The organism is Microbacterium sp. 4-7, assembly GCF_014332665.1.
Classification (GTDB): Bacteria; Actinomycetota; Actinomycetes; order Actinomycetales; family Microbacteriaceae; genus Microbacterium.
Map to the genome: position 1 here is coordinate 1 of NZ_MCRH01000008.1, position 56,486 is coordinate 56,486.

55 protein-coding genes (1 of these 55 running past the window's edge) are annotated in these 56,486 nt (G+C 69.1%); 26 read left to right on the forward strand and 29 right to left on the reverse strand.

Annotated features, from left to right (window positions below; genetic code table 11):
* Positions 1–103 precede the first annotated feature (103 nt).
* Positions 104–1,603 carry an HNH endonuclease signature motif containing protein gene (locus tag BEP68_RS16455; protein WP_187250605.1) on the forward strand — a complete coding sequence of 500 codons (1,500 nt, stop codon included), beginning with the start codon at positions 104–106 and terminating at the stop codon, positions 1,601–1,603.
* 117 nt (positions 1,604–1,720) lie between these two features.
* Here the strand turns inward: BEP68_RS16455 and BEP68_RS16460 are convergent, their stop codons facing one another.
* Positions 1,721–2,311, reverse strand: coding sequence for a hypothetical protein (locus BEP68_RS16460; RefSeq protein ID WP_053098040.1), 591 nt, complete (start codon positions 2,309–2,311; stop codon positions 1,721–1,723).
* Between the two features lie 121 nt (positions 2,312–2,432).
* Here BEP68_RS16460 and BEP68_RS16465 point away from each other — a divergent pair, with 121 nt between their 5' ends.
* Together BEP68_RS16465 and BEP68_RS16470 are read left to right on the forward strand one after the other, a co-directional pair.
* Complete coding sequence (locus tag BEP68_RS16465) at positions 2,433–3,659, forward strand: glycosyltransferase (protein ID WP_187250606.1); 1,227 nt, start codon at positions 2,433–2,435, stop codon at positions 3,657–3,659.
* Entirely contained in the window at positions 3,656–4,900 is a 1,245-nt protein-coding gene (locus BEP68_RS16470) for a glycosyltransferase family 4 protein (RefSeq protein ID WP_315985323.1), read from the forward strand. The genes BEP68_RS16465 and BEP68_RS16470 overlap by 4 nt, the downstream gene beginning before the upstream one ends.
* Here the strand turns inward: BEP68_RS16470 and BEP68_RS16475 are convergent.
* Genes BEP68_RS16475 through BEP68_RS16485 form a run of 3 tightly spaced genes read right to left on the reverse strand, consistent with a single transcriptional unit; the run spans position 4,885 to position 6,177 of the window.
* Positions 4,885–5,394, reverse strand: a complete 510-nt coding sequence (locus tag BEP68_RS16475) for a hypothetical protein (protein ID WP_187250713.1) — start codon at positions 5,392–5,394, stop codon at positions 4,885–4,887. The genes BEP68_RS16470 and BEP68_RS16475 overlap by 16 nt on opposite strands.
* A 15-nt stretch (positions 5,395–5,409) precedes the next feature.
* Positions 5,410–5,964, reverse strand: coding sequence for a hypothetical protein (locus tag BEP68_RS16480; protein ID WP_187250607.1), 555 nt, complete (start codon positions 5,962–5,964; stop codon positions 5,410–5,412).
* Between the two features lie 51 nt (positions 5,965–6,015).
* Positions 6,016–6,177, reverse strand: coding sequence for a hypothetical protein (locus tag BEP68_RS16485; RefSeq protein ID WP_171821952.1), 162 nt, complete (start codon positions 6,175–6,177; stop codon positions 6,016–6,018).
* A gap of 90 nt (positions 6,178–6,267) precedes the next feature.
* On the opposite strand from BEP68_RS16485, the gene BEP68_RS16490 reads away from it, so the two are divergent.
* Complete coding sequence (locus BEP68_RS16490; RefSeq protein ID WP_171822003.1) at positions 6,268–7,242, forward strand: GlxA family transcriptional regulator; 975 nt, start codon at positions 6,268–6,270, stop codon at positions 7,240–7,242.
* Between the two features lie 64 nt (positions 7,243–7,306).
* Here BEP68_RS16490 and BEP68_RS16495 read toward each other — a convergent pair whose 3' ends face one another.
* Positions 7,307–8,008, reverse strand: a complete 702-nt coding sequence (locus BEP68_RS16495) for an NRDE family protein (protein ID WP_072592033.1) — start codon at positions 8,006–8,008, stop codon at positions 7,307–7,309.
* Positions 8,009–8,076: 68 nt separating this feature from the next.
* Here BEP68_RS16495 and coaBC point away from each other — a divergent pair, with 68 nt between their 5' ends.
* Complete coding sequence (coaBC, locus tag BEP68_RS16500) at positions 8,077–9,291, forward strand: bifunctional phosphopantothenoylcysteine decarboxylase/phosphopantothenate--cysteine ligase CoaBC (RefSeq protein WP_187250608.1); 1,215 nt, start codon at positions 8,077–8,079, stop codon at positions 9,289–9,291.
* Between the two features lie 64 nt (positions 9,292–9,355).
* The gene (locus BEP68_RS16505; protein ID WP_187250609.1) at positions 9,356–11,578 is read left to right on the forward strand and encodes an ATP-dependent Clp protease ATP-binding subunit; all 2,223 of its coding nucleotides are present in this window, start codon (positions 9,356–9,358) and stop codon (positions 11,576–11,578) included.
* A gap of 94 nt (positions 11,579–11,672) precedes the next feature.
* Here the strand turns inward: BEP68_RS16505 and BEP68_RS16510 are convergent, their stop codons facing one another.
* Both BEP68_RS16510 and BEP68_RS16515 read right to left on the reverse strand, forming a co-directional pair.
* Complete coding sequence (locus tag BEP68_RS16510; protein ID WP_053098035.1) at positions 11,673–12,260, reverse strand: nitroreductase family protein; 588 nt, start codon at positions 12,258–12,260, stop codon at positions 11,673–11,675.
* Positions 12,261–12,379: 119 nt separating this feature from the next.
* A complete protein-coding gene (locus BEP68_RS16515; RefSeq protein WP_053098034.1) occupies positions 12,380–13,288 on the reverse strand; it encodes a LysR substrate-binding domain-containing protein in 909 nt (302 codons plus the stop codon).
* A gap of 149 nt (positions 13,289–13,437) precedes the next feature.
* Here BEP68_RS16515 and BEP68_RS16520 point away from each other — a divergent pair, with 149 nt between their 5' ends.
* A complete protein-coding gene (locus BEP68_RS16520; protein WP_187250610.1) occupies positions 13,438–16,920 on the forward strand; it encodes a bifunctional proline dehydrogenase/L-glutamate gamma-semialdehyde dehydrogenase in 3,483 nt (1,160 codons plus the stop codon).
* A 90-nt stretch (positions 16,921–17,010) separates the two neighbouring features.
* Here the strand turns inward: BEP68_RS16520 and BEP68_RS16525 are convergent, their stop codons facing one another.
* The 6 genes from BEP68_RS16525 to BEP68_RS16550 form a co-directional block, all read right to left on the reverse strand.
* On the reverse strand, positions 17,011–18,066 hold the full coding sequence (locus tag BEP68_RS16525) for an ABC transporter permease (protein ID WP_053099273.1): 1,056 nt from the start codon (positions 18,064–18,066) through the stop codon (positions 17,011–17,013).
* A 47-nt stretch (positions 18,067–18,113) separates the two neighbouring features.
* Positions 18,114–19,010, reverse strand: a complete 897-nt coding sequence (locus BEP68_RS16530; RefSeq protein WP_187250611.1) for an ABC transporter ATP-binding protein — start codon at positions 19,008–19,010, stop codon at positions 18,114–18,116.
* A gap of 115 nt (positions 19,011–19,125) precedes the next feature.
* Complete coding sequence (locus BEP68_RS16535; protein WP_315985324.1) at positions 19,126–20,343, reverse strand: hypothetical protein; 1,218 nt, start codon at positions 20,341–20,343, stop codon at positions 19,126–19,128.
* A 34-nt stretch (positions 20,344–20,377) separates the two neighbouring features.
* On the reverse strand, positions 20,378–21,550 hold the full coding sequence (locus BEP68_RS16540) for a benzoate/H(+) symporter BenE family transporter (protein ID WP_187250612.1): 1,173 nt from the start codon (positions 21,548–21,550) through the stop codon (positions 20,378–20,380).
* 26 nt (positions 21,551–21,576) lie between these two features.
* Positions 21,577–22,275, reverse strand: a complete 699-nt coding sequence (locus BEP68_RS16545; protein WP_187250613.1) for a response regulator — start codon at positions 22,273–22,275, stop codon at positions 21,577–21,579.
* Positions 22,272–23,561, reverse strand: coding sequence for a sensor histidine kinase (locus tag BEP68_RS16550; protein WP_187250614.1), 1,290 nt, complete (start codon positions 23,559–23,561; stop codon positions 22,272–22,274). Before BEP68_RS16550 ends, BEP68_RS16545 begins: the two co-directional genes overlap by 4 nt.
* A gap of 103 nt (positions 23,562–23,664) precedes the next feature.
* On the opposite strand from BEP68_RS16550, the gene BEP68_RS16555 reads away from it, so the two are divergent.
* The 5 genes from BEP68_RS16555 to BEP68_RS16575 all read left to right on the forward strand — a co-directional run bounded on the left by BEP68_RS16555 (position 23,665) and on the right by BEP68_RS16575 (position 28,438).
* A complete protein-coding gene (locus tag BEP68_RS16555; protein WP_187250615.1) occupies positions 23,665–24,843 on the forward strand; it encodes an MFS transporter in 1,179 nt (392 codons plus the stop codon).
* Positions 24,844–24,874: 31 nt separating this feature from the next.
* Positions 24,875–25,279: a VOC family protein gene (locus BEP68_RS16560; protein WP_053098028.1), complete on the forward strand. Its 405-nt coding sequence runs from the start codon at positions 24,875–24,877 to the stop codon at positions 25,277–25,279.
* A complete protein-coding gene (locus BEP68_RS16565) occupies positions 25,276–25,587 on the forward strand; it encodes a winged helix-turn-helix transcriptional regulator (RefSeq protein WP_056280383.1) in 312 nt (103 codons plus the stop codon). The genes BEP68_RS16560 and BEP68_RS16565 overlap by 4 nt, the downstream gene beginning before the upstream one ends.
* Before the next feature lie 34 nt (positions 25,588–25,621).
* Entirely contained in the window at positions 25,622–26,248 is a 627-nt protein-coding gene (locus BEP68_RS16570; RefSeq protein ID WP_187250616.1) for a dihydrofolate reductase family protein, read from the forward strand.
* A gap of 138 nt (positions 26,249–26,386) precedes the next feature.
* On the forward strand, positions 26,387–28,438 hold the full coding sequence (locus BEP68_RS16575; RefSeq protein ID WP_187250617.1) for a carboxypeptidase-like regulatory domain-containing protein: 2,052 nt from the start codon (positions 26,387–26,389) through the stop codon (positions 28,436–28,438).
* A 61-nt stretch (positions 28,439–28,499) separates the two neighbouring features.
* On the opposite strand, the gene BEP68_RS16580 is transcribed toward BEP68_RS16575, so the two are convergent.
* Positions 28,500–29,315 (reverse strand): Cof-type HAD-IIB family hydrolase, encoded by an 816-nt coding sequence (locus BEP68_RS16580; protein ID WP_187250618.1) that lies wholly within the window; start codon positions 29,313–29,315, stop codon positions 28,500–28,502.
* A 4-nt stretch (positions 29,316–29,319) separates the two neighbouring features.
* Positions 29,320–30,165, reverse strand: a complete 846-nt coding sequence (locus BEP68_RS16585; RefSeq protein WP_187250619.1) for an exodeoxyribonuclease III — start codon at positions 30,163–30,165, stop codon at positions 29,320–29,322.
* A gap of 37 nt (positions 30,166–30,202) precedes the next feature.
* Between BEP68_RS16585 and pyrE the strand changes: the two genes are divergently transcribed.
* Positions 30,203–30,763 (forward strand): orotate phosphoribosyltransferase, encoded by a 561-nt coding sequence (gene pyrE, locus BEP68_RS16590; protein WP_072592022.1) that lies wholly within the window; start codon positions 30,203–30,205, stop codon positions 30,761–30,763.
* The gene (locus BEP68_RS16595) at positions 30,760–31,662 is read left to right on the forward strand and encodes an ROK family protein (protein WP_187250620.1); all 903 of its coding nucleotides are present in this window, start codon (positions 30,760–30,762) and stop codon (positions 31,660–31,662) included. The genes pyrE and BEP68_RS16595 overlap by 4 nt, the downstream gene beginning before the upstream one ends.
* 19 nt (positions 31,663–31,681) lie before the next feature.
* Here BEP68_RS16595 and BEP68_RS16600 read toward each other — a convergent pair whose 3' ends face one another.
* Positions 31,682–32,065, reverse strand: coding sequence for an apolipoprotein A1/A4/E family protein (locus tag BEP68_RS16600; protein ID WP_222839497.1), 384 nt, complete (start codon positions 32,063–32,065; stop codon positions 31,682–31,684).
* 201 nt (positions 32,066–32,266) lie between these two features.
* Between BEP68_RS16600 and BEP68_RS16605 the strand changes: the two genes are divergently transcribed.
* Positions 32,267–33,424: an anhydro-N-acetylmuramic acid kinase gene (locus BEP68_RS16605; RefSeq protein ID WP_187250621.1), complete on the forward strand. Its 1,158-nt coding sequence runs from the start codon at positions 32,267–32,269 to the stop codon at positions 33,422–33,424.
* 17 nt (positions 33,425–33,441) lie between these two features.
* On the opposite strand, the gene BEP68_RS16610 is transcribed toward BEP68_RS16605, so the two are convergent.
* From BEP68_RS16610 to BEP68_RS16630, 5 genes are read right to left on the reverse strand one after another with little or no spacing between them, the layout of a single operon-like run.
* Positions 33,442–33,609: a hypothetical protein gene (locus tag BEP68_RS16610; protein ID WP_171821950.1), complete on the reverse strand. Its 168-nt coding sequence runs from the start codon at positions 33,607–33,609 to the stop codon at positions 33,442–33,444.
* Complete coding sequence (locus BEP68_RS18415) at positions 33,606–34,175, reverse strand: YdeI/OmpD-associated family protein (RefSeq protein WP_187250622.1); 570 nt, start codon at positions 34,173–34,175, stop codon at positions 33,606–33,608. The genes BEP68_RS16610 and BEP68_RS18415 overlap by 4 nt, the downstream gene beginning before the upstream one ends.
* 1 nt (position 34,176) lies before the next feature.
* Positions 34,177–34,986, reverse strand: coding sequence for an HAD-IIA family hydrolase (locus tag BEP68_RS16620; RefSeq protein ID WP_053098019.1), 810 nt, complete (start codon positions 34,984–34,986; stop codon positions 34,177–34,179).
* Between the two features lie 55 nt (positions 34,987–35,041).
* Positions 35,042–35,674: a metal-dependent transcriptional regulator gene (locus BEP68_RS16625; protein WP_056280404.1), complete on the reverse strand. Its 633-nt coding sequence runs from the start codon at positions 35,672–35,674 to the stop codon at positions 35,042–35,044.
* A 14-nt stretch (positions 35,675–35,688) separates the two neighbouring features.
* Entirely contained in the window at positions 35,689–35,991 is a 303-nt protein-coding gene (locus BEP68_RS16630; protein ID WP_187250623.1) for a hypothetical protein, read from the reverse strand.
* A gap of 158 nt (positions 35,992–36,149) precedes the next feature.
* Here BEP68_RS16630 and BEP68_RS16635 point away from each other — a divergent pair, with 158 nt between their 5' ends.
* A complete protein-coding gene (locus tag BEP68_RS16635) occupies positions 36,150–38,711 on the forward strand; it encodes a rhamnogalacturonan lyase (protein WP_187250624.1) in 2,562 nt (853 codons plus the stop codon).
* A gap of 99 nt (positions 38,712–38,810) precedes the next feature.
* Here the strand turns inward: BEP68_RS16635 and BEP68_RS16640 are convergent, their stop codons facing one another.
* Complete coding sequence (locus tag BEP68_RS16640) at positions 38,811–40,100, reverse strand: Nramp family divalent metal transporter (protein WP_187250625.1); 1,290 nt, start codon at positions 40,098–40,100, stop codon at positions 38,811–38,813.
* 69 nt (positions 40,101–40,169) lie between these two features.
* Here BEP68_RS16640 and BEP68_RS16645 point away from each other — a divergent pair, with 69 nt between their 5' ends.
* Together BEP68_RS16645 and BEP68_RS16650 are read left to right on the forward strand one after the other, a co-directional pair.
* Entirely contained in the window at positions 40,170–40,829 is a 660-nt protein-coding gene (locus tag BEP68_RS16645) for a TrmH family RNA methyltransferase (protein WP_187250626.1), read from the forward strand.
* A 71-nt stretch (positions 40,830–40,900) separates the two neighbouring features.
* Positions 40,901–41,368, forward strand: coding sequence for a VOC family protein (locus BEP68_RS16650; protein ID WP_053098014.1), 468 nt, complete (start codon positions 40,901–40,903; stop codon positions 41,366–41,368).
* Between the two features lie 74 nt (positions 41,369–41,442).
* Here the strand turns inward: BEP68_RS16650 and BEP68_RS16655 are convergent, their stop codons facing one another.
* Complete coding sequence (locus BEP68_RS16655; RefSeq protein ID WP_053098013.1) at positions 41,443–42,762, reverse strand: MATE family efflux transporter; 1,320 nt, start codon at positions 42,760–42,762, stop codon at positions 41,443–41,445.
* 112 nt (positions 42,763–42,874) lie between these two features.
* On the opposite strand from BEP68_RS16655, the gene BEP68_RS16660 reads away from it, so the two are divergent.
* The 4 genes from BEP68_RS16660 (at position 42,875) to BEP68_RS16675 (ending at position 46,989) form a co-directional block, all read left to right on the forward strand.
* On the forward strand, positions 42,875–43,435 hold the full coding sequence (locus BEP68_RS16660) for a DUF1992 domain-containing protein (RefSeq protein ID WP_072592016.1): 561 nt from the start codon (positions 42,875–42,877) through the stop codon (positions 43,433–43,435).
* A 42-nt stretch (positions 43,436–43,477) separates the two neighbouring features.
* Positions 43,478–45,442, forward strand: a complete 1,965-nt coding sequence (locus BEP68_RS16665) for a M13 family metallopeptidase (RefSeq protein WP_187250627.1) — start codon at positions 43,478–43,480, stop codon at positions 45,440–45,442.
* 180 nt (positions 45,443–45,622) lie between these two features.
* On the forward strand, positions 45,623–46,546 hold the full coding sequence (locus tag BEP68_RS16670) for a serine hydrolase (protein WP_072592014.1): 924 nt from the start codon (positions 45,623–45,625) through the stop codon (positions 46,544–46,546).
* A gap of 47 nt (positions 46,547–46,593) precedes the next feature.
* A complete protein-coding gene (locus BEP68_RS16675; protein ID WP_187250628.1) occupies positions 46,594–46,989 on the forward strand; it encodes a hypothetical protein in 396 nt (131 codons plus the stop codon).
* Between the two features lie 38 nt (positions 46,990–47,027).
* Here BEP68_RS16675 and BEP68_RS16680 read toward each other — a convergent pair whose 3' ends face one another.
* Positions 47,028–48,470 (reverse strand): MFS transporter, encoded by a 1,443-nt coding sequence (locus tag BEP68_RS16680; protein WP_187250629.1) that lies wholly within the window; start codon positions 48,468–48,470, stop codon positions 47,028–47,030.
* A 53-nt stretch (positions 48,471–48,523) separates the two neighbouring features.
* The gene (locus tag BEP68_RS16685; RefSeq protein WP_187250630.1) at positions 48,524–49,987 is read right to left on the reverse strand and encodes a peptide MFS transporter; all 1,464 of its coding nucleotides are present in this window, start codon (positions 49,985–49,987) and stop codon (positions 48,524–48,526) included.
* Positions 49,988–50,078: 91 nt separating this feature from the next.
* Between BEP68_RS16685 and BEP68_RS16690 the strand changes: the two genes are divergently transcribed.
* Positions 50,079–50,768, forward strand: coding sequence for a GNAT family N-acetyltransferase (locus BEP68_RS16690; RefSeq protein ID WP_053098006.1), 690 nt, complete (start codon positions 50,079–50,081; stop codon positions 50,766–50,768).
* 105 nt (positions 50,769–50,873) lie between these two features.
* Entirely contained in the window at positions 50,874–52,259 is a 1,386-nt protein-coding gene (locus tag BEP68_RS16695) for a glycine--tRNA ligase (protein WP_053098005.1), read from the forward strand.
* A gap of 57 nt (positions 52,260–52,316) precedes the next feature.
* Here BEP68_RS16695 and BEP68_RS16700 read toward each other — a convergent pair whose 3' ends face one another.
* The 4 genes from BEP68_RS16700 to BEP68_RS16715 form a co-directional block, all read right to left on the reverse strand.
* A complete protein-coding gene (locus tag BEP68_RS16700; protein WP_187250631.1) occupies positions 52,317–52,742 on the reverse strand; it encodes a DUF1801 domain-containing protein in 426 nt (141 codons plus the stop codon).
* Complete coding sequence (locus BEP68_RS16705) at positions 52,739–53,311, reverse strand: HhH-GPD-type base excision DNA repair protein (RefSeq protein WP_056280445.1); 573 nt, start codon at positions 53,309–53,311, stop codon at positions 52,739–52,741. The genes BEP68_RS16700 and BEP68_RS16705 overlap by 4 nt, the downstream gene beginning before the upstream one ends.
* Positions 53,312–53,348: 37 nt before the next feature.
* Positions 53,349–53,726 (reverse strand): hypothetical protein, encoded by a 378-nt coding sequence (locus BEP68_RS16710; protein WP_187250632.1) that lies wholly within the window; start codon positions 53,724–53,726, stop codon positions 53,349–53,351.
* 144 nt (positions 53,727–53,870) lie between these two features.
* Positions 53,871–55,178 carry a glutamyl-tRNA reductase gene (locus tag BEP68_RS16715; protein WP_187250633.1) on the reverse strand — a complete coding sequence of 436 codons (1,308 nt, stop codon included), beginning with the start codon at positions 55,176–55,178 and terminating at the stop codon, positions 53,871–53,873.
* 61 nt (positions 55,179–55,239) lie between these two features.
* On the opposite strand from BEP68_RS16715, the gene hemE reads away from it, so the two are divergent.
* Both hemE and BEP68_RS16725 read left to right on the forward strand, forming a co-directional pair.
* Complete coding sequence (gene hemE, locus BEP68_RS16720; protein WP_053098000.1) at positions 55,240–56,262, forward strand: uroporphyrinogen decarboxylase; 1,023 nt, start codon at positions 55,240–55,242, stop codon at positions 56,260–56,262.
* A 66-nt stretch (positions 56,263–56,328) separates the two neighbouring features.
* Positions 56,329–56,486: the 5' end (the start) of a metalloregulator ArsR/SmtB family transcription factor gene (locus tag BEP68_RS16725; RefSeq protein WP_053097999.1), read on the forward strand. Its footprint extends 181 nt past the window's final position; 158 of the gene's 339 nt are visible here — the first part of the coding sequence; its start codon is at positions 56,329–56,331; its stop codon lies off the right edge, out of view.

Below are 56,486 nucleotides of genomic sequence, written 5' to 3' on the forward strand. Positions count from 1 at the left end.
CCTGCGCTGTGCCATTCTGGGAGATTGGAATACGGATCTGATCTGGGGTAATTCTTGGTGGTTTCGGGTCTCGAGTGTCGGTGGCCCCGGGTTGACTGGGGGTATGAACAGCACTGCGGAGCTTCTGGATCGGGTCATCGCCGACCTCGACACGGTGCTGTCCGATGACGCGCTCGCGGGGTTGTCGGATGCGGATCGGGTGACTGTTCTGCAGGGTGCGGGTGCTGTCTTCCGCCGCGCGGAGGCCGTGATCGTCGAGACGATCGCGACGGGCGACGCGGCGGACTTTCCGCATTCGGCGGGGTGTCGGGGGCTGAATGAGTTGTTGCAGCGGGCGGTGTCGGTGGATGTGCGGGGCGCGTCCCGGGTCGACAGGGTCGTCGATCTGGTGCGGCGTCCGGTGAGTCTGGCGGGGGAGAGGATGCCGGCCCGGTGGTCGGAGATGCGTCTCGCGTTGCTGGATGGGGTGGTCGGGGTGGCCGGGTTTCTCGCGGCGACGGGGCCGATCGAGAAGGTGTGGGATCGGCTGACGGTGGATCAGCGGTTGGCGGCGGATGTCGCGTTGGCGGGGTGTGCTCGCGGCCACGGCGTCGTGGTCGACGCTGATGATGAGGGCCTGGAGGCTGATGAGCCGGGTCCGGCGCCGACCCCGCAGGACTTGAAGGCCCTTGCCGAGGATCTCGCGTCGATGTTCGACCCCGATGGGGAAGAACCCAAGGATGAGGACTCCCGGCGCCGGCGGGGCATCACGATCGGTCGTCTCACGGACGGCGTGCACGCGATCCGCGGGTATCTGACCCCAGAGGTCGCGGCGCAGTTGCAGCTGATCCTGGACGCGATCCTCAACCCCAAAGGTGATGGCCCGCCCATGCCCGGAGTGCACTTCGCCCCGAGCGAGGGCGCCGACGCTGGTGCGGATGCGGACGGGGACGATGCGGATCCGTTCAACTCGGATCCGCGGTGTGTGCTCGATGACCGCTCCGCGGCGCAGAAGCGTCACGACGCTCTCGCGATGGTGTTCGGGATCGCCGCGCGACACCAGGACATGCCCACCCTCGGCGGTTCCGCGCCGGTCCTCGTCGTGAACGTCGACGCGAAGGATCTCGTGGGCGGAATGGGCGGAATGGGCGGAAAGGGCGGAAACGGTGGGTGGGCGACGATCCCCGGATCCGGTGCCCACGTCCCGGTCTCCGTCGCCGCGCACGTCGGATGCGCGGGGACGATTCAACGGGTGCTGGTGGATGAGGGCAGGATCATCGGGATCACGACCACAGACCGGGTGTTCACGGTGCATCAGCGGCGGGCGATCATCGCCCGAGACAAAGAATGCCTCATCCCCGGGTGCCACGTTCCCGCGTCGTGGTGCGAGATCCACCATGTCGTCGAGCATGCCAGGGGTGGTCCGACTCATACCGATAACGGTGTGCCGATGTGCTGGTGGCACCACCGATCCCTCGGCACGTCCGGGTGGGAGATCCGCATGGACGACGGGGTCCCGCAGGTGCGGGGACCGAGATGGTGGGATCCCGACGAACGATGGCGCACACCGAGGCTCAGCCTCCTGCGGAACGTGCACGTTCGAGCTGCCCCTATGCGGGTCTGACCTGACGGCGTTGACCGGAGAAGAACAGCCGAATGCGGCACCTTCGCCCACATCCACGACCGGGGAAGGTCCCGCGATCGAACTCTGGCAACCGCCGCTCGGGCGGGAGAATCGAGCTCAGGCGGGTCCGAGGCGGAGCACCTCGGGAGATTCGCCGCCCGTGACCTCATCGGCGACCCGGATGCTGCGCGCGAGGTCATCGAGCGCACCGTCGAGCGTGCCGAAGCGTTCGCGGTCGCTGCACATCGCGGTCAACGTCACCAGGTGCGTGCCGGTGTCCCAGGTGTAGGTGACGAACGGCGGAGATGCAGGGGACGGCGGCATCGCCACGACGAGCTTCTCTCCCGTGCCCAGCCAGCGGCTCGAGAAGGACTGGGTGTCGTCGTAGTCCATCGGCATCGAGGCGCGGGCGATCCGGACTTCGGGAGTCAGCGCCTGCGCGGTCGCCATCGCCACGACCAGCTCAGGGTCCGCCTTCCAGGTCCAGACGAGCACGCGCCCGTCCGCCCGGCGCATCAGCATCGGCGCCGCCTGGCTCATCGCCCAGGCGCCGAGCCGCGAACCCGGACGCTGCGTGGCGCCGATCGCCGAGTTCACCTGCCCCAACAGCATCCGGATCGCCGCCTTGCGGTGCCGGCGACCCCTCCATCCGAGCGAATCCGTCACGGGGATCCACAGTTGCGGGTCGGCGTCGGCAGTCAGTCGCATGCCTCCACGGTAGGGGGTGAGGCTGAGGGATGCCGGTATGCCTCAGCAGCTCGAACAAGCCCCTCGGGTAGAGTGGCGAGCGCCCGATCGGGCTCCCCTGGCCGCCGTACCGTAAGGCAGAATGTCCTCCTCTACCTCCGATCCGACGAGTGCTTCCGACGTCGCTCCCCACACGGGACCCCGTCCGCTGCGCATCCTGATCGGATGCGACACCTTCGCGCCCGACATCAACGGCGCCGCGCGCTTCGCCGAGCGCCTCGCCGCCGGTCTCGTGCAGCGCGGCCACGACGTGCATGTCGTCGCCCCGAACCTGGTCTACCGCCGCACGCCCGCGCGGACGGAGGTCATCGAGGGCGAGCCGATGACTCTTCACCGACTGCCCTCGGTGCGCTGGGCTCCGCACGACTGGCTGCGCTTCGTCTGGCCGTGGCGCGTGAAGCACTACGCCCGCAAGATCATCGACGACGTGCAGCCCGACGTCGTGCACATCCAGTCGCACATCGTGATCGGTCGCGGCCTCTCGCGCATCGCCCACGAGCGGGGCATCCCGGTGATCGCGACGAACCATGTGATGGCAGAGAACATCCTCGACCACACCACGATGCCGAAGTTCATCGACGATCTCGTGCTGCGGTGGGCGTGGGGAGACGCGAAGCGCACCTTCGCACTGACCCGCGCGATCACGACGCCGACGCGTCGAGCAGCCGACTTCCTCGAGCGCACCGTCGCCGTCGAGAACGTCATTCCCGTCAGCTGCGGCATCGACCGCACCCAGTACACGCCGGTCGTCGCACCCCGTGACGCGAATCGCATCATCTTCGTCGGCCGGCTGACCGCCGAGAAGCAGGTCGAGGTCATCCTGCAGGCGATGACGAAGCTCGACCCCGCACTGCACGCCACGTTCGACATCGTCGGCGGCGGGGACCAGCGCAAGCAGCTCGAGAATCTCTCGCACCAGCTCGGCCTCGCCGACCGCGTGACGTTCCACGGACGCACCAGCGATGAGGAACTGCGGGCGCTGCTCTCGCGTGCCTCCGTCTTCACGATCGCCTCGATCGCCGAGCTGCAGTCGATCGCGACGATGGAAGCCATGGCCTCCGCGCTCCCGGTCGTCGCAGCGGATGCCGTCGCACTGCCGCACCTCGTGCACGACGGCGAGAACGGCTACCTGTTCGAACCGGGCAATGCCGATGCCCTGGCGGCGCGGCTCGCCGATGTGCTGACCGCGTCACCCGGGGAGTACGCCCGCATGCAGCAGGCATCTCTCGACGGCGTCGCGATCCACGACATCAACCGCACGCTCGACACCTTCGAGGCGCTGTACCGCGACGAGCCCCTGCCCGAGTGACGGCACCCGCCATGCACATCGTCTTCTTCGGCGATCAGCACCTCGACTCGCTCGGCGGGGCGCAGGTGTCGATGCGGCTGCAGCGCGAGTTCCTCGAGCGCGCGGGCCACACCGTGACCGTCGTGGCACCGAAGATGCACGGATCGCGGGCTGCACGCGGCACCGATCCCTCGAACCTCGACCTGCCGTCGGTGCCGATCACCGTCGACCGTGAGTATTCGATGAGCTGGCCCGGACGCCGCACGGATCGCTTCCTCGATCGGGCGCTGACGCATCGACCGCCCGTGGATCTCGTGCATGTCCAGGCGGACTTCTGGGGTGCGTTCATCGGGCACCGATATGCGGCTCGACACGGCATTCCCGTCGTGCACACCATGCACAACCGCGTGGACGTGGGGATCGCCGCGGTCACCCCGCTGCATGGACCGGTGCTCTCTGCGTTGAACATCTGGCGGCGCCGGGCGCTCGCGGGGGTGGTGCCGACGATCGGCGGCAGTGACGGCTGGGCGTTCCTGCGTGGAATCGCCGGCGGCGCGTCAGCGGTGACAGCACCGTCGACCCACTTCGCCCGACGCCTCGAAGAGCATGGGGTATTCAGTCCGGTCGATGTGGTGTGGAACGGCATCGACGACGACATCCGCGACGCGACCCTCGCCGCCGCGCCCGGCGAGCGCGAACCGGGGCGCCCCCGTTTCGTCTGGCTCGGGCGCATGAGCCCCGAGAAGCGACTGCTCCCCTTCCTCGAGGCCTTCGTCGAATCGGGGGTCGATGCCGATCTCGAGATCATCGGCGGAGGCGCCCAGCGAGCCGCGGCCGAGAAGATCGTCGAGGACCTGCCGACGGTCCGATTCGCCGGCAAGCTCAGCTATCCCGACACGCTGGCGCGAATCGCCGCCGCTGACGCGCTCGTGCAGACCTCGATCGGCTTCGAGACGCAGGGGATGACGCCGTTCGAGGCGGCGACGCTCGGCACGCCGTCTGTGATCAGCGACCCCGACATCGCCGCAGAACTGGGTGGCGGTCTCTGGGCTGTCCCGGGTGCGTCAGGCACCGAGGACCAGCGACGGGCGGGTCTCGTCGAGACGCTGCGACGCGCGGCATCCGACATCGCTGCCGGCACCGCACCTCTGCCCATGCGCGAAGTCTCGGAGTCGTTCCGTCAGTCGTCGCGCACCGCCGCGATGATCGAGGTCTACGACCGCGTGCTCGCGGCCGAGTCTCGCACTCAGAACCCGAAGTAGTAGAACAGGTTCGACACCCACGAGACGAGGGTGCCGACGACGGCGCTGCCGCCCACGCCGATCGCGATCGCCGCGAGCAGGTGAGGTGCCGGGCGCCGAAGCGCGATGAGTCCCAGCACCAGACCGGCACCCGCGCCGGCCAGCACGATGAGATTCACGAGGTTCGACAGCAGATCGACGAACTGGTAGCCGACGCTCATGTACATGAACGGGGTGACGATCTGGAAGAAGAGCCCCACGGCCGCGGCACTCACCGCCACGATCAACGCGGTGCGACCGAGGCTCCCGGGCCGCGGTGCTGTCTGCCCTGATGCGTACGGCGGCGTCGCGACTCCGTAGGGCTGGGCGGGCTGTCCGGAGGGCTGGCCGGGTTGCGCGTACGGCTGGCCGGGTTGCGCGTACGGCTGGCCGGGTTGCGCGTGCGGCTGGCCTGGCTGCGTGTACGGCCTGCCCGAATCCTGGGGGGCGTCTGGGTTCTGCTGCTGGTCGCTCATCGATTCTCCGGACGGTCAGAAGGGAAGTGCGTAGAAGAGATTCGACACCCACGAGATGACGATTCCGACGAGCTGCGATGCGGTGACGCCGATCGCGATGCCGGCGAGGATCTTCGGCCCCGGTCGTCGCACCGACATCAGGCCGAGGATGAGTCCGACGACGGCGACGACCAGCACGAGTCCGTTGCCGATCGCCGAGAACGCGCCGATCGCGAAGGGGTCGCCCGTCATCCGGAACATCAGAGGGTACGACAGCGTGACGACAAGCCCGATCGCGAGCGAGACCAGAGCGAGGAGGAAGGCGGTGCGCCCGAGGCCGGCTCCGGGCTGGGCCGGACGCTGCTCGCCCGGGTACGGCTGTCCGGCATATGTTTGTCCGGCATAGGGCTGTCCGGCATGCTGCTGTCCGGGGTAGGGCTGTCCGGCGTGCGGCTGTCCGGCGTGCGGCGCGTGCTGCGGTTGCGTCGGCTGCGGTGCCGGCTGCGGTACCGGCTGCGCCGGATAGTGCGAGCCCGCGTAGTCCGGGGGAGTTCCGTGTGGCTGCGCGGGAGGCTGCTGGGGCTCGCTCATGCACACGAGCGTAGCCGCGCATGCCGGCGCGCAGGGAGATTCCGCTCCGGTTCAGCGATAGACGCGCCCGGTCTCCGCTCGGTCGAGCGCGTCTCGATCGGCGACACGCGACCAGTCAGTGGGAACGCGTCGGTATCCGTCGCGGCGGAGTTCGATGACCGTGGACACGAGAGCCCACACGGCGAGGGCTATGAGTGCGATGATGAGGAACATGGCAGAAACGCTACGATCACTGTTGATCTGCCACGAGTGGCAGAATAGACTCTGCACGTAGGAAAACTGCCAAACCGGGAGAGCGCCATGATGAAGACCGTCGCCTGCGTCGTCCAAGACGGATTCGCGCCGTTCGAGTTCGGCCTCGCCTGCGAGGCGTTCGGACTGGACCGGTCGAACGACGGGGTCCCGAACTTCGACTTCCGGGTCGTCGCTCCGCACCCCGGTGTCGTGCAGTCGAAGCTCGGCTTCTCGATCAACGTCGAGCACGACCTGTCGTTCGCCTACGAAGCGGACCTCGTCATCCTGTGTCCGGTTCCCCGGGAGTACTGGACGCAGATCGACCCGCTGCTCCTCGAGGTCGCCCGCGACGCGGTCGCGCGCGGCGCCTGGGTACTGACGATCTGCAGCGGATCCTTCATCCTCGGCGCCGCCGGAGTGCTCGACGGGCGTCGGGCGACCACGCACTGGATGTACTCCGACGTGATGGCCGAGATGTATCCCGAGATCGACATCGACCCCGACGTGCTCTTCGTGCAGGACGACCGCATCATCACGAGCGCAGGCACAGCGGCGGGCATCGACGCCTGCCTGCACCTGCTGCGGATCGAGCTCGGGGCCGAGCTCACCAACCGCATCGCCCGTCGCATGGTCGTGCCGCCGCAGCGCGACGGAGGCCAGGCGCAGTTCATCGACCGTCCGATCCCCGTCGCGCAGAACGATTCGCTCGCCGCCGTCGCGGACTGGGCCGTCGCGCACCTCCGCGACGATCTCGGCGTCGACCAGCTCGCGGCCCGCGCGCTCATGTCTCCCCGCACGTTCGCCCGACGGTTCAAGGCGGAGTACGGCGCGACTCCGGCGGCCTGGCTGGCGCGGCAGCGTGTGCTGCACGCCCAGCGGATGCTCGAGCGCAGCGATCTGTCGCTCGAGCAGATCGCCGACGAGTGCGGCTTCGGGTCGGCGGCCGTGCTTCGGCAGAACTTCTCGCGGGTGCTCGGCACCACCCCGACGGCCTACCGTGCGCGCTTCTCGTGCGCCGACGACGGCGAGTCGTCTGCGGCCTGAGCGCGGCAGCGCGCGGCGCACGCTGCGCTCAGCGGCGCACGCTGCGCTCAGCGGCGCACGCTGCTCAGTGGTCCCAGTGGCCGGGGCTGGGAAGCGCGCGATAGTCGACGTCGACGCTGTCGGGGGTGACCGCGGCGGTGCAGTACAGCAGCGACTGCGTCGGGTAGCCGTGCGGACGGTTGTCGCGGATGATCGCCCGATCGTCCTCCGGGTCCAACCGCGCTGACGAGGCGAGCAGCGTCGTCCACTCGCCGGTCCAGTCGCCGCTGTCGGCCGCGGGCCCGAGCGCCCGGAACTCAGGCAGCCACGCCGCGATCCGGGGAGTGCCGAGGTCGTCGAGGTCGTCGTGCGCGATCATGTGGATGCCGTCGCCGAGCGGTGTCTCGCGCAGCTCGGCGCCGTCCCAGCTCAGCACGCGCGCTCCCTCCGGCCGAACCTCGAGCAGGTTGAAGCCGTGCATGGGAAGCGGAGCCACCGGGGACCGCCCCATGACCGATTCGAGGGCGAGCGAACCGCGAGAGACGGCGACGTCTGCCGCGAGATCCACGACGTCGGCGCGGTTCAGCAGCACCGCGAGTCGTCTCTCCGCCGCATTCACCGCGAGCCACGCGCCACCGGCACGCCGGTCGCGGATGCCCGAGACCCCGGGGTAGGCGTCCGGCCACCATTCGCCGAGGGCATCCCACTCCCGTTGCGGGTCTTCATCGCGCACCGCGAGCAGTCGCGCGGTCTCGGATCCGGCCACATCGATCACCACGGTGCACACGGGATCCAGTCTAGAAGCGCGTCGCAGTCCCGGGCCCGCGACGTCGGATGCTGGGGCAGAATCGAACCGTGAACATCGTCGTCGGGGTTACGGGTGGCATCGCCGCATACAAGACAGTGCACCTGGTGCGTCTGCTGACGAAGGCCGGACACGAGGTGACCGTCGTTCCCACCGAGGACGCCCTGCGATTCGTCGGCACCCCGACGTGGGAGGCTCTGAGCCGGCATCCGGTCACGACGAGCGTGCATGACGACGTCGCGCGGGTGCGTCATGTCGCACTGGGCCAGAACGCCGACCTGGTGATCGTCGCCCCCGCGACGGCGAACTCGATCGCGAAGATCACCGCGGGCATCGCGGATGATCTGCTCGGCACCACGCTGCTCGCGACCGAGGCTCCGGTGCTCATCGCGCCGGCCATGCACGCCGAGATGTGGCGCAACGCCGCCACGCAGGCGAACATCGCGACCCTGAGGTCGCGCGGAGTGCATCTGGTCGGCCCGTCCGACGGCGAGCTCGCCGGGGGCGACAGCGGGCCCGGCCGCATGTCGGAGCCGGAGCAGATCTTCGAGGCGGCCGTCGCGCTCCTCGCGCCGCGTGACCTCGACGGGCTGGCGGTGGTCGTGTCCGCGGGCGGCACCAGGGAGCCGATCGATCCCGTGCGCTTCCTCGGCAACCGGTCGAGCGGCCGACAGGGCATCGCGCTCGCGGCGGACGCCGCAGCCCGCGGCGCGAACGTCACGCTGGTCGCCGCCAACATCTCAGCCGATGTGCTGGCCGATGCCCGGCATCCGTCCGTCAGGGTCGTCCCGGTCGGGACCGCGGCCGAGCTCGCCGACGCGATGAAGGATGCCGCCGGGGCTGCCGACATCGTCATCATGGCCGCCGCCGTCGCCGACTACCGCCCAGCGACGGTGTCGGAGCACAAGCTCACGAAGGAGCAGGGCGTGCTCACGCACCTCGACCTGGTCGAGAACGAGGACGTGGTCGCCGCGCTCGCGGCATCCCGCGCCGACGGCCGTGCGCCGCAGGGGCAGACCATCGTCGCCTTCGCGGCCGAGACCTCGGAGGACGCAGACGAACGTCGCGAGCGCGCTCGCCGCAAGCGTGAGCGCAAGGGCGTCGACCTGCTCGCGGTGAACCTCGCGAACGCCGATCACGGCTTCGAGAAGCGCGACAACGCGGTCGAGATCGTCGGGGCGGGAGGTGAGGTCGTGGCATCCGCCGCGGGATCGAAGCGCGAGGTCGCCCGCGTGATCCTGGATGCCGCGCGCAGAATGCGCTAAACTTGAGTCACATCCACTCAACTTTGTGGATGCCGACCCGAAGGAGTCTCCCCAGGAGGAACACATGCCAAGCCCGCAGAGCAGTCCCCAGAACGATGACCAGCAGTCCGCCCTCCAGCAGTTCGGTATCAATCTGACCGACCGTGCCCGACAGGGCAAGCTCGACCCCGTGATCGGGCGAGACAGCGAGATCCGTCGAGTCAGCCAGGTGCTCACCCGTCGCACGAAGAACAACCCCGTGCTGATCGGCGAGCCCGGCGTCGGCAAGACGGCCGTCGTCGAGGGGCTCGCCCAGCGCATCGTGGCGGGTGACGTCGCCGAGTCGCTCAAGGACAAGGAGCTCGTGTCGCTCGACATCTCGGCCCTCGTCGCCGGGGCGATGTACCGCGGCCAGTTCGAGGAGCGGCTGAAGAGCGTCCTCAAGGAGATCACCGAATCCGACGGGCAGATCATCACCTTCATCGACGAGCTGCACGTGCTCATGGGCGCGGGCGGCGGCGAAGGCTCGGTCGCGGCGTCGAACATGCTCAAGCCGATGCTGGCCAGGGGCGAGCTGCGGCTGATCGGCGCGACGACTCTCAACGAGTACCGCGAGTTCATCGAGAAGGACGCCGCTCTCGAGCGTCGCTTCCAGCAGGTCTACGTCGGCGAGCCCACGGTCGAGGACACCATCGCGATCCTCCGGGGGCTCAAGGGCCGCTACGAAGCGCATCACGGGGTGACGATCGCCGACAGCGCGCTCGTCGCCGCCGCGGCACTGTCGAACCGGTACCTGCCGGCCAGGCAGCTTCCCGACAAGGCGATCGACCTGATCGACGAGTCGATGTCGCGGCTCAAGATGGAGATCGATTCGTCTCCGGTCGAGATCGACCAGCTGAAGCGTCAGGTCGACCGCATGAAGCTCGAAGAGCTGGCGCTCAAGCGCGAGAAGGACGCCGCGTCGAAAGAGCGGCTCGCGACCCTCCGCGAGCAGCTCGTGGGCATGGAGGCGCAGCTCGCCGAGCTCGAAGCCCGCTGGGCGCGCGAGCGCCAGGGCCTCAACCGTGTCGGCGACCTGAAGAAGCAGCTCGACGATGCGATCACCCAGCGCGACCTCGCGATGCGGGAGGCCGACTACACGCGCGCCTCGAAGCTCGAGTACGAGACGATCAAGCGCCTCGAACGCGACATCGCCGAGGCCGAGCAGGCCGAGGCGACGGTGTCGACCGAGGGTCGCATGGTCAACGAGCAGGTCACCGACGAGGACATCGCCGCCGTGATCGCCGCATGGACCGGCATCCCCGTCGGGCGACTGCTGCAGGGTGAGAGCGAGCGACTGCTGCACCTCGAATCCGAGCTCGGCAAGCGCCTGATCGGACAGAAGGATGCCGTGAAGGCCGTCTCCGATGCCGTGCGGCGCTCGCGTGCGGGCATCAGCGACCCCGGTCGCCCGACCGGATCGTTCCTGTTCCTCGGCCCGACCGGTGTCGGAAAGACCGAGCTGGCGAAGGCCCTGGCCGACTTCCTGTTCGACGACGAGCGCGCCATGGTGCGCATCGACATGTCGGAGTACGGCGAGAAGCACTCCGTCTCCCGGCTCGTCGGAGCCCCTCCCGGGTACGTGGGCTATGAGCAGGGCGGTCAGCTGACCGAGGCCGTGCGACGGCGTCCCTACAGCGTCGTACTGCTCGACGAGGTCGAGAAGGCGCACCCCGAGGTCTTCGACGTGCTGCTGCAGGTTCTCGACGACGGCCGACTGACCGACGGACAGGGCCGCACGGTCGACTTCTCGAACGTCATCCTGATCCTCACCTCGAACCTCGGTTCGCCGATCCTCATCGATCCGACGCTGTCGCCCGATGAGAAGCGCGAGCAGGTGATGGCGCTCGTGCACCAGGCGTTCCGGCCCGAGTTCCTCAACCGTCTCGACGACATCGTGATGTTCTCCGCGCTCAGTCAGGACGACCTGGCGCAGATCGTCGAGCTGTCGATCGACCAGCTGCACGACCGCCTGCGCGATCGGCGACTCACTCTGGCGGTCACCCCCGACGCACGGTCGTGGCTCGCCGAGCGCGGCTACGACCCGATGTTCGGCGCCCGGCCGCTGCGGCGTCTCATCCAGACCGAGGTGCAGAACAAGCTGGCCACGGCGCTGCTCTCGGGCGGAGTGCACGACGGCGACCTGGTCAGGGTCGACGTCGCGGTCGACGGCAGCGGGCTCATGCTCACGTCGACGTCACCCGAACCCGAGCCCGATCTCGGATCCGACGACGACGATGTGATCGACGCCGAGCTGCTCGACGAGTAGGACCCGGCCATGTGGCTCGGTCACGCCCGGGCATGACAAGAGGGGCGGATGCCATGGCATCCGCCCCTCTTGTGTGTCGCCCGTGGGCGATGCGTCAGGCGCTGAGGATGACGGTCTCGTCGATCGGGCGACGCACGCGCGGGGCGACCTCGCCCTGCTGGAGTCCTTCAGGAAGACCGGCGGCGTCACCGAGCTCACCGACAGCGATGACGGTGAGGGCGGAGAATCGCGGCGACAGGTCGGCGAACTCGCGGATGACCTCGGGGTCGAAGCCGCTCATCTGGTGCACGAGAAGACCCTCGTGGTGGGCCTGCACCGAGAAGTGCGCGACGGCCTGGCCGAGGTCGTAGACCGCGTGGCTGATCGCCTTGCCCTCTTCGGACTCGGTCTCGGCGATCGCGACGACGAGCGCCGAGGCCTTCGAGGCCCAGAGCTGGTTGAACTCGACCAGCGAGTCGACGACCTGGTCGAACAGTGCGGTGCCGCGGCGAGCGACGATGAACCGCCACGGCTGCAGGTTGTAGGCCGACGGCGACCAGCGTGCGGCCTCGAGGGCGGCGTTCAGCTTGGCGTCGTCGATCGTGGTCTCGGCGTCGTAGGCGCGGGGGCTCCAGCGGCCGGCGAGGACGTCGAGGACGGGGTGCTCGGTGGGGGCGGTGCGGTCGATCACGGGAGTGCTCACGGAAGTGCCTTTCGAAAAGGAGTCGATCGGACTCCTTCGTCCGGGTACGAGGGTCTCAACAGATGTATGTGAACGCATATTCCCGATGACGCGAGATGACGTCGCGGGACGATCGGCGCTCAGTCCAGCAGGTTGCGGGATGCGGCGGAGGCGAGAGCTCGCCGCACCGCACGGATCGACGGCGCTGCGGCCGATACCCGACGAGCGGAGGAGAAGATCTCCCGACGTGGCTCATCGGGCAGCGGCGTGAGCGCGACGGTCGGCGCCTCGCCGGCCCACACGAGCTCGGGAAGGAGTCCGACGGCGAGACCGGCGCGGATCAGACGCACGTGCGCCGTGAGATCGGCGACCTCGAAGCGCACGTCGGGCTCGAAGCCGGCGGTGCGGCACAGCTGCTCGGCCCAGGCTCGCGACGCCGTGCCCGCGGGTTCGAGCACCCACGGCGCATCCCTGGTCGACCAGAGCGCGGCGACGGCGTCCTCGGCATCCCGGGTCCCCGGCTTCCTGGCCAGCGTGATGGAGTCGTGCACGAGCACCACGCGATCGAGATCGGCGTGGATCGGGCGGGTGCGACCGGGGTACTGCTCGGCGAGGATCAGGTCGAAGTCGCGGCTCGAGACGCCGACGAGCCCGGTCTCGGGATCGCTCTCGGTGACCTCCACGCGCAGGGCCGGATGCTGCTCGCGCAGCGCGTTGAGCGCCCCGGGGAGCAGGGAGTGCGCCGTCGATTGGAAGACCGCGATGTGCACGGTGCCGGTCACCTCCGTGAGCGACTCGGCGACCGCCACTTCGGCGTGTTCGAGCTGATCGAGGATGCCGATCGCCTCGGCCACGAGCACGGTGCCCTGCGGGGTGAACTGCACGCCGCGCCCCACCCGGCGGAGCAGCGGGACGCCGACGTCTCGTTCGAGGGCGCTGAGCTGCTGCGACACCGAAGCCTTGCTGTACGAGAGCGCATCGGCGACGGCCGAGAGCGTGCCGCGACGAGACAGTTCGACCAGCATCCGCAGTCGGTTGACGTCGAGCATCCTGAGCCTTTCGGAGTCGGCTCCATCGTTCACTCCGGCTGAACAGAATGGTCCCGAATCGGTTGATAGACGTAGCCTACCGGCGAGGCTGACAATGATCGAGCCGCACACGTTCCCGGGTGTGCGATCCCCCTGGAAGGCTCACCCCGATGACTGTCGTCGCCGACACCACCACCCCCGACACCACGCCGAGCACCGACGAGGTCGCCGCCCTCGTGCAGCGTTGGCTCACCGAGAGCGAGACGCACCCCGTCGAGCCCGCAGCGCAGCGTCTCTCCGAGGTTCTCAAGGACCCGAACGGACTCGCCTTCACGGTCGGCTTCGTCGACGGCGTGATGCGCCCGGAAGACCTCAGTGTCGCCGGCCGCGCTCTCGCCGACCTCTCGGACATCACGCCCTCGCTGCTGCCCGGCTACCTCCGCGCCGCGATCAAGACCGGCGGCTTCTGGGCGCCCAAGCTGCCCGGCGTCGTCGTGCCGATCTCGCGCCGCGTGCTGCGCGCGATGGTCGGGCACCTCGTGCTCGACGCGACGCCGTCGAAGCTCGGCCCGGCGATCGCGAAGCTGCGCAAGAGCGGCAACCGCCTGAACCTCAACCTCCTCGGCGAGGCGGTGCTCGGCGAGCGTGAGGCCGGCCGCCGCCTGCAGGGCACCTACGACTTCCTCGCCCGCAAGGACGTGGACTACGTGTCGATCAAGGTGTCGAGCGTCGTCAGCCAGCTGTCGATGTGGTCGTTCGACGAGGCTGTGGCCGACGTCGTCGAGAAGCTCACCCCGCTGTACGAGCTCGCCGCGACCTCGGAGGCCGCCGGCAAGACCAAGTTCATCAACCTCGACATGGAGGAGTTCCGCGACCTCGACCTGACGATCGCGGCGTTCACCAGCATCCTCGACCAGCCCGGGCTCGAGAAGCTCGAGGCCGGGATCGTGCTGCAGGCCTACCTGCCCGATGCGCTCGGCGCGATGCAGCATCTCCAGGAGTGGGCCTCGGCTCGCCGCGCGAAGGGCGGTGCGCCGATCAAGGTGCGCGTCGTCAAGGGCGCGAACCTCGCCATGGAGCACGTCGACTCGGCGGTGCACGGCTGGCCGCTCGCCACCTACGGCACCAAGCAGGATTCCGACACGAACTACAAGCGGGTGCTCGACTGGTCGATGACGCCCGATCGACTGGATGCCGTGCGCATCGGTGTCGCGGGACACAACCTCTTCGACATCGCCTACACCTGGCTGCTGGCGCAGGCCCGCGGAGTGACGGATGCCGTCGAGTACGAGATGCTCCTCGGCATGGCGACGGGTCAGGCCGAGGCCGTCCGCAAGGACGTCGGTCAGCTGCTGCTCTACACGCCCGTGGTGAACCCGGCCGAGTTCGACGTGGCCATCGCGTACCTCGTGCGCCGCCTCGAGGAGAACGCGAGCCCGGAGAACTTCATGTCGGCCGTGTTCGAGCTCGCATCGGACCCCGCACTGCTCACTCGTGAGCGTGAGCGCTTCGAGCGCTCCCTGGCCGGTCTCGAGGCCGACCGCTCCGTGCCCTCGTCGAACCGCGTGCAGGACCGTGCGGCCGAGGCCGCCGCGGGTGCCGGCGGTGAGGTGACCACCGGTTTCGAGAACCAGCCCGACAGCGACCCGGCGATCGCCGCGAACCGCACCTGGGGTCGCGAGATCCTGGCGCGGTCGCTGGAGTCGACACTGGGTCTCGACTCGATCGCTCTCGCCAAGGTCGAGACGACCGACGAGCTCGACGGCATCTTCGCCGCCGCATCCGCCGCCGCCGTGCGGTGGGCCGCCCTGCCGGCCGCCGAGCGGGCGGCCGTGCTGCACCGCGCGGGCGACGAGCTCGCAGCCCGTCGCGGCCAGCTGATCGAGATCATGGCCCACGAGGCGGGCAAGACCATCGCCGAGGCCGACCCGGAGGTCTCGGAGGCGATCGACTTCGCGCACTACTACGCCGAGCGTGCCCTCGACCTCGAGAACGTCTCGGGTGCGGAGTTCGTCCCGTCGAAGGTCACCGTGGTGACGCCGCCGTGGAACTTCCCGGTCGCGATCCCCGCCGGTGGAGTGCTCGCCGGCCTCGCCTCGGGCTCCGGTGTGATCATCAAGCCCGCCAAGCTCACGCAGCGCTGCGGCGCGGTCATGGTCGAGGCGCTGTGGGCGGCCGGTGTGCCGCGTGACCTGCTCGCCCTCGTCGATCTCGCGAACCGCGATCTCGGCACGCGCCTCGTCGCCAGCCCCGAGGTCGACCGGGTCATCCTCACCGGTGCCTACGAGACGGCGCAGCTGTTCCGCTCGTTCCGCTCCGACCTGCCGCTGCTCGCCGAGACCAGCGGCAAGAACGCGATCATCGTGACGCCGTCGGCCGACCTCGACCTCGCGGCCGCCGACGTCGCCCGCAGCGCGTTCGGCCACGCGGGGCAGAAGTGCTCGGCGGCATCGCTCGCGATCCTCGTGGGCTCGGTCGCCGACTCGCAGCGCTTCGAGCGTCAGCTGGTCGACGCCGTCACCTCGATGCGCGTCGGCCTGCCCGACGACCCGGCGACCCAGATGGGACCGATCATCGAGCCGGCGAACGGCAAGCTGCTCACGGCGCTGACGACTCTCGAAAAGGGCGAGCGCTGGCTCGTCGAGCCGAAGAAGCTCGACGACGAGGGGCGTCAGTGGACTCCCGGCGTCAAGATCGGCGTCGCTCCGGGCTCGACCACACACCTGACGGAGTTCTTCGGACCCGTGCTCGGCATCATGCGCGCGAAGGACCTCGACGAGGCGATCCGTCTGCAGAATGCCGTCGACTACGGCCTCACCGCCGGCATCCACTCGCTCGACTCCGATGAGGTCGCCACCTGGCTCGACCAGGTCGAGGCCGGCAACCTCTACGTCAACCGCGGCATCACCGGCGCGATCGTGCAGCGTCAGCCGTTCGGCGGCTGGAAGCGCTCCGCGGTCGGTGCCGGCGCGAAGGCCGGTGGCCCGAACTACCTGTTCGGCCTCGGAGAGTGGGCCCCGGCCGAACTTCCCGCCGCAGCGCCCGGCGCCGCCGTGAACTCGGCCGTCGAGGCCGTGCTCGCCGCTGCGGGTGCAGACCTCGGCGCCGTCGAGATCGAGTGGCTGCATCGCGCCGCCGCGTCCGACGAGCGTGCCTGGGTCGACGAGTTCGGCGCCGTGAGCGACAAGTCCGGTCTCGGTGTCGAGCGCAACGTGTTCCGGTACCGCCCGGTCGCCGTCGACGTGCGCATCGCCGAGGCGGCGTCGCTCGCCGACGGCATCCGCGTGATCGCCTCTGCGCTGCGCAGCGGCAGCCCGTTCACGGTGTCGGCATCCGCTCTGCCGTCTCGCGTCGAGAAGGCGCTGCGCGCGCAGGGCGTGACTCCGAAGATCGAGAACGACGCCGCCTGGGTCAAGCGCTACGCGAAGGCCGCGGCGAAGGCCGAGCACACCTGGCAGCGCGTGCGCCTGGTGGGCGGCGATGCGTCGGCCCTGTTCGAGGCCCTCGTCGGCACGCCTGATGTCGCCGTCTGGTCGCACGCCGTGACAGGTGCGGGTCGCGTCGAGATGCTGCCGTTCCTGCACGAGCAGGCCGTCTCGATCACGAACCACCGGTTCGGCAACCCCACGACCCTGTCGGAGGGCCTGATCTGATCCCGGACTGTGACCGTCTGAACGACGAGGCCCCACCCTGCAGACGTCTGCGGGGTGGGGCCTCGTCGATGGAGGGGCGTCCGAGCGACCTCAGCCGCGCAGCGCCTCGCCGAGCTTGACCCGCGACCCCATGCGCAGCAGCGAGTTCTCGTAGATCTTCGCGCCGATCATGATCGCCGCGACGCAGCTGGCGAGCAGGATCACGAGGCTGAGCAGCGGCTCCCACCACTGCGCCTCGCCGACGAACAGCCGCATCGGCATGCCGACCGGAGCCGAGAACGGCACGTACGACATGATCGTCAGCACCAGCGGGTTGTCGTTGAAGAAGATGACCAGGATGTACGGCGCCATGATCAGCATCGTGATCGGGGTGGTGGTCGAGCCGATGTCCTCCTGACGCGAGACCATCGATGCGGCAGCGGCGAACAGGGCCGCCAGCAGGATGAAGCCGAAGAGGAAGAACACGGCGAACCAGATGATCGGGGCGCCGAGGGTCGACAGCACCTCGCGTTGACCCGTCGCTATGAGCCCGATGGTGGCGACCGCGGCGAGGGCGAGGATCTGACCCATCGCGAGGATCGTGTTGCCGATCACCTTGCCCGCCAGCAGCGTGCGGGCCGAGATGGTCGACAGCAGGATCTCGACCACGCGGGTCTGCTTCTCCTCCACGACGCTCTGCGCGATGGTGCCGCCGAAGGTCGCCGCCGCACCCATGAAGACGACTCCGAACGCGATCGCGATGAAGTACCGCAGCAGCGGGTTCGTCGTCGCCGGTTCGAGGATCTCGATGTCGGGTGCCTGCGACAGCGCCGACACGAGGCTGGTCGGTGCGTCCTTGAGAGCGATGATCGTCACCCCGGTCGGTCCGTCGCCGGGGAGCACCGCGGCGTCGACCTTCTCCGATCGCACGAGCTCTTCGGCCGCGGCCTGGTCGGCGACCTCGGTGATCTCGACTGAGGGGAGAGCCGACACCTCGGATGCCGTCTCGGAGGTCACTGCGACGGGCATCGCATCGGTGTTCTTGCTCGCGAAGCCCCCGATCACGATGCCGGCGAGGGCGAGCAGCAGCAGGATTCCGGTGGAGATCAGGAACGCCTTGCTGCGCAGCTTCGACCCGATCTCCCGCTCGGCGACGAGCCAGATCATCGATGCCTGCGAGGGCGAGCCTGCAGACCCGGTGGTGTTCGAGGTGCTCACTGGATGACCTCCTTGAAGATCTGGGCGAGGGACGGATGCTTGGGGGCGAAGCTCGCGACGTCTCCGCGTTCGACGGCGGTGCGCAGCACGCGCTGCGCGGTGTCGGCGTCCTCGGCGTCGAACAGGGCGTAGCCGCCCTCGAAATCGATCACGGTCACGCCGGGCTCGGCGCGCAGCCAGCCGGCATCCCCGGCGGAGACCAGCTCGTAGCGGTCGCCGGCGTGCTGAGCGCGCAGTCCGTCGCGCGAGCCGGCCGCGCGGATCGTGCCGCCGGCGAGGATCACCAGATCGTCGCAGAGCCGCTCGACCACATCGAGCTGGTGCGAGGAGAACAGGATCGACGCTCCCTTGGCGGCGCTCGCCTGGAGCACCGATGCGACGACGTCGACCGCGAGCGGGTCGAGGCCCGAGAACGGCTCGTCGAGGATGAGCACCTCGGGGTCGTGCACGAGGGCGGCGGCGATCTGCGCGCGCTGCTGGTTGCCGAGCGACAGCGACTCGATCGTGTCTCCCAGGCGCTCGCCGAGTCCCAGCTCGGTGAGCAGCGCGGTCGCGCGCGACTCGGCATCCGCCTTGCTGAAGCCGTGCAGACGGGCGAGGTAGACGATCTGCTCGCGCACCTTCATCTTCGGGTAGAGGCCGCGCTCTTCGGGCATGTAGCCGAAGTGGCGCCGGTCGGTGCTCGACAGCGGCCGACCGTCGAGTGCGACGGTGCCCCCGTCGGAGCCGAGCAGCCCGAGGACGATGCGCATGGTCGTGGTCTTGCCGGCGCCGTTGCCGCCGACGAACCCGGTGAGGCGCCCCGGCGCCACCTCGAATGAGACGTCGTCGAGCACGCGCCGAGAGCCGTAGCTCTTGGTGATGCCGGTGAGTACGAGCTTTCCTGTGGTCATGCCCTCACGCTATGGCGCGGTGCGGGACCGCGGCATCCCCCGCGTGACGGATCTGCGAGTGGAGTTGCGCAGCGCGGGAGGCGACGGCGGTCCGCCGTGCGGGGGAGAGCCCGCGTCAACGCAGGAAGAGCACCGAGAGGATACCGAGGGCGAACGGGGCCATGGTCACGACGAACATGACGCCGACGATGATCCCGACGATCAGCCAGGGGCTGCGTCGCCGGAGGCGCTGACCGGGCAGGGCGACGCCCGGCGGCGGGGGAGTGAGCAGCCCCGCGGGCGCAGCGAACGGCAGGGCGGGAGCTCCCGGATAGGGGCCCGGATGCTGCCCTGGAATCTGCCCTGGACTCTGCAGTGCTGCCGGGGATCCCGGATGCTGCGTGAGCCGCAGCCGGTCATCGCGCCATCGCGCCCACTGGTCGAGCTTCGTGAGAAGCGCCCCGACGGCTCCGAACAGCCATGCCCAGGTGGCCGGGTCGAGGGTCGAGACATCGCGTCGTGCATAGAGGAACAGCCAGTCGTCGACGATCTCGACGTCGAGCTGCGCGGCGTGGTCGATGAAGCGCGCCATCACATCGGGGGTGAACAGGTACAGCGCATCGACCTCATAGCCCGTCGGGCAGTAGAGCGAGAAGTAGCGGTCGAAGTCGCCCTCGAGCGAGAGGCGCTGGTCGCTTCTGAAGGCGCCAGCGAGCGTGCTGCCGAGCGTGTTGTTGCCGAGCGCGTCGAGCACGATGTTCGGCAGGGGCACGTCGAGTTTGACCGCGACGTATCCCCAGCGATGCGTCGTCGACTGCTTGCCGTTGCTGGTCGTGTACTGGTAGTTGCCGAACTCGACGAAACGCGGCTCCACGCCGCGCAGCACGTCTGTCGACATCCGACTCGAGCCCGACGAGAAGATCATGCCGGGCAGGGGCGGCTCGTCGATGCGGTCGAGATAGCTCATGGCGTTGGCCCGGGCGAATCGCGCGAGGCGGAAGCGAGTGATGTTGCGCAGGCGGATGCTGCGGCGCACGAGCATCACGACGCCGACGACGATGCCGGCGAGAAGCACGAGCCCGATGAGCGCGGCGACGGCGACCCCCGCCTCCTGACCGACCGCATAGCCGAGGCCGAGGATCATGATCCCGAAGATGGGGACGACGCAGAGCAGCGCGAATCCGACGCCGACCCAGGCGATGATCCGTGCGGCCGACGTGGGATGAGCGGTGCGCTGGGCGCGTGCGAACGCGTCGACCTCGGCGGGATTCACCGGATCGAGCAGGGCGCGGGCGTCGAAGGACCCGGCGGGAGCACCGGCCGACGGCACAGGAGCAGGCGTGGGAACTGTCACGCGTCCACGGTAGCCGAGCGCCTTCTCCGCAGCGTCAGCGACGGCCGGCGTGCAGAGCGGCGCGCACGAGGAGTCCGGCCACGAGAGCCCAGAATGCGGCGCTGACGCCCAGCACCGCGATGCCGGATGCCGCCACCAGGAAGGTCACCACGGCGGGGATGCGCTCGCCGGGGTCGTCGATCGCCTGCTGCACCGACGACCCGAAGGCGGCGAACAGCGCGAGCCCCGCGACAGCCGGGATGACTGCGTCGGGAGCGAGCAGCACCAGCGCGGCGAACGCTGCAGAGAAGCCGCCGAGCACGAGGTAGGAGAAGCCGGTCGAGACACCGGCGACCCACCGGCGCCGTGGGTCGGGATCGGCGTCGGGTGAAGCGGCGAGGGCCGCGCTGATCGCCGCGAGGTTGATCGCATGGCCGCCTGCCGTCGCGCCGATCGCGGTGCCGACACCCGTGACGAGCATCGCCGGACGCCAGGGGACCTCGTAGCCGAAGCTGCGCATGATGGCGATGCCCGGCACGTTCTGCGAGGCCATCGTCACGATGAACAGCGGCAGCGCCACCCCGACCAGAGCGCCGACCGTGAACGTGGGGGCGGTCAGCTCGATCCGGGGGACGAGGAGTCCGGCATCCACTGCCGTGCTCTCCTGCACCAACGAGACGGCCACCACGACTGCTGCCGCGACGAAGGCGAGCGGCACGGCCCACCGCGGCGCGAGACGCGCGAAGACCAACCACGTGATCACCACGGGAACCACGCCCCACGGATTCGCGATGAGTCCGGTGATCGGTGCGAGACAGAGGGGCAGGAGCACCCCGGCGAGCATGGCCTGCGCGATGGACGGAGGGATGCGGGCGATCAGGGTGCCGAGAGCGGGCCACAGCGCCGTGAGCAGGATGAGCGCGGCCGTGACGAGGAACGCGCCGACGGCTGCCGACCATCCGCCGTCGACTGCTCCGGTGGCGGCGAGGAGGGCGGCGCCGGGAGTCGACCAGGCGACGGTGATCGGCATCCGATATCGCCGGGCGAGGACGACGCAGGCGAGCCCCATCGTGAGGCTGACCGCGAGCAGCCCGCTGGCGGCCTGCTCGGGGGTCGCTCCGACGGCGCTGAGGCCCGTGAGCACCACGGCGAACGAGCTCGTGAACCCGACCAGCGCGGTGACCACCCCGGCCAGGATCGGTCGGGAGAGAGTCGCGGCGGTCGGCATGCGTCAGAGGCTATCGCGTATCGAGGTCACGCCAATCCCATCCGGTGCGCGAGGACGACGGCCTGCACGCGGTCGCGCGCGCCGAGCTTCTGCAGGATGCGCGACACGTGCGTCTTCACCGTCGCCTCTCCGATGAACAGGGCACTCGCGATCTCGGCGTTGCTGCGCGCATCGGCCAGCAGCACGAGCACCTCCGCCTCGCGGTCGGTGAGCGGGTCGGCGAGCACGGTCGCGGCGATCTGCGACGGCACGGAGGGGGATGCCGAGGCGGATGCCGGTCCGGGGGCCGTCGTGAACCGAGCCAGTACGCGTCGTGTGACCTCGGGTGCCAGCATCCCGTCGCCCGCGGCGAGGGCCCGCACCGCGGCGATGAGATCCTCGGCGCCGGCGTTCTTGAGCAGGAAGCCACTCGCACCGGCGTCCAGCGCCTGATAGAGGTAGTCGTCGCGATCGAAAGTCGTGACGATCGCGATGGCCGCTCCGACCGCCGGGTCGGCGACGATCCGCCGAGTGGCCTCGATGCCGTCCATGTCGGGCATCTGCACGTCCATCGTGATGACGTCGGGGCGCAGAGCGGATGCCTGCGCCACGGCGTCGGCGCCGGTCGCCGCCTCGCCGACCACCGTGATGTCGGGTTGCGTGTCGAGGATCGTCCGGAATCCGGCTCGCAGCATCGCGTGATCGTCGACGAGCAGAACGCGGATGGGTGCGTCGGACCCGCTCATGAGGAGACACCCGTCTCGATCGGCGACGCGGCCTGCGCGCCGCCGGCGCCGGTCAGCGGAACTCGAGCCCGCACCCGCAGACCTCCCGCCGCGCGAGGAGCGACGTCGAGCGTGCCACCGGATGCCGCGGCGCGCTCGCGCATGCCCAGCTGACCGAGTCCGGGGCGAAGCACCGCCACGGCGCGACCGGTGTTGACGATCTCGACCTCGACCCCGTCATCGTCGTAGCGCACGCGCACATCGGCGGTCGCGCCGACGCCGGCATGACGCCGGGCATTCGTGAGCGACTCCTGGGTGATGCGATACAGGTTCACGGACACGACCGAGGGCACGGGCCTCGGGGTGCCGATCACCGCATAGTCGGTGGGCAGTCCCGCCTCCGACGACGCGTCGACCAACGAGCGGATGTCGTCGAGCGTCACGGTCGACGCGGCATCCGCCGTCTCGCCGCCGGGTGTGCGAAGCGTCTCGAGCAACTGCCGCAGCTCGTGGATCGCATCGCGCGCGGAGTCCTCGATGCCGCTGAGGATGCTCGTGGTCTTCGCAGGGTCCTGATCGATCACGAGACGAGCGGCGCCCGCCTGCACGCCCATGACCGACACGTGATGGGCGACCACGTCATGCAGCTCTCGGGCGATGCGCACGCGGTCGAGGGCGACGGCCTGCGCCGCGGTCACCTCGCGCTCCTGCTCGAGTTCGGCCGTGCGCTGCTCGAGCACCGCGCGTTCGCGTGCGGCGTGCCAGGAGCGCTCGCCGAAGTAGTAGGCGCCGCCGAAGTACAGCACGTTCAGCAGCAGCTGGATGAGCATGAACGCGAGGTACGGAGACAGGAGTCCCGCCGCGACCTCGGCCTTCGCCGCCTCTTCGATGGCTTCGCGGTACATCGTGATGATCAGCCAGACGAACATGCCGAGGATGATGCCGACGCGCACGATCATCGCGGCCCGGCGGTTGTTCATCCAGGCGCCGACCGTATAGAGCGACACGAACATGGCGATGTTGCCGACATAGATCTCGGGCACCTGGAACGAGATGGCGAGGAAGTATGCCAGCGACACGGCGATCGCGACCGGGGCCGGCCAGCGCCGACGCACCGCCAGCGGTGCGGTGACCGCGACCGCGTAGACGAGAGCCGTCCACGGTTCGGCCCGGGTGTCGCCGTAGATGTCGGCCACGGTCGAGAGAGCGGCGCTGAGGACGGCGCCCACGAACATGACCGCCGCGAGCACGAGGTCGCTGCGCTGCTCGCGGACGCTGGGGATGCGGGTGAACGGCGCTGCGGACATCCTCTTACCGTAGAGCCGGGGCGGATGCGGCGGCATCCCCCGCACGGGGGATCGTGGCGGGGCCGTGGTGACGTGCAGACACGCGATCCTGCGAGAATCGAGCGTGACCTCGACTCCGCGCACCGCGAAGCCCCGCCTCGCCCCGCTGTACCTCGCCGGATTCACCACCGCTTTCGGGGCCCACGGCATCGCGGCGGCACTGGGCGCGGAGACCGAGGACATCGGGTGGACGCTGCTCGCGTTCGGGCTCACCCTCGCGCTCTACGACCTCGCCGAGGTGCTGCTCAAGCCGCTGTTCGGCGCGCTGAGCGACCGGGTGGGCGTGCGCCCTGTCATCATCGGCGGCCTCCTCGCGTTCTCGGCGTTCTCGGTCGTCGGCGCCGTGGTTCCCGGCATGCTCGGACTCGTCATCGGTCGATTCGGGCAGGGTGCGGCGGCATCAGCCTTCTCGCCGTCGTCGTCGGCTGCCGTCGCCCGGCTCACCGACGATGCCACCCGCGGGAAGTACTTCGGTCGCTACGGCTCGTGGAAGAGTCTCGGCTACGCGCTCGGTCCGCTGATCGGCGCCGTGCTCGTGGTCTGGGGCGGCCTGCCCGCGCTGTTCTGGGCGCTCGCCGTGCTCGGTCTCGGCGCTGCACTGTGGGTCGCTGCAGCGGTGCCACGGGTCGCCGTGCTGCCCCGCAAGCGAGTCACGCTCGTCGATCTCGGTCGAGAGCTGATCGCGCCCGGATTCCTCGTCCCGACCCTGGTGCTGGCGGCGACGACCGGCGCCCTGGCGGTCGCCGTCGGATTCCTCCCGCTGCTCGGGCGGCAGGCCGGGCTCGACATCGTCTGGAGCATGGCCATCGTGACCGCGCTCGCGATCGCGTCGAGCGTGGCTCAGCCGTTCGTGGGCGCCGCGCATGACCGCGGGCGCATCTCGGTGCGCACAGGCGCCGTCGGCGGCCTGGCGCTGATCGCGGCCGGCATCGCGCTCGCCGCGGTCACGCAGACTCCGGCCGCGCTCGTCGTCACCGCGCTGCTGGTCGGCATCGGCGTCGGGGTCGCGACGCCGATCGCGTTCTCGCACCTGGCCGCATCGACACCGCCGGAGCGGATGGGCCGCACGATGGGCAGCGCCGAACTCGGGCGCGAGCTGGGAGATGCGGGTGGCCCTCTCGTGGCGGGCGCCGTGGCGACGGCATCCGTCCCCGGCGTCGGTCTCGCGGCGGTGGCCGCGCTCACGGCCGGAGCCGGAGTGCTCGCGCTGGTGGGATTGCGGCGGGACCGCAGAAGCTCTTGACGCGTCACTTGTATTTTGCAAGTGTTGGCGCATGAGCCTCTTCATCACCTGCCCCGTCGAGAGCGTCGACCGGGCCACCGCGTTCTACACCGCTCTCGGCTGGACCCTCAACGCCGAGATGTCCGATCACAATGTGTCGTGCTTCATGATCGCGCCCGAGCAGTACGTGATGCTCGGCAGCCGCGAGATGTATGCGAGCGTCGGCGGCACGGAAGACGTGATCGGCGGCCCTGACACCCCCTCGAAGGTCACTGTCTCGTTCGACCTCGACAGTCGTGAGGCGGTCGACGAGCTGGTCGACCGCGCGGCTGCCGCCGGCGGTCGGATCGGCGACACCGACGACTACCCCTTCATGTATCAGCGCCAGTTCGACGATCCGGACGGCTATCACTACTCGCCGTTCTGGATGAAGCCGGACGCCGATCCGGGCGCGTGAGCGACCTCGCCGCAGCCCTCGACGTCGTCGGTGCCCGCTGGGCCCTGCTCATCGTCGAGAAGCTGCTCGACGGGCCGCAGAGATACGGCGATCTGCAGCGTGAGCTCGGAGCTCCGACGAACATCCTCGCGACACGTCTGCGCGAGCTCGAAGCGGCCGGAGTGCTGCGGCGACTGCCCCTGCGGCACAACACGCGCGCCTATGCCCTCACCGAGCGAGGCGTCGCATTGCGGGAGGCGATCGAGGCTCTCGGCCGCTGGGGCGCGGAGGTGCCGGCACCCGCCGAGCAGAACGAGCGCATACTGTGAACATCGCCGCCCTCTCGTGCGAAGGAGCACTCTGATGACCGGACGCATTCTGATCGACCTCTTCATGACCCTCGACGGCGTCGCACAGGGGCCGGGCGGTATCGACGAGGATCCGTCCGGAGGCTTCGAGTTCAGCGGTTGGCAGGCGGGGTATCCGTCGTCCGGGATGGGGCCCCAGGTGCAGCGGGGGATGCAGGGACTCGATGCGCTGCTGCTCGGGCGCCGCACGTACGACATCTTCGCCGCGTATTGGCCGCATCACACCGACGGTCCGTCGGGGGAGATCGGCAGGCTCTTCGATCGGGTCCCGAAGTATGTGGCGACACGGGATGCCGACCTCGATCTGTCATGGAAGGGCAGCGAGCGCGTCGGTGACGATCTCGCCGCGGAGATCGCCGCGATGCGCGAGCGGCACGACGAGGTGCACGTGATCGGCAGCATCGACCTCGCGCACTCGCTGCTGGCCGAGGGTCTGTTCGACGAGCTCAACCTATGGGTGTATCCGATCCTCCTCGGCACGGGCAAGAAGGTCTTCGACGACGGCGCCGAGCCGGCGGTGCTGCGGCTGCTCGAGGCGCCGGTCGCCGACGACAGCGGAGTGCTGCTGCTGCGCTACGGGCGGACGGATCGGGTGCCCGAGGTAGGCACCTTCGAGGACTGAAACGGTATATCGCCCGCTTCTTCCCTCCTGCGTGGCGATCCGATAGCTTCAACTCAACGCGGCCGGAACGGCCGCGGTTCCGAGGTCCGGCGCAGGGTCCGTTCACGGCGTGCTCGACTTCCGTCGGAGGGTGGAGCTATGGCGCAACGACGCGCTCTGATTCATGCAGTTCTGGGTGGGGTGGCGGCGATCGCACTCGCACTCGGGGGAGCGACCGCAGCGGGAGCTGTGGAGGACGATCCGACGATCGATCCCGGGGCGACCACAGGCGAGGTGATCGCGACGACCGACGACATCGCAGCCGACCCGCTCGAGGTCGTCGCCGACCCGCTCGAGGTCGTCGCCGACCCGCTCGAGGGCGACGCCGCCTCGCTCGAGGGTGCCGCCGCCTATGCAACACTCAGTGACGCCGCACCCGCGCCGGCGGTCGTCGAGGACGCGCCTGCACTCGCACCTGCGCCAGCACTCGCCCCCGCACTGATCCCGCCTCCGGCACTGATCCCGCCACCGCCACCGGCGCCTCAGGGCACCGGAACGATCAGCGGCACCGTGACACGCGAAGACAACGGGGCTCCGATCTCCGGCGTGAGCGTGTCGGTGAGCGGGCGCGCGTGGGTGACACCGACGGCCCTCACGGACGAGAACGGCGACTACACCCTTCGTGGACTCGCGGACGACTCCTACGTCGTGTCGTTCTGGGCCGGAGGCGGGACGGACCTCATGCGCGAGCACTGGGATGGAGTCACAGATTCCTCGGCCGCCACTCCTGTCGTCATTGCCGGCGGTGCGTCGGTCGCCGACATCGACGCGTCGCTGAGCACCGGCGGAGCCATCGAGGGCATCGTCACCCGGGCGCAGGACGGCTCAGCGGTCGCGGGCGCCACTGTCTCGGCACTCTCGGACAACAACGAGATCGTCGCATCGACCCAGGCCGACGCGTCCGGCGAGTACCACCTCGGCGGTCTTCCTGGCGGCTCCTACCGCCTGTATTTCGGGTCGCCTGACCCCGACCTGGCGTGGGAGTTCTGGGACGACGCATACGGCTGGGACGCCGCGACGCTCATCACGATCGTCGAGAAGCAGACGGTGACGAATGTGGATGCCGCACTCGAACGCGTCGGTTACATCAGCGGCACCGTGACGAAGACCGCCGACGGTTCTCCCGTCAACGCTTCTGTCACGGTCAGCGGCATCGACCGAGACATGCGGTTCGCATTCGTCGGCAGTGACGGCAGTTTTCGCGTCGCCGTCGCGCCGGGGACCTACCTGGTGAGTTTCGACGCCTTCGATTCCGGCCTGCTCGACGAGTATTGGGACGACGCCGCCGTCCCCGAGGACGCCACCTCTGTGGTGGTCGCGGCCGGCGACGACGTCACGGGTGTCGACGCACAGCTCGATGCAGCGGCGACCATCGCCGGCACGGTCACGATGGCGAGCTCGGAAGACCGGGAGATGCTCGTCGAAGCGTGGGACGGCAGCGAACGTGTCGGGTATGTGATCGCCGATCGGCAGACCGGGGCGTACACCCTCAACATCCCTGCCGGGACGTACATCCTCAAGGCATCTGCGATCTTCTACAACGACAGCCCGACGAGGGCGAAGCCGCAGTTCTACGACGGCGTCGAGACGGCGGATCTCGCGACCCCCGTCACGGCGATCGCCTCCACGACAGTGGGCGGCATCGACTTCACTCTCGTGCCGATCACTGAACCGGAACCCGAACCCGAGCCCGAACCGGAGCCCGAGCTGACGGTCTCGATCGCGTCCACCCGCGCCGGCGGTGACATCGACGTCTCGGGTACCGGGTTCACCCCTGGCGCGACGATCGCGTTCGAGTTGCGCTCGACTCCGGTGGCTCTGGGAACACTGACCGCCGACGCGAACGGCGCGCTCACCGGTACTTTCCGAATTCCCGCGAGCACGCCTCCGGGAGCGCACACGCTCGTGGCGCTGAACGCGCAGTCGGAGGTGGTGGCGAGCGTCGCTCTGCAGGTGACCCAGGCACCGGCCCCCGCAGCACCGATCGCGGCGGTTCCGACCACGACGGCAGCGGGTGCGGGCGCGGTCGCGGCTCGTGGCGACACGCTGGCGAACACCGGTGCCGATGTGCCCGCGTTCGCGTCGATGATGGCGGCCGGCCTGCTGTTCGCCGGCCTGTTGCTCGTGCGTCGTCGGCGCGTGCGCAGCTGACGGCGTTGGCGACGAGGACCCGGTGACTTCTGCGGAAGGGGCCGGGTTCTCACCGTCCGGCTCAGCGGGCGCCGAGCACTCGCTCGATCACCCGTGCCACCCCGTCGTCGTCGTTCGAGGTGGTCGTCTCATCCGCGGCATCCTGCACGACGTCCGCCGCGCCGGCCATCGCCGCACCGTGGCCGGCCCAGCGCAGCATCTCGACATCGTTGAGGGCGTCGCCGAAAGCGATCACATCGCGGCGGTCGATCTCGAGGTGCTCGCAGAGGCGGGCGAGCCCGGTGGCTTTGGTCACGCCCTCGGCCATGACCTCGACGAACGGGGCGCCTGAGAGCGTCGCCTCGAAACCGGTCAGCCCGAGGTCGCGCAGCGCGTCGAACAACGCCGTCGGGGCGAGTTCTGGGTGCCGGATCACGAGCTTGAGGCTGGGTGCGGCCAGCACATGATCGAGTTCGACGCCGCCCATCGTGCGTGGATCGCGTTTGTGGTCGGCGAGATCGGCGATCTCGGCATAGCCGTGCTGCGCGACGAACGTCTCGCCGCCCTCACGCACGCTCGCGAACAGCAGTCCGGGGATGCTGGCGCGCAGCGCCTCGGCCAGCGTGCGGATCGTCTCTGCCGGAAGCTCTTCCGCGAACAGCATCCGTCCATCGACGAGATGTGTCGCGTAGGCGCCGTTGCTGCACAGCGCCCAGCCGTCGAAGCCCGCGCCGTCCGCGAGCGCGCGTAGACCGATCGGCTGACGAGCGGTCACCGGGACGACGTGGATGCCACGGGCGCGCGCCGCGTCGAGGGCCGCGCGGGTGCGCCGCGTGACCGATGACGAGGAGTCGAGCAGTGTCCCGTCGAGATCGGTCGCGATCAGGCGGACGGTCACAGTCTCAGGAGAAGATCATCGGCAGGTCGTCGTCTTCCTCGGCCCCGCCGAGGTCGAACTCGACGACCACGGGGACGTGGTCACTGGGCTGCTCGCCCTTGCGCTCTTCGCGGTGGATCGACGCTCCGGTGACCGCCTCGGCGAGTGTCTTCGAGCCGAGGATGAAGTCGATGCGGATGCCTTCGTTGCGAGGGAACTTCAGACGCTGGTAGTCCCAGTAGGTGTAGCCCTCGGGAAGCAGTGGGCGGACGACGTCGGTCAGACCCGCGTCGGCGAGCGCGAAGAAGGCCTGACGCTCCTGCGGCGAGACGTGCGTCGAGACGCCCTCGACGATGTCGGGGTCGCCGTTGTCGGCGTCGAACGGGATGATGTTGAAGTCGCCGACCAGAGCGAGCGGCAGTTCGGGGTTCGCCGAGAGCTCTGCCGCCGTGGACTTCTTCAACTCCTCGAGCCAGTGCAGCTTGTAGGCGTAGTGCGGGTCGTAGAGCGAGCGGCCGTTCGGCACGTACAGGCTCCACACGCGCACACCGTCGACGAGCACGCCGAGCGCACGTGCTTCGAGCGGTGCATCCGGTCCCTCGTGTCCCTTGGCGAAGCCCGGCATGCCGTCGAAAGACGTGCGGACGTCGGTGATCGGCAGGCGGCTGGCGATCGCGACGCCGTTCCATTGATTCAGGCCGTGGACCTCGACGTGGTAGCCGGCCTCTTCGAACGGCCCGTAGGGGAACTGCTCGGGTTTGCACTTGATCTCCTGCATCGCCAGCACGTCGATGTCCTCTCGGACGGCGAACTCGACGGTGCGGGTGACACGGGTGCGGATGGAGTTGACGTTCCAGGTGGCCAAGCGCATGCGTCAAGCCTAGGCCTTGCCTCCTACACTGGATGCCGTGACCGCACTCGACGCAGACCGCCAGACCCTTCTCGACCTGATCAAGGACGAGGCGGTGTTCCACGGAGACTTCACGCTCTCGAGCGGCAAGAAGGCGACGTACTACGTCGACATGCGCAAGCTCACCCTCGACCACCGCGCGGCACCGGCGATCGGTCGCATCATGCTCGACCTCATCGGCGACCTCGACGTCGTGGCGGTCGGCGGCCTGACCCTCGGCGCCGACCCCATCGCGAACGCGGTGCTGCACGCCTCGGTCGCCGCCGACAAGCCGCTCGACGCGTTCGTCGTGCGCAAGGAGCCGAAGGACCACGGCCGCGGTCGCCAGATCGAGGGTGCAGACGTCGCCGGCAAGCGCGTCGTCGTGCTCGAAGACACCTCGACCACCGGGCAGTCCGCGCTCAAGGCTGTCGAGGCGCTGCGCAAGGAAGGGGCCGAGATCGTCGCCGTCGCCGTGATCGTCGACCGCAAGACGGGCGCCCAGGCCGCGATCGAAGCCGAGGGCCTCGAATGGCGTGCCGCCTTCGACCTCGACGACCTCGGACTCGACCCCCAGTGACCCGCTACGCGCTGGCCGTCGACGTCGGCGGCACGAAGATGGAGGCCGCGCTCGTGGACGAGCACGGTGTGCTCGTCGGCGGCAGCCGCTCGCGACAGGCGACCGGGCGCCAGGCGACGCTCGAGTCGCTGAACGACGCGGTGATCTCGATCGTGACCCACGCTCTGGCCGCTGTGCCGGCGGATGCCGACCTCGCGGGCGCCGGTGCCGGAAGCGCCGGACCCATCGACCGTGCCGCCGGAGCGATCATGCCGGTGAACATGCCGCTCGCGCGGGGCTTCGGTCTTGCGGAGTCGGTGCGCTCGGCGGCATCCGCTGCGCTCGGTCGCGAGGTTCCGACCGTCCTCGGCCATGACGGTGGCGCGCTCGCCCTGGCGGAATCCTGGCTCGGTGCCACGCAGGATGCCGGTGCCTCGCTGTCGATCGTCGTCTCGACCGGCGTCGGCGGAGGGTTCGTCGTCAACGGTGCGTACATTCCCGGAGCCACCGGCAACGCCGGGCATCTCGGACAGGTGCGTCGCGAAGGCGGGCTCACCCTCGAGGAGATCGCCTCGGGGCCCGCGAGCGCCGCCTGGGCTCAGCAACAGGGCTGGACCGGAGCCACCGGCGAGGATCTGGCTCGGGATGCCGCCGCGGGTGACGCCGTCGCCCGCGCGGCCATCGAGCGGTCGGCGAAGGCGGTCGGAGAAGCGCTCGCGGATGCCGCGACCCTCGTCGACCTCGACATGGTCGCGATCGGCGGCGGGTTCTCTCGCGTGTCCGCCGACTACATCGACCTCGTGCAGCAGGCGCTCACGGCCAGTGCCGCGCACGAGTACTCGCGGCGTACCCGGGTCGTGCGCTCGGGACTCGGCGACGAGGGGCCGCTCATCGGCGCCGCGGCGCTCGTCCTACGCTGACCTGTCGGTCACCGGGGAATCAGCGCCCCGCGACGATCAGGTGACGCTGCGGCCCTTCGAGTCGGGCCACCGCGACCTTGAGTTCGGTGACGTCGGCGGCGACTCCGTCGATGCGTGCGGTGAGTTTCTCTTCGACTCCGTCGATGCGTGCGGTGAGTTTCTCTTCGACGCCGTCGATGCGTGCGGTGAGTTTCTCTTCGACGCCGTTGATGCGTGCCGTGAGCCTCTGTTCCACTCCGTCGATACGCGTACCGAGCGACGTCTCGACGCCGACGAGATCGGTGCGGAGGGAGTCGGATCGGCGGATGCACCAGGCGAAGCCCGCGAACATGGTGCCGCCCAGAGCCAGCAGGAGGCCGACGGCGCTGATGACGATCGTGATGATCTCGGCGGACACGAACATGCTCCCATTCTGGGGGTGGCGGGTGGGGTCTCGCAGAATGCTACGCGGGCGACGACCGGGGCCGTCGGCGGTGCGGGTCATCCTTCGGGCACGGGGGAGAACGCGGTCCAGAAGATGATCGTGCAGAAAAGATCGATGCTTTCCGTTCGCCCCCCTAACAAAAGCGGCCTACGCTCGTAGCAGGCGACGGAAGGAACACGCATGCGCGTACTCGGACTGCTCTCGGGCACCTCACACGACGGCATCGACGTCACGGTCGTGGACTTCGCAGAGAGCGACGGAGCGCTGCGCGGCACGGTGCTGCACGAAGACAGCGTGCCGTACGCCCCCGACCTGCGGGCCCGACTCGTCGCGGCGCTGCCTCCGGCGCCCACGACGTTCGCCGAGGTCTGCGAGCTCGACACCCTGATCGGCCAGGCCTTCGCCGAGGTCGCCGCCACGGCATCCGACGTCGTCGGGGGAGTGGATGCCGTGTGCACGCACGGCCAGACCGTCTTCCACTGGGTCGCCGACGGCCACGCGCTCGGCACCCTGCAGATCGGGCAGCCGGCGTGGATCGCCGAGCGGGTCGGCGCACCCGTGGTGTCGGACGTGCGCATCCGTGACATCACTGCGGGCGGCCACGGTGCACCGCTCGTGTCGTTCCTCGATGAGCTGCTGCTCCGCGGTCGGGCGGGAGTCTCGGCAGCGGTGAACCTCGGCGGCATCGCGAACGTGACCGTGGTCGGTCCCGACGGTCTGTCGGCCTACGACATCGGCCCGGCGAATGCACTGGTCGACGCGGTGGTCGTGGCCGAGGGGCTGAACGACCGAGGCTACGACGCGGATGCCGCGATCGCTCGCACCGGCACCGTCGACGACGTGCTGCTCGCCGAGCTGCTCGCCGACCCGTACTACGCCCTGCCCGCGCCCAAGAGCACGGGCAAGGAGCATTTTCACCTCGACTATGTGCGTGCGCACGTCGACCGCATGCGACCCGGCATCGCGCCGGCCGACCTGATCCGCACGCTCACCGAGCTCACGGTCCGCACCGTCGCACACGACATCCGCACCGCCGGCATCCGCTTCCTGGCTGTCTCGGGTGGCGGGTGCCACAACCCGCTCATCATGCAGGGTCTGCGTGAGGCGCTCCCTGACATCGAGGTGGTGCTCGCCGACCAGCTCGGCGCCCCGGTCGACAGCAAGGAGGCGATCCTGTTCGCGCTGATCGGATGGTGCACGTTGCATGGCGTCGCGGCCGTGACGCCCGGCGGCACCGGAGCGCGGGAAGCCCGAATCCTCGGCACGATCACACCGGGCGCGGGTCCGCTGCGGATGCCGGAGCCCGTGGATAGAGTGCGCAGCCTGACGCTGCGCTGATCGAGGGATCGGGGCGCTCAGCGCTTGCGGTCGTCGTCGTCCCAGGGGCCTTCCCACCAGCCGGCGCGCCCATCGCCCCCGCCGCCTCCACGGCGTCGTGAGCGGAAGAACTGCACCACCCACACGGTCAGCGTGCTGAGGAGGATCAGGAAGATCACCAGGAACAGCAGGTCGGACTGGTTCATGGGCGTTTCCCCTCCGCGGCATCCGCCACGATCTTGGCGATCCGAGCGGACCGCGTCTCGGCACGCTTCGCCATCGCGATGTGCGTCAGGCCGAACTTCTTGACCGACTTCGGAAAGGCGTCCCAGTGGGCCCGCGCGGCGGGCAGGGCATCGAGCGCGTCCGTCAGTTCGGGCGGCTCGATCCCGGCTTCCGGGCCGTCGAGCAAGGTCCACGACCCGTCCGCCTTCGCGGACTCGAGCACGCGGATGCCGGCCGGTGCGAGCTGTCCGGCGGCCTCGAGGTCGATCAGTCTCGCCTTGTTCGTCGCTGCCCATCCGCTGCCGCGTCGTCGGGGTGAGAACCACTGGCCCACCGTCTGGTCGTCGAAGGTGCGCACCGGACCGTCGATCCATCCGAAGCACAGAGCCTGACGCACGGCATCGTCGTATCCGACACCTCCGGCCCGGTTGCCGCGAACGCTCAGCAGCCAGACTCCCGCGATGCGCTCATGATGCTCCTCGAGCCAGGCGCGCCACGCGGACGCATCCGCTGCGACGACCCGCTCTCCTTCGTCGAGCGCGCCCACGTCAGTCCTCGTCGAGCGTCGGAATCGACTCGGTGACGGTGGGCAGCAGGTCGGCGACCGAGTCGACGATCTCGTCGGGCCGGAACGGATACTTCTCGACCTCGGCCTCGTCGCTGATGCCGGTCATCACGAGCACGGTGTGCAGCCCCGCCTCGATGCCGGCGATGATGTCGGTGTCCATCCGGTCGCCGATCATGCCGGTCTTCTTCGAGTGCGCGCCGATCTTGTTGAGCGCCGAGCGGAACATCATCGGATTCGGCTTGCCGACGACATACGGCTCCTTGCCCGTCGCCTTGGTGATGAGCGCCGCGATCGCGCCGGTCGCCGGCATGACTCCGTCGGCCGAGGGGCCCGTCGCATCGGGGTTCGTCACGATGAAGCGCGCGCCCTTGATGATGAGTCGGATCGCCTTGGTGATCGCCTCGAACGAGTAGTTGCGAGTCTCGCCGACGACCACGAAGTCGGGATTCGTCTCGGTCATGATGAACCCGGCCTCGTGCAGGGCCGTGAGGATGCCCGCCTCGCCGATCACGAAGGCTGAACCGCCCGGCAGCTGCTGCGCGAGGAAGTCCGCGGTGGCCAGCGCCGAGGTCCAGATCCGCTCCTCGGGCACGACGAGTCCGCTGGCGCGGAGGCGGGCCGACAGGTCTCGTGCCGTGAAGATCGAGTTGTTCGTCAGCACGAGGTACGGGATGTCGTTCTGCTCCCACCCGGCGAGCAGCTCGGACGCGCCGGGAATGGCGTCGTTCTCATGCACGAGCACGCCGTCCATGTCGGTCAGCCAGCATTCGATGTTGTCGCGGTGTGCCATGAGCACAGCTTATGGGGCGTCGATTACGGGCAGGTGTCAGGTTGTGGCGAGGCTGTCAGGCGCTGAGCCAGACCACCTCTGCGGCGCCGTCAGGAAGCGTGGTCTCGACGCCGTCTAGCTCGATGCCCTGGTCCGTGGTCGTGATGCTCGCCGCGACGGCGACGCCAGCCGCCTCGAGGGCGCGCAGCAGCTCGGGGTCGCGGTCGTCGACGCGCAGCACGCGGCCGACGTGACCCACCGGCGCGTCGGCGAGAAGGATGAAGGGCTCGCGTTCGACGACGCCCGCGGCATCTGGGATCGCGTCGCCGTGCGGGTCGAATCGTGGCCGGCCGAGGCGTGCGTCGATGCCCTCGAGAAGGCGGTCGCTGATCGTGTGCTCGAGCACTTCGGCCTCGTCGTGCACCTCGTCCCAGCCGTAGCCGAACTCCTGCACCAGCCAGGTCTCGATCAGGCGGTGGCGTCGCACCATGGCCAGGGCGCGCTGCGTGCCGGCATCGGTCAGCCGAACCGCACCGTAGGGCACGTGCGAGACGAGGCCCGCGGCGGCGAGCTTCTTGACCATCTCGGTCACCGAAGACGGAGCGATGCCGAGCTTCGCCGCGAGCACCGACGGGGTGATCGGCGCGTCCTGCCACTCGGTGTGCGCGTAGACGGTCTTCAGGTAGTCGTCTGCTGCGGGGGATGCCACTCGTCCAGCCTAGATCAGGGGTTCGCGACGTCGACGAGGATGCCGAAGGCGACCTGGCCGGCGAAGAACACGATGAGGAAGCCCAGCAGAGCGGCGAAGAGCGAGAGGCGTCCGTCGAACCCTTCGATCTCGGCGATGCCGCTCTTGCGGGCGCGGAAGGCCAGTACCAGCGTCGCGATGCCCAGCGCCAGCTGCACCCACGGGCCGCCGAACGGAAGCACGGTCGGGAAGGCGACGAGGAGGCCTCCGATCACGCCGGTCGCGATGCCGGTCCACGTGAGGATGCGGACGGTGCGGCGCGCGGGTTCGGCAGACATCCTTCGAGCCTAATCGCCTGGCGAGGGCGCCGCGGACGCTGTGAATCGTGTCAATCGGGCCCGATTCCTTGACGCGAGAGGAGCGCGGCGGGTAGCTTCGACGGGGCACGGGAAAACGCTATCCGAGCGGGCTGCAGGCCCAGAGATGGATTTCGATGATGAACATCCGACACCGATCATTCCGCGCCGTCGTGGCGGTGGCCGCCGCCGGCTGCCTCGTCGCGGGTGGTGCGCAGAGCGCGGCAGCGGCGTCACCCGCAGCCCCGGCCGCGGGGCGCCACGATCACGGCACCCCGGCACCGCAACTCGAGTCGCTCGACCGCGGACTCGTCGCCGTCTCGACCGCCGAGGGCGTCTTCCTCAGCTGGCGACTCCTTGCGACCGAGACGACGGGCGCGACCGAGACCGGCCTCGCCGGCCCCGACTTCGCCGTCTATCGCGACGGCGCGAAGGTCGCCACGGTCACCGACAGCACGAACTACGCGGATGCCGGCGGCTCCGCCACCTCGGAGTACTCCGTCGTCCCCATCGTGAGCGGCATCGAGCTGACGGCATCTGCGCCGGCATCCGTCACCGCCTGGGCCGACGGTCACCACGACCTGCCCCTGCAGAAGCCGGCCGACGGGGTGACGCCGAAGGGCGAGGCCTACACCTACTCGGCGAACGATGTCTCCGTCGGCGACGTCGACGGCGACGGGCAGTACGAGTACGTCGTGAAGTGGGACCCCTCGAACTCGAAGGACGTCTCGCAGCGCGGCTACACCGGGCCGGTTTATCTCGACACCTACGAGCTCGACGGAACGCTGCTGAATCGCCTGGACCTCGGCGTGAACATCCGCGCCGGAGCGCACTACACGCAGTTCCTCGTCTACGACTTCGACGGCGACGGCCGGTCCGAGACCATGCTGAAGACGGCGCCCGGCACGAAGTCGGTGCAGTATGCCGACGACGGCTCGGTCGCGAGCGAGTCGTACATCACTCTCCCCAAGGGCGACCGCAAGGCCGGGTACTCGAACGACGACGACTACCGCCTGAGTGCCGCGGACTACGAGCAGCGTCTGGTCGAGATGTTCCTCGGGTGGAGTGACCGCGAGGAGGTCGTGTCGGGCCAGTGGCCGGCCACTCTCGAAGAGGCGTGGGGCATGCCCGTGACGCACGACTACCCGCTCTCGCCGGAGGCCGCGCAGGAACTGGCGACCACCTTCATCGACGTGTACGCGCCGAGCCGCAGCGCGCGCAACCTGCTGCGGGAGTTCGAGGGCTTCATCGTCGACGGACCCGAGTACCTCACGGTCTTCGACAGCGCGACCGGCAAGGAGCTGCAGACCATCCCGTATCCGACCGAGCGAGGAGACGACGGACTGCTGTGGGGTGACTACGCGATGTCGCGCATCGAGCCGGCGAACCGCGTCGACCGCTTCCTCGCCGGCGTCGGATACCTCGACGGGCAGCATCCGTCGGCCGTCTTCGCTCGCGGGTACTACACGCGCACGACCGTCACGGCCTTCGACTGGGACGGCAAGCGCCTCACGGAGCGGTGGGACGTCGACAGCGGCCACGTGCCGATGACGAACCCGTTCAACGACTCCCCGCACGGCCGTGACGGCACCGACCCCGAGTTCGGCACGATCACGACGCAGGGCGATCACTCGCTGAGCTTCGCCGACGTGGATGCCGACGGAAAGCAGGAACTCGTCTACGGATCGGCGACGATCGACGACGACGGCAGCCTGCTGTACAGCTCGTTCGACGTGCTCCCCGAGGGCAGCGCCGATCCCGGGGCGACCGTGCGCCTGGGCCATGGCGACGCCATGCACGTGACCGATATCGACCCCAGCCGCCCCGGCCTCGAGATCTGGACGGCCCACGAGGGTGCGACGAGCGCACCGTACGGGTCGGTGATGCGTGATGCCGCGACGGGAGAGTCCCTGTTCGGGGCGTACTCGGGTCGCGACACCGGTCGCGCCATGATCGGCGACGTGCGTCCCGACGTGCCGGGTATCGAGGTGTGGTCGAGCATGCCAGGCGGCACCGAGGGCAGCGGACTCCTGAGCGCGACCGGCGAGGTGCTGCAGCCGGAGACGCCAGGCACCAACATGTCGATCCGCTGGGCGGGCGACCTGACGACGCAGCTCGTGAACGGCAGCGGCGCCCAGACGCCGACCATCGACGACTGGACCCGCGGGACGCTGGTCACCGCGACCGGAACGCTCACGAACAACGGCACGAAAGGCAACCCGTCGCTCGTCGCCGATGTGCTGGGGGACTGGCGTGAGGAGCTGCTCGTGCGCACCGTGGACTCGAGCGCGCTGCGGTTCTTCACGACGACCGAGCCGACGGCGCACAAGCTCACGACCCTGATGCACGACGTGCAGTACCGGGCCGAGACCGCGCGTCAGCAGACCACCTACAACCAGCCCGCGTACACCTCGTACTACCTGGCGAGCGACATCGACTGGTCGCAGGTGCCGGTGCTGACCGCGCCGACGACTCCGAAGGCTCCGACCTTCACCGACAAGCCGGGCACCTCCCGCGACGAGGTGAAGGTGCCGAAGAACGTGACAGGCATCAGCTACTACGTCAACGGCGAGAAGGTCGAGGCGCGGGGCGGCAAGGTGAAGGTGACGGGAGAAGTGACCGTCGTCGCCGTCCCCGAGCCCGGATGGCGCATCGCCGACGGCGCGACCTCGCAGTGGACCGAGACTCTCCGCTCTCGCTGACGGCGCGGTGACAGGACGCCGCCCCGAGTCGACTCTTCCCGTGCCGGCTCGGGGCGGTTCTGCGCGCAAGGGTCGTGCTGCGCGCGCGAGGCCGGTCGCTCAGGCGCCCGTCAGCACCAACCAGAGCAGGGCGCCATTGAGCGCGATGAGCAGAACGGATGCCACGACGCCCGCCGCCGTCGTCCAGGTGCGATTCGCCCAGACGCCGAGCGTGCGACGCTGCGCGGTGAGCGCGACGAGGGGGATCAGCGCGAACGGGATGCCGAATGAGAGGACGACCTGGCTGAGCACCAGCGCCAGCGTGGGATCGAAGCCGATGCCGAGGATCACAAGCGCGGGGATCAGGGTCACGAGTCGACGCGCGAGAAGCGGGATGCGCACGTGCAACAGGCCGTGCATGATCTCCGCTCCCGCGTAGGCACCGACGGATGTCGAGGCGAGACCGGAGGCCAGCAGCCCGACCGCGAAGAAGGTCGCGACGACAGGCCCTAGTCCCGCGGCGAGCGCGGCATGGGCGCCTTCGAGCGAATCCGTCCCCTCGACACCTGCCAGGTTGGCGGCCGCGAGCAGCAGGATGCCGAGGTTGACGGTGCCCGCGATCACCATCGCGATCGAGACGTCCCAGCGGGTCGCCGTGAGCAGGCGACGGATGCGCGAGGTCTCGGTTCGCGCAGTCTCCGTCGGCCCGTGCGCCGCGGCGGCACCGAACCGATCGCGAGTGAGCGAGGAGTGCGCGTAGATCGCGTGCGGCATGATCGTCGCGCCGAGGATGGAGGCGGCGAGGAGCACCGATCCGGTGCCCTCGAAACGGGGCACCAGGCCACCGACGATGCTCGCGGCATCCGGCGGTGCGATGAAGAGCCCGGCGACGAAGCCGACCGCGATGATCACCATGAGCCCGATGATCACGAACTCGAAGGGCCGAGCGCCGCGGCGGCTCTGCACCGTCAGCAGGACCATCGACACGGCGCCGGTGATGATCCCTCCGAGCAGCAGCGGGATGTCGAACAGCAGGTAGAGGGCGACCGCGCCGCCGATGACCTCGGCCAGATCTGTCGCCATCGCGACGAGCTCGGCCTGCAGCCAGTAGGCCCGACGGGCCCACGGCTTCGTGAGGCGCGCACCCAGAACCTCGGGGAGGCTCTGCCCCGTGACGACGCCGAGCTTCGCCGACAGGTACTGGATCAGCCAGGCCATCACGTTGCCCGCCACCACGACCCAGACCAGCAGGTACCCGTACTGCGCGCCGGCGGTCATGTTGCTCGCGACGTTGCCCGGATCGAGATACGCGACTCCGGCGACCAGCGCGGGTCCGAGGAGCCAGAGGCTGCGCGGCGCGGTGGCGCGGGTGGGCGTCGGCCCCTTCTCGACGACAGCATTTTTCGGCATGCCGAAATCGTAGCGGATATTTCGGTGTACCTAAATCGTTGTTGCGGATGCGCCGGATAGCCTGGCTGGATGGATGAGCAGGCGCCCGCGGATGCAGCGGAGACAGGCGGATCGTCGGCCCAGCCCGGATACGGGGTCGGACCCTGGCCCGGCGGCGAGGTCGAGTGGCCTGCGGGGGAGCAGTACGACCCCGAGCTGCTGGCCGTCGGAGACACGCGCAACGTGATCGATCGCTACCGCTACTGGCGGATGGACGCGATCGTCGCCGACCTCGACACAAAGCGGCATCCGTTCCACGTGGCCATCGAGAACTGGCAGCACGACATGAACATCGGCTCGATCGTGCGCAGCGCCAACGCGTTCCTCGCCGACACCGTGCACATCATCGGCCGGCGCCGGTGGAACAAGCGGGGCGCCATGGTCACCGACCGCTATCAGCACGTCGTGCACCATGAGGACGTCGAGGCCTTCACCGTCTGGGCGACCGCCGAAGGCCTGCCGATCGTCGCCGTCGACAACGTCGAGGGCGCAGTGCCCGTCGACCGCGCGGATCTGCCGCAGAGCTGCGTGCTGCTGTTCGGTCAGGAGGGACCGGGTCTCTCGGATGCCGCGCTCGCCGCGGCATCCGCCCACATCGAGATCACGCAGTACGGCTCGACCCGGTCGATCAACGCGAGCGCGGCCGCCGCGGTGATCATGTACGAGTGGTGCCGGAGGCATGCGGGCTGACGGCGGCGTCGGACCCTCTCGACACGATGCCTGCTCGGGCGTAGCGTGAGTGCCGATCTGAGGAGGTCGACATGGCAGCGATCAGTTCCATCCGCCCGTTTCTCTGGTTCGACGGGCGGGCGCAGGAGGCGATGGAGTACTACGTCTCGGTGTTCCCGAACTCGTCGATCGACCAGGTGGTCCTGTACCCCGACGAATCGCTCGATCGACATTTCGAGGGCATGAGCGGCAAGGTCCTCAACGGCGACTTCACCCTGAACGGCTCGCCGTTCGGCTGCCTCGACGGAGGCCCCGAGTTCGCGTTCAACGAGTCGATCTCCTTCGTGATCGGGTGCGAGGATCAGGCCGAGATCGACCACTACTGGCAAGCCCTCTCGGCCGTGCCGGACTCGGAGGCCTGCGGCTGGTGCAAGGACAGGTTCGGAGTGAGCTGGCAGGTCGTGCCGGCCGGTCTGGATCTGCTCCAGCAGAGGCCAGAGCAGATTCAGGCGCTCATGCACATGAAGAAGATCGTGATCGCCGAGCTCGAGAACGCCTGATCCCTCGCGGCGTCCTCAGTTCCCGAGATTCCGGGATACGTGTAGACGTCCGGAGTCGCAGCGATCGTGCAGTGCTAGACGCCGGCGGTGACCCAGCGCCCCGAGCGCACGCGCCAGCCGAGAGTGCCCAGCCGAGCGAGCAGGTAGATGCCGAAGAAGGCGATGGCGAGCCAGATGAGGCCCGCTGACGCATCGACTCCGCTCGCGGCGATGATCCAGAGTGCCGGCAGGAACGGCACGAGATTGATCCCGCCGGCGATCGCGAGGTAGCGCGCGTCGTTCGCCCCCATCAGCACTCCGTCGAGCACGAACACCACCCCGGCGATCGGCTGCGCGAGCGCGAGGATCAGCAGCGCCGGCTGCACGAGCGCCGCGATCTCGGCGTCGCCGGTGAACACGATCCCGAGGACTCCGGAGAGTGCAGCGATGACAGCCCCGACCACGACGCCGAACCACGCGCCCCAGGCCACGGTGCGTTTCAGCACCCGATGCACCTGTCGCTCGTCGCCGGCACCGAGCTCTTTGCCGATCAGCGCCTGTGCGGCGATCGCCAGCGCGTCGAGCGCGAATGCCGCCGCCGAGAAGATCGTGAAGACGATCTGCCATCCGGCGAGCTCCTCGGTGCCGATGCCGGTGGCGACGGCGACCGTCGCGAGCAGAGCGACGCGCAGGCTCACGGTGCGCAGGAACAGCCAGCCGCCCGAGCGCGCTGTGCTGCCCATGCCGTCCCGTCGGGCTTTCAACGATGCGTCATGCCTCGCCGCGAGCCGCCGGATCACGAGGACGTATGCGCCGACCATGCCCCACTGGGCGACGACCGTGCCGGCCGCCGAGCCGGCGATGCCCCAGCCCAGCCCGTAGATGAACACCACGTTGAGCAGCGCGTTGGCCCCGAACCCGAGGCCGGCGATCCACAGGGGAGTCATGGTGTCCTGCATCCCGCGCAGCAGCCCGGTCGCGGCGAACACGATGAGCATGGCCGGGAGCCCCCACATCGAGACGACGAGATAGGCGTTGGCATCGGCGGCCACGGCGTCGCTCGCGCCGAACAGCGAGACCAGCCAGGGGGAGGATGCCGCGCCTGCGGCGGCGAGCACGGCCCCGATCGCGAGGGCGAGCCACATGCCGTTGATGCCGACCGAGACGGCCTCGCCCGGTCTGCCGGCGCCGAACAGTCGGGCCACCGCCGGGGTCGTCGAGTAGGCGAGGAAGACCATGAGTCCGACGATCGTCTGCAGCACCGCACCCGCGATGCCCAGGCCCGCGAGCGGCGTCGTGCCGAGATGTCCGACCAGCGCCGCGTCGACGATGAGGAACGCCGGTTCTGCGATCAGGGCGCCGAGCGCGGGGACGGCGAGGCGCAGGATCTCGCGGTTGAGAGTGCGCTCGGTCATCCTCCGAGCCTATGGGCTGGCGCGGACAGCAGGCGGTGCAGCACGCCCGCTCCGCCCTCCGGATCCGGTGCGGTCGTACCCTGGAAGGACCAGGATGCGACGGAGGTGCATCATGACGGATCCACGGGAGGCCGCGGCGCGGTACCGTGCGCGGCAGCGAAGCCGGGGGGACGGCGAGGACGACAGCGAGTCCGGTGCAGAACCGGGCATCGCCGCAGCGACGGATCGAGCCGCCTTCATCGAGACGGCGATCCAGGTCGCGATCCGCCGGGGCGATTTCGACGATCTCCCCGGTGCGGGCAAGCCCCTCGAGGGACTCGGAACGCACCACGACCCCGACTGGTGGATCCGCCGCAAGATCGAGCAGGAGAACCTGACGGGTCTCGGTCCGCCGGCGATCCTGTTGCGCACCGAGGATCGCGAGCTCGACGACCAGCTCGACCTGCTCGGTCGCGAGGCCGACGTGCGGTCGGTGCTCGAGGACTTCAACGGTCGGGTGCTCGAGGCCCGACGCCAGCTGCAGGGCGGTCCGCCTGTCGTGACGAGTCCACGCGACATCGACGCCGAGGTGGCGGCGTGGGCCGAGCGACGCGCGGCGCGCTTCGCGGCGCGTGCTGCGGAGACGCCGGAGCGGCCCCGGCGACGACGGTTCGGCCTCCGGCGCAGGGCGTGACCCGTCCCCCCGAATGTCGGAGCGACGCATAGGCTGGTCGGCATGACCGACGTGCTTCCCTCTGGCCTTGAGACCTCCGAGTTCAGCTCCGACATCCGCCCGCAGGACGACCTCTACCTCCATGTCAACGGCGCCTGGCTCTCCCGCACCGAGATCCCCGGCGACAAGGCGCGGTGGGGGTCCTTCCATCTGCTGGCCGAGCAGGCGGAGAAGGACGTCAGGGCGATCATCGAGGAGTCGCAGGATGCCGAGCCCGGCACTCTCGCCCGCAAGATCGGCGACCTGTTCGCCAGCTTCATGGACACCGAGCGGATCGCCGCCGCCGGGGTGACGCCCCTCGCCGAGACGCTCGCCGAGATCGACGCGATCGACGGCGTCCCCGCGTTCCTGCGTACGGTCGGCGCCTACGATCGCGACGGCCGGGCGCACCTGATCGGGTTCTACGTCGACGGCGACCCGGGCAACCCGGAGCGCTACCTCCCGGTGGTCGTGCAGTCGGGCCTGTCGCTGCCGGACGAGAGCTACTTCCGGCTCGACACCTTCGCCGAGACCCGAGCGGCGTACCGCGCGCACCTCGAGCGACTGCTCGCGCTCGCCGGAGTCGCGGATGCCGCGGGCGCCGCCGACCGCTCGATCGCCCTCGAGACCGAGCTCGCCGGGCACCACTGGGACAACGTGCGCAGCCGCGATGCCGTCGCCACGTACAACCTGAAGACCTGGGCCGAGATCCAGGAGCTCGCCGGTGTCGACCTCGAGCCGTGGCGCGATGCCGTCGCTCCCGGCCACCCCGAGGCGTTCGCCGAGGTCGTGGTCTCGCAGCCGAGCTTCCTCGAAGGCCTCGGGTCGCTGCTGACCGCCGAGCGTCTCGACGAGTGGAAGGCCTGGCTGCGCGCCCAGGTCGTGCATGCCGCGGCTCCGTATCTGACCGACGACTTCGTGCAGGAGAACTTCTCGTTCTACGGCACCGAGCTCACCGGCGTCCCCTCGATCCGCGAGCGCTGGAAGCGCGGTGTCTCGGTGACCGAGAGCGCACTGAGCGAGGCGATCGGCAAGGTCTACGTCGAGCGGCACTACCCGCCGACGGCGAAGGCCGCGATGGATGAGCTCGTCGGCAACCTCATCGAGGCCTACCGGCAGAGCATCACCGACCTCGAATGGATGACGGCCGAGACCCGCGAACGCGCACTCGCCAAGCTCGACTCCTTCACGCCGAAGATCGGGCACCCTGCCGTGTGGCGCGACTACTCGAGCCTCGAGATCGACCGCGCCGACCTGTTCGGCAACGTGCGCCGTGCGGCGATCTTCGAGCACGACCGCAACGTCGCGAAGGTCGGCAAGCCGATCGACCGTGACGAATGGCACATGCCGCCGCAGATGGTCAACGCCTACTACAACCCCTCGATGAACGAGATCGTGTTCCCGGCGGCGATCCTGCAATACCCGTTCTTCGACGCGTCGCGCGACGCGGCCGCCAACTACGGCGGCATCGGCGCGGTCATCGGTCACGAGATCGGTCACGGATTCGACGACCAGGGCAGCCGGTACGACGGTGACGGCAAGCTCGAGGACTGGTGGACGGATGCCGATCGCTCCGCGTTCGAGCAGCGCACCAAGGCCCTCATCGCGCAGTACGACGAACTCGTGCCTGAGGGACTCGCCGCCGAGCACCACGTCAACGGCGCGCTGACGATCGGTGAGAACATCGGCGACCTGGGCGGTCTCGGCATCGCGCTCAAGGCGTACGAGATCGCACTCGACGGCGCCGAGGCGCCGGTCATCGACGGCTACACCGGCGTGCAGCGCCTCCTGCTGTCGTGGGCGCAGGTCTGGCAGCAGAAGAGCCGCGACGCCGAGACGCTGCGCCTGCTCACGATCGATCCGCACTCTCCGAACGAGTTCCGGTGCAACCAGATCGTCCGCAACATCGATGCGTTCTACGAGGCGTTCGACGTGACCGAGACCGACGCGCTGTGGCTGCCGCAGGACTCGCGCGTGACCATCTGGTGAGCGCTCCGGCCTAAGCGGCCGCGCCGGGTCGGGGTGCCCTGTTGTCTGCCGGATGACGTTCTGATGACCGTATACCGGAGTATGTAGGGCATCCTCACCTGGCGGGGTTACGATATCCGTGCTGCGGCGGATGAACACCGCAGCATCCCGCCAATCCAACCCCCCTGTTAAGGATCACGCGTGGGTGCTTCCGAGCCTGCCGACGGCCCGCCACTGGCCTCGCTGCGCCGCTCTCAGCGGACCAGCCGACGCTTGCCGCGCCGTGCTGCCGCAGGGCGCAGGTCGTTCACCTCGACCTTGCGGGCGCTCGAACAGCTGGCGGATGCCGGGGCCCAGGTATCGGTGCATGTTGTCGATCTCGACAACCACACGCACGTCCTCGCGGGCGACGACCATGTGACCATGCCGGTCGCCGGACTCGGTGTCGTGCCCCTGCTGATCGAGGTGGCGGCCGCGTTCGAGGCGGGCACGCTCGATCCGCTCGAGATCGTCGAGCGCACCGCCGTCGATCCGGTGTCGACGTCGGGGCTCTGGCGCCACCTGCACGCGCCCGCCCTGCCGCTCGAAGACCTCGCCGTGCTCGCGGCCACGGCCGGCGACCCCATCGCGGTCAACGCTCTGCTGCAGCGGGTCGGCCACGACCGGGTGCGCGAGCGCATCGAGGCTCTCGGACTGCGCCGCACCGCCGTTCTCGACCGGTTCCGTGACGAGCGCGGCCCCGATGATGCCCCGCACGTCGCCGTGGGCTCTGCACGCGAGTTCGCGGGTCTCTTCTCGGCACTCGTGAATTCCCAGGTGGTGGGGGCGTCGGTGAGCGCTCAGGTGTCCGAGTGGCTGAGCCTCAATCAGGATCTGAGCCTGGTGGCATCCGCCACCGGCCTCGACCCGTTCGCACACGATCACGACGCGCACGGCCTGCTGTTCATCAACAAGACCGGCCGCGACCGCGGCGTGCGTGCCGAAGCGGGAGTGCTCGCCGGGCCGCGCGCGGGTGTGGCCTACTCCCTGATCGTCTGCTTCGACGATCTGTCGATCACGCACCGACTCCGCGCGCACGACGCCTTCCGCGTCCTCGGGGTCGAGCTCATGGAGTACACCCACTGATCGCATTCCACGCCCGACGCGGCGTCGGCCGCGGTTAGCATCGAGCAATGCCCCGTACAGACTGGACCCCGCATCGTCGTGATGACGGAGAACTGCTCGGTTGGATCCATCCGGAAGGCGAGGCCTGGGTCGCGATCGATGTGCTCGGGCGCGCGGTGTCCGGGCCGACGGAGTGGCTCGACGCCGAGGCGGCCCTGGAGGACCACGGGATCGCGTGGCTCGCCGACCCGTGGATGCTCGAGGGCGAGGCCGAGCGCCCCCTGCGCGTGCGCATCGTCGAGGTCACGCCCGATGGCGAGGGGAGATCGGGGCGCATCGTGGTGAAGGTCGACGACTTCGGCGACATCACTCGTCCCGCCACGCAGCAGTACGTGCTCTCCTGGCCCGCCCCTGATCGGCTGCGGACGCCATCGCCGACGGATCCCGATCCGCGGGCGTTCTGATCCGACCGTTCGTGGACTGCGGGCGCCGGCGTGCGCGGTCAGCCCGGCAGCGAGGGGTGCTGCTCGGACGAGCGCTGGCGGGGGATGAAGAGCGACAGGACGAGCGCGACGATTCCGGCGGCGATCGCGAGCCAGAAGCACACGTCGAACGCCGCCCTCGTCGGCACGGATACCCCGCCGACGTCGATGCTCATCGCGGCCAGCACGCCGCCCATCACGGCAGAGGCGCTCGACGTGCCGACCGAGCGGAAGAGGGCGTTGAGTCCGTTCGAGGCGCCGGTCTCGTTCGCGGGCACCGACCGCATGATGATCATCGGCATGGCGGCGAATGTGAAGCCGATGCCGACGCCGATCAGCAGGTTGCCCACCAGGATGTGCCACACCTCGCTCGACCACAGGAGCACGAAGACGTACGCGAGGACGATGGCTCCCGCGCCGACGGTGAACAGCGGACGAGGTCCGACGGTGCGCTCGAGCCATCCCGACAAGGGTGAGATCACCATCATCACGAGGCCGGCGGGCATGATGATCAGCGACGCCGAGACCATGTCGAGCCCGAAGCCCGCACCCGAGGCCGCGGGGCCCTCGAGCAGCTGCGGGAACGTCACGTTCGACGCGAACAGCGCGAAGCCCATCCCGATCGCGGCGATGTTGGTGAAGAGCACGGCGGGGCGCGCGGCGACCCGCAGATCGAGGAGCGGATCGTTCGTCCGCAGCTGGTACCAGCCCCAGACGAGCAGTACGCCCACGCCGCCGATGATGCAGGTGAGGGTCAGCGGTGCCGTCCAGCCCCACTCGGCACCGCGGGACACGAACAGCAGGATGCCGGTGAGTCCGATCGCGAGTCCGATGGCGCCGAGCACATCGAGGCGTCCGGGGAACCGCAGCACATCCTCGGGGATCACGAGCAGTACCAGCGCGAGACCCACGACGCCGAGAGCCGCGGCGAGCCAGAACAGCCAGTGCCAGTCCGCGTTCACGGCCAGCAGCGCGGCGACCGGCATCCCGATCGCGCCTCCGACGCCCATGGTCGCGCTCATCAGGGCGACGGCCGTGCCCAGGCGTTCGGGAGGCAGCACGTCGCGCATGATCGCGATGCCGAGCGGCACCACACCCGTCACCGCGCCTTGGAGCGCTCGACCGATGATGACTCCGATGATCGAGCCCGACAGCGCGGCGATCAGGGAGCCGAGGATGAGCAGCCCGAGCAGCACGATCACCACTCGGCGCTTGCCGTACATGTCGCCGAGCCGGCCCGAGATCGGAGTGGCGACGGCGGCGACGAGCAGCGTGATCGTGACGACCCAGGTGGTGTCCTCGCGAGACGCGTTCAGCAGGCGCGGCAGCTCGGCCTGCAGGGGCACGACGAGCGTGAACATGAACGACGAGCAGAGGCCCGCGAAGGCCAGGACGGCGACGATGGCCCACTTGGGTGGTGTTCGGGAGAGTCTTCTGCGCGCGCGATCTTCGTTCTCTCCCATCGCTTCAGGCTATCGGCGTCTGCGACACCGGAGGCGCGAGGACGATGCGATCGTCAGCTCACGCCCTTCATCAGTCGCAGCACCGGCTTGACGGCGAACAGCAGACCGAGGCCGACCACGATCGCTATCGCGCCGAGGATCGAGAAGTACGGCACCTCGTTCTTCGGGTCGTAGAACTGCACGAGCCAGCCCGAGATCGCGGTGCCGAGTGCGATCGACAGGAAGAACAGCGCCACCATCTGGGTGTGGAACACCTTCGGCGCGAGCTTCGTCGTGACCGACAGCCCGACGGGAGAGATGAGCAGCTCGGCCACGGTGAACACGAAGAGGATGCCGACGATCGCGAGCAGGGGCGTGGAGTTGGCGCCGCCGCCTGCGAACGGCAGGAACAGCAGGAACGCCGCACCCATGATGATCGCTCCCAGTGCGAACTTCACCGGGGTGGAGGGCTGGCGCGGGCCGAGGCGCGTCCAGATCGCCGCGAAGACGCCGGAGAGGATGATGATGAACACGGGGTTGATCGACTGGACCCACGAGACGGGCATCTCGAATCCGAAGATGTTGCGGTCGAGGCGCTCGTCGGAATAGACCGTGAGCACGGTGAACTGCTGCTGGTACAGCGACCAGAACGCGACGCTCGTGATGAAGAGCGGCAGGAATCCCCACACGCGGGAGCGCTCGGTGCCGTCGATCCGCCGACTGCTGAGGATGACGGCGAAGTACGCGACCGTCGCGATGATGGTTCCGATGATGACGATGTCCGCCAGGTTGTCGGCCTGGATCACGCCGATGAGCACCAGCACCGCGATGAGCGCAACGGCTGCGACCGCGACGATCGCGACCAGCGGATAGCGCGACCGGGGGAGCGGATTCGGCACGCGGCGCGCCTCGTCCGGCAGCGCCTTGCGGCCGAAGGAGTACTGCACCAGCCCCAGCGTCATCCCGATCGCGGCGAGGCCGAAGCCATAGTGGAATCCGAGCGACGACTGCAGGATGCCGGTGAGGATCGGGCCCAGGAAGGCCCCGAGGTTGATGCCGAGGTAGAACAGCGAGAATCCGGCATCCCGGCGGGTGTCATCGGCGCTGTAGAGGGTTCCGACGACCGACGTGGCGTTCGCCTTGAGGCCACCGGATCCGAGGGCGACGAGCACGAGCCCGACGCCGACTCCGATGAACCCGGGAAGCAGGGCCAGGGCGACGTGCCCGCCGACGATCACGATCGCACTGATGAACAGCACTCGCTCCGACCCCAGCATCCGGTCGGCGATCCACGCGCCGAGGATGGTAGAGAGGTAGACCGACCCGCCATAGGCGCCGACGATGCCGCCGGCGACGGCCTGCGAGAGTCCGAGGCCGCCCTCGGTGACCGAGAAGTACAGGTAGATCAGCAGGATTCCCTGCATGCCGTAGAAGCTGAAGCGCTCCCACATCTCGACTCCGAAGATGTGGACGAGCGCCCAGGGCTGCCCGAAGAACCTGGTGTCGGACTTCTCGGCGGTCGTATCGCTGGTTGACATCCCTCCACGGTACGCCCGCTCGCGGCATGGTTCCCAGACCGTTCGCGTCGCTCGATTCCGAAAACGGCGACCGGAGGGGCAGACTGGGGGCGTGCGAACCATCCGTGATCTGGACACCGTTGAACTCATCATCGACGCGCAGGGCCTGCTCGACTCCATCCGGGGCCCCGAGCGCGTGATCGACGCCGGCACGCTGCGCGCCCTGCAGCAATCCGGCAACTACGTCGTCGGCCTTTTCGACGCCGAGAGCGGCGAAGAGCGGATGGTGGGCGCGTCGATCGCGTTCTTCGGCGCACCTGGACGCCGGGCGATGCACTCGCACATCACGGCACTGCTGCCCGACTACCGCGGACGCGGGTGGGGGCGCGAGCTCAAGGAGCACCAGCGCCAGTGGGCGTTCTCGCGCGATGTCGGCCGCATCACCTGGACGTTCGATCCGCTCGTCGCCCGCAACGCGCACTTCTTCCTCACCGTTCTCGGCGCACGTGTCACCGGATACTCCGTCAACCGCTACGGCATCTTCGGCGGCGGGGATGCCGGGGACGAGAGCGACCGACTCGACGTCGAGTGGGCTCTCGCCGACATCGCGAAGCCACCGGCATCCGACGCGATCGTCGAGACGCTGGAGATCCCCTCGGACATCGAGACCATGCGCATCGAGGATCCGGAGGCGGCGCACGAGTGGCGCACGCGGCTGCGCGCGCAGATGGAGGGGCTGCTGGGCAGCGGCCTCGCTCTCTCGGGGTTCGATGTCGAGAAGGGCTACCTCTTCACGGCCTGAGCGCCGCACACCTGGCCTCGCCGGGGTCCTGACGCGAAGCGGTCGCGGATAAGATTGAGGTGCCCGTGATCACGGGCTTTCCCACCGCCGACCATTGGAGCCACCGTGGCCGAACAGTCCCGTCTAGACAAGGTCATCGCCCTTGCCCGCCACCGCGGGTTCGTCTTCCAGGCGGGTGAGATCTACGGCGGTTCGCGGTCCGCGTGGGATTACGGGCCCCTCGGCACCGAGCTCAAGGAGAACATCCGCCGCCAGTGGTGGCAGACGTTCGTGCGCGGCCGCGGCGATATGGTCGGCCTCGACTCGAGCATCATCCTGCCCAAGCGCGTGTGGGAGGCGTCCGGTCACGTCGCGACCTTCACCGATCCGCTGGTCGAGTGCCTCAGCTGCCACAAGCGCTTCCGTGCCGACAACCTGATCGAGGACTTCGAGGCCCGCAAGGGCCGCAAGGCGGAGAACGGCCTCGCCGATGTGCCGTGCCCGAACTGCGGCACGAAGGGACAGTACACCGAGCCCAAGTCGTTCTCGGGTCTCGTCAAGACCTACCTGGGAGTCGTCGACGACGAGTCCGGGCTGCACTTCCTGCGCCCCGAGACGGCTCAGGGCATCTTCGTGAACTTCTCGAACGTGCTCACCGCCAGCCGCAAGAAGCCGCCGTTCGGCATCGGCCAGGTCGGCAAGGCGTTCCGCAACGAGATCACGCCCGGAAACTTCATCTTCCGCACCCGTGAGTTCGAGCAGATGGAGATCGAGTTCTTCACGCCGCCCGCAGAGGCTCAGGAGTGGTTCGACCACTGGGTCGAGGCGTGCTGGAACTGGTTCATCGATCTGGGCATCGACCCCGAGAACATGCGCCAGTTCGACGTTCCCGAAGATGACCGCGCGCACTATTCGGCCGGCACCATCGACGTCGAGTACCGCTTCGGTTTCACGGGCAAGGAATGGGGTGAGCTCATGGGCGTCGCGAACCGCACCGATTACGACCTGTCGAGCCACAGCGAAGCCTCGGGCCAGAGCCTGACCTACTTCGACCAGGCCACCGGCGACCGTTACACGCCCTACGTGATCGAGCCCTCGTTCGGCCTCACTCGCGCCATGATGGCGTTCCTCGTGGATGCGTATCGCGAAGAAGAGGTGCCGAACGCCAAGGGCGGCACCGATGTGCGCACCGTGCTCAAGCTCGACCCGCGTCTCGCCCCTGTCAAAGCCGCCGTGTTGCCGCTGAGCCGCAACGAGCGCCTGTCGCCGCTGGCGCGCGAGGTCGCTGACACGCTGCGCAGCTCGTGGGCCGTCGACTTCGACGACGCGGGCGCGATCGGCCGTCGCTACCGCCGTCAGGACGAGATCGGCACACCGTTCTGCGTCACGATCGACTTCGACTCGCTCGACGACCGTGCGGTCACCGTGCGCGACCGCGACACGATGGCGCAGGAGCGCGTCTCGATCGACGATCTGCACGAGTACCTGGCCGAGCGTCTCAAGGGCGCCTGACGCGCGGACCACCAGAACGAGAGGCCCGCTGTCCGAGAGGACGGCGGGCCTCTCGCGTCAGCCGGTGACGGTCAGCTGCACCTGATCGGTGCCGCCCGCCTCTACCCAGGCGAGCGAGCGCTCGAGGATGCCGCGGAGCACGTCGAGGTCGATCTGTTCCAGGTCCTTGATGTAGAGGCATCCGACGCCGGTGCTGTGCGGGCCGAGGTTCTCGAGCGCGCCCGAGTGCGCATCGACGCCGTCGAACAGATAGATGGTGGTCGCCGCTTTGCGCGGGGCGAAGCCGAGCAGGCCGCTGTCGCCCTCGGTGCCGGTCGGGTACCGGTAGTGGCAGCTTCCGAATCCGATGATCGTGCCCCAGGTCTGAGGGTCGCGGCCCGTGATCTCCTGCATGAGCGCGGTCAGCGTCTCGGCATCCCGGCGGCGGACCGCCGGAGCGGAGCGGGCGATGAGACCTGCGACGTCATCGCCCGTGGGTTTCATGCGTTCGCCTTCGCCGCAGCTTTCATGGCCTTCTTGTGCTCTCGTACTCTGGTGAGCGATTCGGGCGAGACGATGTCGGCGACGCTGCGGTACGAACCCTCGGTGCCGTAGTCGCCGGCGGCCTCCCGCCATCCCGCGCCGGTGAAGCCGTACTGCTTGCCGAGCAGAGCAAGGAAGATCTTCGCCTTCTGTTCGCCGAAGCCGGGAAGGGCCTTGAGCCGCTTCAGGACTTCGGTGCCCGACGGATCACCGTCGGTCCAGATCGCCGAGGCGTCTCCGTCCCACTGATCGACGATCTCCTGGCACAGGGTCTGCACGCGTGCCGCCATCGAACCCGGGAACCGGTGCACGGCGGGCGTCGTCTTGAACGCCTCGAGGAACTCGTCCGGGTCCATGGCCGCGATCGTGGTGGCGTCGGACGCGCCTGTGCGCTGCTCGATCTTCAGGGGACCGGCGAAGGCCGTCTCCATCGGAACCTGCTGATCGAGCAGCATCCCGACCAGCAGGGCCAGCGGATTGTCGGTGAGCAGCGCGTCTGCGGCGGTGTCTCCGGTGATGTGAAGGGCCATGCATCCAGTCTGGCACCGACTCGCTCCGATGCCGGAGTCAGATGCGCTGGAGCTTGGGAAGGGGGCCCTCGAGACGCGCGACCGAGATTCGGACATCGGCGAGATCGGCCTTGAGCTCTGTCTTGACGTCGTAGATGTCCTGCTTCAGTTCCGACCGGAGCTCGGCGATCTCGGTCTTGAGTTCGGTGCGGAGTTGGGCCAGGTCGCCTTTGAGCTCGGTGCGGAGTTCCGCGATGTCGCCTTCGACCCTCGCGAACCGTTCATCGACCCTGTCGAATCGCTCGTCGATCCTGTCGAACCGTACTTCGAGCCCTTTGGCCTGCTTTGCAAGCATCCGAGAGACGCCGCCGAGCACGGTGGCGGTGACGCCGAAGAGGGCGATGATGATGCCGATCAGGTTCGGATCCACGAGCATCCCCCCAGTCTGCGCCGCGTGATCGACGCTGTCAGGGGTTCGACGATATGAAGCATCGAAGTGGCCGCCGGGGCGACCGCCGTGCTTCTCCCGAGTGCTGTGGAAAGACCACCGCAGAGGGCTCCCGTGCAGAAGGAGCGCTGCTCAGGCGGTCGCGGCGCCGTCGGTATCGGACGACAGCGCGGACTCGACCGGCTCGATGCCGTACAGCGTCGAGAGCGCAGTCGCGAAATCGTCCGCGCGGCCGGCAGCGGCCAGCTCGTGGGCGCGGGTGGTCGGCACGTGCAGCAGCACGCCGGTCAGGTGGCGAAGCGCCTGCTCGACCCTGCCGTCCTCATCGCCGCGTGCGCGAGCGCGGCCGATCTCGGCCTCGAGCAGCGCGAACATATGCGACCGCAGGGCGACGACCGACGGCGTGACGCTCTGTCGGCTGCCGACGACGTGGAACGTGTCAGCTGCTTCGCGCACCACGGTGCGTGCGGCATCCGTCGCCTGCAGCTCTTCGAGCGGTGCGTGCAGGCTGATGGTCTCGAGGTCGAGCAGCGCGACGCCTTCGAGCGCTGCGACAGCGGGGTCGACGTTGCGCGGCATGCCCAGGTCGACGACCATCTGGCTGTGCGACGCGACGGGGCATCCCTCGGGTGCGATGCCGGTCGGCGCCTGCAGGTGCTCAGGTGTCAGCACCGGAGCGGTCGCCGTCGTGCAGGTGATCAGCAGGCTCGAGCGCGAGGCGACGCGCGCGTAGTCCTCTGCGGCGACCGGGCGGATGCCGTGCTTCGCGGCGAACTTCTCGGCTCGGCCCGAGGGTGAGTACACCGAGATGTTGACGGCTCCCCGTTCGCGCAGTGTCGCGAGGGTGACGGCTGCGTAGGCACCGGTGCCGACGAGCAGCACGCGCTCCGTCGACCAGTCGGCGATGCGGCTGTCAGCGAGTTCGAGGGCGAGGCGCACGAGCGAGCGGCCGGCCCGGCCGAGGGCTGTGATGTTCTTGACCTTGCGCTGCGCCTGGCTCGCGCGCTGGAAAAGCCGCTCGAGCTCGGGCGAGGTGGTGCCCTCCTTGCGCGCGGACTTGAGGGCGCGACGCACCTGACCGGCGATCTCGCCTTCGCCGGAGACGACGGATTCGAGTCCCGATGCGACGGAGAAGAGGTGCTCCGCCACTCGACGACCGGAGTGCACCTCGTAGGCGCCGTCGAGTTCGGACGCGCGGATGCCGGTCGATGCTTCGACAGCCTCGAGCACCGCCTCGACACCGATCGCACCCGCTGCCGTGACGGGCTCGTCCATCTCGACGTAGGCCTCGAAGCGGTTGCAGGTAGCAAGAACGACCGCACCCTGCACGCAGGACGCCATGTCCACGACCGTGGAGGCGACGTCATCGGGGGTGCGGCTCAGGCGTTCGAGCAATTCGAAGGAGGCGGTCTTGTGACTCGCCGTGACAACCAGCAGCACATGACGATTCTACCTGAGGCTTCATGCAGGTCGGCCCGGCGGCGGATGGGAGGATGGTCGCATGGTCCTCTCCGACGCTCCGCTGCTGCGCGCCCTCACCGGCCCCCGCCCCGAACATGCTCCCGTGTGGTTCATGCGCCAGGCCGGCAGGTCGCTGCCCGAGTACCGCGAGCTGCGCGTCGGCACGCGCATGCTGGACGCCTGCCTGACCCCCGATCTCGCGGCCGAGATCACGCTGCAGCCCGTGCGTCGTCACGGCGTGGACGCCGCCGTGTTCTTCAGTGACATCGTCATCCCGCTGCGTCTCGCCGGGGTGGACGTCGAGATCGAGCCCGGACGCGGCCCCGTGTTCGCCGACCCCGTGCGGTCTGCCGCCGATGTCGATCGCATCACAGCGATCGACCCGCTGTCGCTCGACGGCACCGCGATCGCCGAGGCCGTCGGCATCGTCACGGCCGAGCTCGGCGACACCCCCCTGATCGGATTCGCGGGTGCTCCCTTCACTCTCGCCGCGTACCTCGTCGAAGGCGGCCCGTCGAAGGAGCACCTGCGGGCGCGGGCCATGATGCACGCCGATCCGGAGTCGTGGAACCGCCTCGCGGGCTGGCTCGCGCAGGTCTCACGCCGGTTCCTCGAGATCCAGCGGGATGCCGGAGCATCCGTCGTGCAGTTGTTCGACTCCTGGGCCGGCTCGCTGAGCACCGCCGACTATCGCGCGTACGTGGCACCGCATTCGCGTGTCGCCCTCGATGCCATCGGCGTGCCGAGCATCCACTTCGGCGTGGGCACCGGGCCCTTCCTCGCCGACATGCGCCTGGACGGCATCGCCGACGGCGTCGGTGTCGACTGGCGGATGCCGCTCGACGAGGCCGCCGCGATCCTCGGCCCCGACGTCTCGGTGCAGGGCAACATCGATCCGGCACTGCTGTCGGCTCCGTGGCCGGTGCTCGAGGCGCATGTGCGCGACGTCGTCGAGCGCGGGCGTGCCGCCAGGGGACACATCGTCAACCTCGGGCACGGCGTGCCGCCCGAGGCGGACCCCGATCAGCTCACCCGTATCGTCGAGCTGGTCCATTCGATCTGAGTCTCAGAGCGCTTCGCGGCCGAGCTTCACGAGGATGCAATATAGCGTCAGTGCTAGATTGCACACATGACAGATAGCGCGTCGGACGTCTTCGCGGCTCTGGCGCACCCGACGAGGCGCCAGATCCTGCAGGATCTGAAAGAGGGCGAGCTCGCAGCGGGTGAGATAGCCTCGCGGTTCTCGTCGAGCGGGCCGACGATCTCGCGGCACCTCGGCGTTCTCCG

Coding starts and splice junctions, on each gene's coding strand:
- BEP68_RS16455 (WP_187250605.1), top strand. CDS start 104: ATGAACAGCACTGCGGAGCTTCTGGATCGGGTCATCGCCGACCTCGAC.
- BEP68_RS16635 (WP_187250624.1), top strand. CDS start 36,150: ATGAACATCCGACACCGATCATTCCGCGCCGTCGTGGCGGTGGCCGCC.
- BEP68_RS16520 (WP_187250610.1), top strand. CDS start 13,438: ATGACTGTCGTCGCCGACACCACCACCCCCGACACCACGCCGAGCACC.
- BEP68_RS16505 (WP_187250609.1), top strand. CDS start 9,356: ATGCCAAGCCCGCAGAGCAGTCCCCAGAACGATGACCAGCAGTCCGCC.
- BEP68_RS16600 (WP_222839497.1), bottom strand. CDS start 32,065: ATGTTCGTGTCCGCCGAGATCATCACGATCGTCATCAGCGCCGTCGGC.
- BEP68_RS16680 (WP_187250629.1), bottom strand. CDS start 48,470: ATGGGAGAGAACGAAGATCGCGCGCGCAGAAGACTCTCCCGAACACCA.
- BEP68_RS16460 (WP_053098040.1), bottom strand. CDS start 2,311: ATGCGACTGACTGCCGACGCCGACCCGCAACTGTGGATCCCCGTGACG.
- BEP68_RS16485 (WP_171821952.1), bottom strand. CDS start 6,177: ATGTTCCTCATCATCGCACTCATAGCCCTCGCCGTGTGGGCTCTCGTG.
- BEP68_RS16640 (WP_187250625.1), bottom strand. CDS start 40,100: ATGCCGAAAAATGCTGTCGTCGAGAAGGGGCCGACGCCCACCCGCGCC.
- BEP68_RS16545 (WP_187250613.1), bottom strand. CDS start 22,275: ATGAGCGGGTCCGACGCACCCATCCGCGTTCTGCTCGTCGACGATCAC.
- BEP68_RS16655 (WP_053098013.1), bottom strand. CDS start 42,762: ATGACCGAGCGCACTCTCAACCGCGAGATCCTGCGCCTCGCCGTCCCC.
- hemE (WP_053098000.1), top strand. CDS start 55,240: ATGGTCCTCTCCGACGCTCCGCTGCTGCGCGCCCTCACCGGCCCCCGC.
- BEP68_RS16675 (WP_187250628.1), top strand. CDS start 46,594: ATGCCCCGTACAGACTGGACCCCGCATCGTCGTGATGACGGAGAACTG.
- BEP68_RS16705 (WP_056280445.1), bottom strand. CDS start 53,311: ATGGCCCTTCACATCACCGGAGACACCGCCGCAGACGCGCTGCTCACC.
- BEP68_RS16710 (WP_187250632.1), bottom strand. CDS start 53,726: ATGCTCGTGGATCCGAACCTGATCGGCATCATCATCGCCCTCTTCGGC.
- BEP68_RS16515 (WP_053098034.1), bottom strand. CDS start 13,288: ATGCTCGACGTCAACCGACTGCGGATGCTGGTCGAACTGTCTCGTCGC.
- BEP68_RS16660 (WP_072592016.1), top strand. CDS start 42,875: ATGACGGATCCACGGGAGGCCGCGGCGCGGTACCGTGCGCGGCAGCGA.
- BEP68_RS16570 (WP_187250616.1), top strand. CDS start 25,622: ATGACCGGACGCATTCTGATCGACCTCTTCATGACCCTCGACGGCGTC.
- BEP68_RS16550 (WP_187250614.1), bottom strand. CDS start 23,561: ATGTCCGCAGCGCCGTTCACCCGCATCCCCAGCGTCCGCGAGCAGCGC.
- BEP68_RS16610 (WP_171821950.1), bottom strand. CDS start 33,609: ATGAACCAGTCCGACCTGCTGTTCCTGGTGATCTTCCTGATCCTCCTC.
- BEP68_RS16700 (WP_187250631.1), bottom strand. CDS start 52,742: ATGAAACCCACGGGCGATGACGTCGCAGGTCTCATCGCCCGCTCCGCT.
- BEP68_RS16490 (WP_171822003.1), top strand. CDS start 6,268: ATGAAGACCGTCGCCTGCGTCGTCCAAGACGGATTCGCGCCGTTCGAG.
- BEP68_RS16665 (WP_187250627.1), top strand. CDS start 43,478: ATGACCGACGTGCTTCCCTCTGGCCTTGAGACCTCCGAGTTCAGCTCC.
- BEP68_RS16530 (WP_187250611.1), bottom strand. CDS start 19,010: ATGACCACAGGAAAGCTCGTACTCACCGGCATCACCAAGAGCTACGGC.
- BEP68_RS16480 (WP_187250607.1), bottom strand. CDS start 5,964: ATGAGCGAGCCCCAGCAGCCTCCCGCGCAGCCACACGGAACTCCCCCG.
- BEP68_RS16650 (WP_053098014.1), top strand. CDS start 40,901: ATGGCAGCGATCAGTTCCATCCGCCCGTTTCTCTGGTTCGACGGGCGG.
- BEP68_RS16575 (WP_187250617.1), top strand. CDS start 26,387: ATGGCGCAACGACGCGCTCTGATTCATGCAGTTCTGGGTGGGGTGGCG.
- BEP68_RS16605 (WP_187250621.1), top strand. CDS start 32,267: ATGCGCGTACTCGGACTGCTCTCGGGCACCTCACACGACGGCATCGAC.
- BEP68_RS16540 (WP_187250612.1), bottom strand. CDS start 21,550: ATGCCGACCGCCGCGACTCTCTCCCGACCGATCCTGGCCGGGGTGGTC.
- BEP68_RS16560 (WP_053098028.1), top strand. CDS start 24,875: ATGAGCCTCTTCATCACCTGCCCCGTCGAGAGCGTCGACCGGGCCACC.
- BEP68_RS16585 (WP_187250619.1), bottom strand. CDS start 30,165: ATGCGCTTGGCCACCTGGAACGTCAACTCCATCCGCACCCGTGTCACC.
- BEP68_RS16620 (WP_053098019.1), bottom strand. CDS start 34,986: ATGGCACACCGCGACAACATCGAATGCTGGCTGACCGACATGGACGGC.
- BEP68_RS16525 (WP_053099273.1), bottom strand. CDS start 18,066: ATGATCTGGCTCGTCGCCGAGCGGGAGATCGGGTCGAAGCTGCGCAGC.
- BEP68_RS16685 (WP_187250630.1), bottom strand. CDS start 49,987: ATGTCAACCAGCGATACGACCGCCGAGAAGTCCGACACCAGGTTCTTC.
- BEP68_RS16645 (WP_187250626.1), top strand. CDS start 40,170: ATGGATGAGCAGGCGCCCGCGGATGCAGCGGAGACAGGCGGATCGTCG.
- BEP68_RS16465 (WP_187250606.1), top strand. CDS start 2,433: ATGTCCTCCTCTACCTCCGATCCGACGAGTGCTTCCGACGTCGCTCCC.
- BEP68_RS16475 (WP_187250713.1), bottom strand. CDS start 5,394: ATGAGCGACCAGCAGCAGAACCCAGACGCCCCCCAGGATTCGGGCAGG.
- BEP68_RS16630 (WP_187250623.1), bottom strand. CDS start 35,991: ATGTCTGCCGAACCCGCGCGCCGCACCGTCCGCATCCTCACGTGGACC.